Origin of the sequence: Shewanella sp. SM21 (genome assembly GCF_025654335.1) — a bacterium.
GTDB lineage: Bacteria > Pseudomonadota > Gammaproteobacteria > Enterobacterales > Shewanellaceae > Shewanella > Shewanella oncorhynchi.
The window spans coordinates 57672-115342 of sequence record NZ_JAKKRL010000011.1 but is presented as its reverse complement, the minus strand read 5'-3'; the positions used below and the strand labels follow the sequence as shown (position 1 = coordinate 115342).

The 57671-nt window shown below is 45.6% G+C and carries 46 protein-coding genes and 1 pseudogene (1 of these 47 only partly in view); 20 read left to right on the top strand and 27 right to left on the bottom strand.

Annotation, left to right across the window (positions count from 1 at the left end):
• Both ilvG and ilvC read right to left on the bottom strand, forming a co-directional pair.
• Window positions 1–1502, bottom strand: the 5' portion of a protein-coding gene (gene ilvG / locus L5L94_RS15865; protein ID WP_263163968.1) for an acetolactate synthase 2 catalytic subunit. The gene continues 172 nt to the left of window position 1, outside the view; 1502 of the gene's 1674 nt are visible here — the first part of the coding sequence; it begins with the start codon at window positions 1500–1502; its stop codon lies off the left edge, out of view.
• A 674-nt stretch (window positions 1503–2176) separates the two neighbouring features.
• A complete protein-coding gene (ilvC, locus tag L5L94_RS15860) occupies window positions 2177–3655 on the bottom strand; it encodes a ketol-acid reductoisomerase (RefSeq protein WP_011848076.1) in 1479 nt (492 codons plus the stop codon).
• 231 nt (window positions 3656–3886) lie between these two features.
• On the opposite strand from ilvC, the gene ilvY reads away from it, so the two are divergent.
• Entirely contained in the window at window positions 3887–4759 is an 873-nt protein-coding gene (gene ilvY, locus L5L94_RS15855; RefSeq protein WP_105250471.1) for an HTH-type transcriptional activator IlvY, read from the top strand.
• A 187-nt stretch (window positions 4760–4946) separates the two neighbouring features.
• On the opposite strand, the gene L5L94_RS15850 is transcribed toward ilvY, so the two are convergent.
• From L5L94_RS15850 to L5L94_RS15835, 4 genes are all read right to left on the bottom strand, one after another.
• Window positions 4947–6263, bottom strand: coding sequence for a hemolysin family protein (locus tag L5L94_RS15850; protein WP_105250472.1), 1317 nt, complete (start codon window positions 6261–6263; stop codon window positions 4947–4949).
• A 755-nt stretch (window positions 6264–7018) separates the two neighbouring features.
• Complete coding sequence (locus L5L94_RS15845) at window positions 7019–8803, bottom strand: GGDEF domain-containing protein (RefSeq protein WP_105253010.1); 1785 nt, start codon at window positions 8801–8803, stop codon at window positions 7019–7021.
• A 45-nt stretch (window positions 8804–8848) separates the two neighbouring features.
• Window positions 8849–9877, bottom strand: a complete 1029-nt coding sequence (locus L5L94_RS15840) for an ABC transporter substrate-binding protein (RefSeq protein WP_263163967.1) — start codon at window positions 9875–9877, stop codon at window positions 8849–8851.
• A gap of 691 nt (window positions 9878–10568) precedes the next feature.
• Window positions 10569–11684, bottom strand: a complete 1116-nt coding sequence (locus L5L94_RS15835) for a YwqG family protein (protein WP_263163964.1) — start codon at window positions 11682–11684, stop codon at window positions 10569–10571.
• A gap of 216 nt (window positions 11685–11900) precedes the next feature.
• On the opposite strand from L5L94_RS15835, the gene L5L94_RS15830 reads away from it, so the two are divergent.
• The 3 genes from L5L94_RS15830 (at window position 11901) to L5L94_RS15820 (ending at window position 15394) form a co-directional block, all read left to right on the top strand.
• Window positions 11901–13427: a YifB family Mg chelatase-like AAA ATPase gene (locus L5L94_RS15830; RefSeq protein ID WP_263163963.1), complete on the top strand. Its 1527-nt coding sequence runs from the start codon at window positions 11901–11903 to the stop codon at window positions 13425–13427.
• Between the two features lie 112 nt (window positions 13428–13539).
• The gene (locus L5L94_RS15825) at window positions 13540–14436 is read left to right on the top strand and encodes an acyltransferase (protein WP_105250476.1); all 897 of its coding nucleotides are present in this window, start codon (window positions 13540–13542) and stop codon (window positions 14434–14436) included.
• Between the two features lie 13 nt (window positions 14437–14449).
• Window positions 14450–15394 carry an acyltransferase gene (locus tag L5L94_RS15820; protein WP_263163961.1) on the top strand — a complete coding sequence of 315 codons (945 nt, stop codon included), beginning with the start codon at window positions 14450–14452 and terminating at the stop codon, window positions 15392–15394.
• A gap of 7 nt (window positions 15395–15401) precedes the next feature.
• Here L5L94_RS15820 and L5L94_RS15815 read toward each other — a convergent pair.
• Window positions 15402–15900 (bottom strand): annotated as a pseudogene (locus L5L94_RS15815) (DUF523 domain-containing protein).
• 300 nt (window positions 15901–16200) lie between these two features.
• On the opposite strand from L5L94_RS15815, the gene L5L94_RS15810 reads away from it, so the two are divergent.
• The 6 genes from L5L94_RS15810 (at window position 16201) to L5L94_RS15785 (ending at window position 28075) form a co-directional block, all read left to right on the top strand.
• Window positions 16201–16968, top strand: a complete 768-nt coding sequence (locus tag L5L94_RS15810; RefSeq protein ID WP_263163959.1) for a GntR family transcriptional regulator — start codon at window positions 16201–16203, stop codon at window positions 16966–16968.
• Window positions 16969–17020: 52 nt separating this feature from the next.
• Window positions 17021–17899, top strand: coding sequence for a methylisocitrate lyase (gene prpB, locus L5L94_RS15805; RefSeq protein ID WP_006084450.1), 879 nt, complete (start codon window positions 17021–17023; stop codon window positions 17897–17899).
• Between the two features lie 164 nt (window positions 17900–18063).
• Window positions 18064–19191: a 2-methylcitrate synthase gene (prpC, locus tag L5L94_RS15800; RefSeq protein ID WP_011791018.1), complete on the top strand. Its 1128-nt coding sequence runs from the start codon at window positions 18064–18066 to the stop codon at window positions 19189–19191.
• Window positions 19192–19271: 80 nt separating this feature from the next.
• Window positions 19272–21875 (top strand): Fe/S-dependent 2-methylisocitrate dehydratase AcnD, encoded by a 2604-nt coding sequence (gene acnD, locus L5L94_RS15795; protein ID WP_263163957.1) that lies wholly within the window; start codon window positions 19272–19274, stop codon window positions 21873–21875.
• A 93-nt stretch (window positions 21876–21968) separates the two neighbouring features.
• The gene (gene prpF / locus L5L94_RS15790) at window positions 21969–23177 is read left to right on the top strand and encodes a 2-methylaconitate cis-trans isomerase PrpF (protein WP_263163955.1); all 1209 of its coding nucleotides are present in this window, start codon (window positions 21969–21971) and stop codon (window positions 23175–23177) included.
• A gap of 371 nt (window positions 23178–23548) precedes the next feature.
• The gene (locus tag L5L94_RS15785; RefSeq protein ID WP_263164000.1) at window positions 23549–28075 is read left to right on the top strand and encodes an EAL domain-containing protein; all 4527 of its coding nucleotides are present in this window, start codon (window positions 23549–23551) and stop codon (window positions 28073–28075) included.
• Window positions 28076–28147: 72 nt separating this feature from the next.
• Here the strand turns inward: L5L94_RS15785 and L5L94_RS15780 are convergent, their stop codons facing one another.
• Window positions 28148–29239 carry a branched-chain amino acid aminotransferase gene (locus tag L5L94_RS15780; RefSeq protein WP_263163952.1) on the bottom strand — a complete coding sequence of 364 codons (1092 nt, stop codon included), beginning with the start codon at window positions 29237–29239 and terminating at the stop codon, window positions 28148–28150.
• Between the two features lie 228 nt (window positions 29240–29467).
• On the opposite strand from L5L94_RS15780, the gene L5L94_RS15775 reads away from it, so the two are divergent.
• Entirely contained in the window at window positions 29468–29740 is a 273-nt protein-coding gene (locus tag L5L94_RS15775; RefSeq protein ID WP_263163950.1) for a Rho-binding antiterminator, read from the top strand.
• Window positions 29741–29753: 13 nt separating this feature from the next.
• Window positions 29754–30095 (top strand): hypothetical protein, encoded by a 342-nt coding sequence (locus L5L94_RS15770; protein ID WP_263163947.1) that lies wholly within the window; start codon window positions 29754–29756, stop codon window positions 30093–30095.
• 162 nt (window positions 30096–30257) lie between these two features.
• Here the strand turns inward: L5L94_RS15770 and L5L94_RS15765 are convergent, their stop codons facing one another.
• Both L5L94_RS15765 and L5L94_RS15760 read right to left on the bottom strand, forming a co-directional pair.
• The gene (locus L5L94_RS15765) at window positions 30258–30611 is read right to left on the bottom strand and encodes a RidA family protein (RefSeq protein WP_173248029.1); all 354 of its coding nucleotides are present in this window, start codon (window positions 30609–30611) and stop codon (window positions 30258–30260) included.
• A gap of 81 nt (window positions 30612–30692) precedes the next feature.
• The gene (locus L5L94_RS15760) at window positions 30693–32186 is read right to left on the bottom strand and encodes a Na+/H+ antiporter NhaC family protein (protein WP_263163944.1); all 1494 of its coding nucleotides are present in this window, start codon (window positions 32184–32186) and stop codon (window positions 30693–30695) included.
• 179 nt (window positions 32187–32365) lie between these two features.
• Here L5L94_RS15760 and L5L94_RS15755 point away from each other — a divergent pair, with 179 nt between their 5' ends.
• On the top strand, window positions 32366–32587 hold the full coding sequence (locus tag L5L94_RS15755; protein ID WP_006083484.1) for a cell division protein ZapB: 222 nt from the start codon (window positions 32366–32368) through the stop codon (window positions 32585–32587).
• Here the strand turns inward: L5L94_RS15755 and L5L94_RS15750 are convergent.
• From L5L94_RS15750 to L5L94_RS15720, 7 genes are all read right to left on the bottom strand, one after another.
• A complete protein-coding gene (locus L5L94_RS15750; RefSeq protein WP_006083486.1) occupies window positions 32584–32796 on the bottom strand; it encodes a DUF1107 domain-containing protein in 213 nt (70 codons plus the stop codon). The two genes, L5L94_RS15755 and L5L94_RS15750, sit on opposite strands and share 4 nt — an antisense overlap.
• A gap of 505 nt (window positions 32797–33301) precedes the next feature.
• Window positions 33302–33910, bottom strand: coding sequence for a thiol:disulfide interchange protein DsbA/DsbL (locus L5L94_RS15745; protein ID WP_263163941.1), 609 nt, complete (start codon window positions 33908–33910; stop codon window positions 33302–33304).
• Window positions 33911–34039: 129 nt separating this feature from the next.
• Entirely contained in the window at window positions 34040–35062 is a 1023-nt protein-coding gene (locus L5L94_RS15740; protein ID WP_263147576.1) for a serine/threonine protein kinase, read from the bottom strand.
• Window positions 35063–35064: 2 nt separating this feature from the next.
• Window positions 35065–35397 carry a DUF3630 family protein gene (locus L5L94_RS15735; RefSeq protein ID WP_263163938.1) on the bottom strand — a complete coding sequence of 111 codons (333 nt, stop codon included), beginning with the start codon at window positions 35395–35397 and terminating at the stop codon, window positions 35065–35067.
• Window positions 35398–35410: 13 nt separating this feature from the next.
• Complete coding sequence (locus L5L94_RS15730) at window positions 35411–36865, bottom strand: protein adenylyltransferase SelO (protein WP_263163936.1); 1455 nt, start codon at window positions 36863–36865, stop codon at window positions 35411–35413.
• 9 nt (window positions 36866–36874) lie between these two features.
• Window positions 36875–37186 (bottom strand): hypothetical protein, encoded by a 312-nt coding sequence (locus L5L94_RS15725; protein ID WP_263163934.1) that lies wholly within the window; start codon window positions 37184–37186, stop codon window positions 36875–36877.
• A 143-nt stretch (window positions 37187–37329) separates the two neighbouring features.
• Entirely contained in the window at window positions 37330–38154 is an 825-nt protein-coding gene (locus L5L94_RS15720; RefSeq protein WP_263163931.1) for a hypothetical protein, read from the bottom strand.
• 273 nt (window positions 38155–38427) lie between these two features.
• Here L5L94_RS15720 and L5L94_RS15715 point away from each other — a divergent pair, with 273 nt between their 5' ends.
• The 4 genes from L5L94_RS15715 (at window position 38428) to L5L94_RS15700 (ending at window position 41042) form a co-directional block, all read left to right on the top strand.
• Window positions 38428–38787, top strand: coding sequence for a DsrE/DsrF/TusD sulfur relay family protein (locus L5L94_RS15715; RefSeq protein WP_263163928.1), 360 nt, complete (start codon window positions 38428–38430; stop codon window positions 38785–38787).
• Window positions 38788–38934: 147 nt separating this feature from the next.
• Entirely contained in the window at window positions 38935–39333 is a 399-nt protein-coding gene (locus L5L94_RS15710) for a nitrous oxide-stimulated promoter family protein (RefSeq protein ID WP_071940633.1), read from the top strand.
• A 57-nt stretch (window positions 39334–39390) separates the two neighbouring features.
• Complete coding sequence (locus tag L5L94_RS15705; protein WP_198573245.1) at window positions 39391–40305, top strand: hypothetical protein; 915 nt, start codon at window positions 39391–39393, stop codon at window positions 40303–40305.
• Window positions 40306–40457: 152 nt separating this feature from the next.
• On the top strand, window positions 40458–41042 hold the full coding sequence (locus L5L94_RS15700; protein ID WP_219251787.1) for a YSC84-related protein: 585 nt from the start codon (window positions 40458–40460) through the stop codon (window positions 41040–41042).
• 309 nt (window positions 41043–41351) lie between these two features.
• On the opposite strand, the gene arsJ is transcribed toward L5L94_RS15700, so the two are convergent.
• The 6 genes from arsJ to L5L94_RS15670 all read right to left on the bottom strand — a co-directional run bounded on the left by arsJ (window position 41352) and on the right by L5L94_RS15670 (window position 45855).
• Window positions 41352–42599 (bottom strand): organoarsenical effux MFS transporter ArsJ, encoded by a 1248-nt coding sequence (gene arsJ / locus L5L94_RS15695; protein WP_263163926.1) that lies wholly within the window; start codon window positions 42597–42599, stop codon window positions 41352–41354.
• 5 nt (window positions 42600–42604) lie between these two features.
• Entirely contained in the window at window positions 42605–43615 is a 1011-nt protein-coding gene (locus tag L5L94_RS15690; protein ID WP_263163924.1) for an ArsJ-associated glyceraldehyde-3-phosphate dehydrogenase, read from the bottom strand.
• A gap of 56 nt (window positions 43616–43671) precedes the next feature.
• Entirely contained in the window at window positions 43672–44163 is a 492-nt protein-coding gene (locus tag L5L94_RS15685; protein WP_263163921.1) for a tyrosine-protein phosphatase, read from the bottom strand.
• 7 nt (window positions 44164–44170) lie between these two features.
• Entirely contained in the window at window positions 44171–44407 is a 237-nt protein-coding gene (locus L5L94_RS15680) for a thioredoxin family protein (RefSeq protein WP_220777286.1), read from the bottom strand.
• An 11-nt stretch (window positions 44408–44418) separates the two neighbouring features.
• On the bottom strand, window positions 44419–45417 hold the full coding sequence (locus L5L94_RS15675; protein WP_263163917.1) for a permease: 999 nt from the start codon (window positions 45415–45417) through the stop codon (window positions 44419–44421).
• Between the two features lie 90 nt (window positions 45418–45507).
• Window positions 45508–45855, bottom strand: a complete 348-nt coding sequence (locus L5L94_RS15670) for a metalloregulator ArsR/SmtB family transcription factor (protein ID WP_105250495.1) — start codon at window positions 45853–45855, stop codon at window positions 45508–45510.
• A 357-nt stretch (window positions 45856–46212) separates the two neighbouring features.
• On the opposite strand from L5L94_RS15670, the gene L5L94_RS15665 reads away from it, so the two are divergent.
• From L5L94_RS15665 to arsH, 3 genes are all read left to right on the top strand, one after another.
• A complete protein-coding gene (locus L5L94_RS15665; RefSeq protein ID WP_263163914.1) occupies window positions 46213–47496 on the top strand; it encodes an arsenic transporter in 1284 nt (427 codons plus the stop codon).
• Between the two features lie 87 nt (window positions 47497–47583).
• Complete coding sequence (gene arsC, locus L5L94_RS15660; protein ID WP_263163998.1) at window positions 47584–48018, top strand: glutaredoxin-dependent arsenate reductase; 435 nt, start codon at window positions 47584–47586, stop codon at window positions 48016–48018.
• Window positions 48015–48737, top strand: coding sequence for an arsenical resistance protein ArsH (gene arsH / locus L5L94_RS15655; protein WP_317629649.1), 723 nt, complete (start codon window positions 48015–48017; stop codon window positions 48735–48737). The genes arsC and arsH overlap by 4 nt, the downstream gene beginning before the upstream one ends.
• Window positions 48738–48895: 158 nt before the next feature.
• Here the strand turns inward: arsH and L5L94_RS15650 are convergent, their stop codons facing one another.
• The 4 genes from L5L94_RS15650 to L5L94_RS15635 form a co-directional block, all read right to left on the bottom strand.
• On the bottom strand, window positions 48896–52003 hold the full coding sequence (locus L5L94_RS15650; RefSeq protein WP_263163912.1) for an EAL domain-containing protein: 3108 nt from the start codon (window positions 52001–52003) through the stop codon (window positions 48896–48898).
• A 291-nt stretch (window positions 52004–52294) separates the two neighbouring features.
• Entirely contained in the window at window positions 52295–53545 is a 1251-nt protein-coding gene (locus L5L94_RS15645) for a response regulator (RefSeq protein WP_263163911.1), read from the bottom strand.
• On the bottom strand, window positions 53538–56207 hold the full coding sequence (locus L5L94_RS15640; RefSeq protein WP_263163909.1) for a hybrid sensor histidine kinase/response regulator: 2670 nt from the start codon (window positions 56205–56207) through the stop codon (window positions 53538–53540). Before L5L94_RS15640 ends, L5L94_RS15645 begins: the two co-directional genes overlap by 8 nt.
• A gap of 32 nt (window positions 56208–56239) precedes the next feature.
• The gene (locus tag L5L94_RS15635; protein WP_263163908.1) at window positions 56240–57460 is read right to left on the bottom strand and encodes an EAL and HDOD domain-containing protein; all 1221 of its coding nucleotides are present in this window, start codon (window positions 57458–57460) and stop codon (window positions 56240–56242) included.
• Between the last annotated feature and the right edge of the window lie 211 nt (window positions 57461–57671).

Here is a 57671-nt window from a genome sequence, read left to right as displayed (position 1 = left end):
CCGGGAATATCAAAGGCGGAGGCCAATAAGACAAAATCAGGGTTATCGGATAAATCCGTTTCACTGTAGCGCTCTTCAAAAAATAGCTGTTGCCACTGCTTCACCATGCCAAGCTTTTGGTTATCAACCAGCACAATTTTCACTGGCAGCTTACGGCGTTTGATGGTGGTCAGCTCCTGCACATTCATCATAAAAGAACCATCACCAGAGACAGTCACCACAGTCGCATCGGGACGCGCCACTTGCGCACCAATGGCGGCGGGTAAGCCAAAGCCCATAGTGCCTAAGCCCGCGCTGGACAGGTGATCCTCTGGACGGCGGAACCACATATGCTGGGCCACCCACATTTGGTGCTGGCCCACATCGCAACAAACAACATTGTCTTCGGGTAATTTATTGGCTAAACGGCGCAGCAGCGCAGGCGCATAGATCAAACTGCCGGGGTGTTGATAATCCCATTGATGCTTACGGGATAAATGCTCCACCTCAGCCTGCCAAGGCGTGATGTTCATCGACATGGCTAAGGCGGGGAGGATTTGACGTAAGTCACCGGCGATCGCCACCTCTGGCATACGTAACTTGCCCAGCTCAGCGGCGTCTATGTCTAAATGGATCACTTTGGCCTTGTCAGCAAAGCTCGCTAAACGGCCGGTGACTCTGTCATCGAAACGGGCACCCACCACGATCAGCAAATCACAATCCTGTACCGCTAAGTTAGCCGCTTTGCCACCATGCATGCCTAACATGCCTAAGTAACCGGGCGTGCCGTGGGCAATACTGCCAAGCCCTTTCAAGGTCGCGACCGAAGGTATGCCCGTCACATTGATAAACTCACGCAGTTGATCGACCGCGCCCGCCATGCCCACACCACCGCCGACATACAACATAGGCTGTTTAGCCTCAGCCAACAGCGCACGGGCGGCCTCGATATCACTCATCTCGGCTTGGGGTTCGTTGGTGACGGCCAGCAAAGGTGTACGGTATTCGAGGTGAGCGAGTTGGATATCCTTCGGGATATCGACCAACACAGGGCCAGGGCGGCCGGATGCGGCGATTTCGAAGGCTTGATATAAGGTTGGGATAAGATCGTTGATGTTTGTCACCATAAAACTGTGCTTAGTGCAGCTCAGTGACATGCCCAGCACATCGATTTCTTGAAACGCATCTGTGCCGATAACGGCGGTGGAGACTTGACCCGTAATGGCCACGATAGGCACTGAATCTAACAACGCATCGGCAAGTGAGGTGATAAGGTTAGTCGCGCCTGGGCCTGAGGTCGCAAAACACACGCCGGTTTTACCGCTGGCTCTTGCGTATCCTACGGCGGCAAAGGCGGCGCCTTGTTCGTGACGGCTTAAGAGATGTTCAACAGGGCTTCCATAGAGGGCATCGTATATTGGCATAATGGCACCACCTGGGTAGCCAAACACTGTGGTGACTCCATGTGCTGCTAACACTTTGATTACCGCGTCTGCACCTCTGATCATCTGCCCTGGTTCCATATTCTCTCTCGCTACATTAGTCCTGAATTGCCGAAAATCGACGCTATTTTTTACTCTTTCGAAACTTAGAATCTTGCTCTAGGCCCTGAAACGAAGAACCCCCCGGTCCTTTAGGAGCGGGGGGTTCTTTCGAAACTTTTAACCTTTTAGGTCTATCAGTTCGCCATACGCCGCCCCCGCTGTGATTTAATAATCACGACGGTAATAATCACGAGAATGAGCTTGGCAGCTTGGTTAAACATCAATATGGATTCCTAATCGGTGTTTCTAAAATTTGGGTATTGAATGAAAGTTAGTATCGCTTTGGGCTTTGCCCTAGCGCGAGCTATTAGCTTTACCATAAAGCAACGGCCAAACACAATAAAAAATATCTTTTGTCAAAAAAAATTCAGCTTCCCTGCCGAGACAATGCAAAACAACAAAGTAAAACGTTAACTGTTGAGCCTCAGTCGGCGCAATTCACCTACTGAACGATAGACTCACTAACTGTGTCGTTTTTGCCCGCTCGACAACCCACTGAACAGGAAAAAATTTGTTTCTCACTAACTGATTTATCACTAAGCAAGCTCAAGATGCGCGTTTCACTATCTTGAGCTTGCTTGGGAACTGAGTTGAGACCCAAGTCCTTTGAGTCTCAGCCCTCTCCCCCAATGCAGGGCTTAACTAACTATCACTTAAGCCTCAACAATGCTCTTCATATCAGTCATGTAACCGCGAAGCTCAGCGCCAACATATTCCACTGCCGTTTCACGAATAGCTTCGTTAACAGCGATGAGCGTTAGGTTGTCGACACCGGTTGCGCTGTCTTTCAGGCCAGCACCTAAATACTCAGATGACATGGCATTAACGTAGTCGCGCAGCATAGGTACGGCGGCGTGATTGAACAGGTAGCAACCGTATTCGGCCGTGTCTGAAATCACCACGTTCATCTCATACAAACGCTTACGGGCAATCGTATTAGCGATAAGTGGGGTTTCGTGCAGTGACTCGTAATAAGCCGACTCTTCCACGATACCCGCAGACACCATAGTGTCGAACGCCAGTTCCACACCCGCTTTGATCATAGCGACAAGGAAAATACCTTTGTCGAAATAAGTCTGTTCGTCGATATGCTCGCTCGATACGGGTGCATTTTCGAAACCTGTTTCGCCAGTTTCCGCTCTCCAACGCAGTAAGTTCGCATCATCGTTCGCCCAGTCTTCCATCATAGTGCGAGAGAATTCGCCGCTGATGATGTCATCCATGTGCTTTTCAAATAATGGCTGGAGGATTTCTTTTAAATCTTCTGCAATTTCAAATGCTTTAATCTTGGCTGGATTAGACAAACGGTCCATCATGTTAGTGATGCCGCCGTGTTTCAGCGCTTCAGTGACCGTTTCCCAACCTTGCTGGATAAGCTTGGCCGCGTAGCCTGGCTCAACGCCATCGGCGATCATTTTCTCGTAACCTAAGATGGCCCCCGTCTGCAACATACCGCACAGAATGGTCTGCTCGCCCATCAGATCTGACTTCACTTCGGCGATAAAAGACGACAGTAGAACACCGGCTCTGTCGCCACCCGTTGCGCTAGCGTAGGCTTTAGCAATCTCTAAGCCGTCACCGTCTGGATCGTTTTCTGGGTGAACCGCAATAAGGGTTGGCACACCAAAACCACGTTTGTATTCTTCACGCACTTCAGTGCCTGGGCACTTAGGGGCAACCATCACCACAGTGATATCGGGACGAACTTGCATGCCCTCTTCAACGATGTTGAAGCCGTGTGAGTAAGACAAGGTAGAGCCTTGCTTCATCAGTGGCATAACCGCGTTAACCACGTTTGAATGCTGTTTGTCCGGCGTCAGATTAAGGACCAGATCCGCCGCGGGGATTAATTCTTCAAAGGTACCGACACGGAAACCGTTATCGGTTGCTTTTTGCCATGAGGCACGTTTCTGTTCAATCGCTTCAGGACGCAGGGCAAAAGAGATATTCAGACCCGAATCACGCATGTTCAAGCCTTGGTTAAGACCTTGAGCACCACAACCTAAAATAACAATATTCCAATCTTTGATGTAGTTACAGCCGTCGCTAAACTCAGAACGATCCATGAAACGACATTGGCCAAGCTGTGCTAATTGTTGACGTAAATTCAGAGAGTTAAAATAGTTAGCCATCTGATATACCACCTATAAGTCAGAAATTTTGGACGCAACCAAACTAACATAATGTTACGACTTGGTTGTGATTGAAATCACTATAACCCATGCTTATCATTGCTTAAAATGATATATTCGGAACTTCATATTGCATTATACGCAACGTGAGCCGCAATAACGCTCAGTAACACTGGCAGCAACATCGGCGGCAATATGCAGCACTCAAGCTCAGGCTAAACAGGATAAGTTATGGATATTCGTACCCTCAAATTGTACCTGCACTTATGTGACAGTTTGCACTTCGCCAAGACGGCGGAGCAGATGCATGTGAGCCCATCAACCTTAAGCCGAGCCCTGCAAAGATTAGAAGAGGAAGTAAACGCTAAGTTGTTAGAGCGGGATAATCGCAGCGTGACCTTAACCCACGCGGGACACGAATTTAAGCGATTCGCCGAGCAGACCTTGAACCATTGGAGCACACTCAAGCACAGTATCGATCTCAAGCAGGACGTACTGCGCGGTCGGCTGAATCTGTATTGCTCGGTCACTGCCGCCTACAGTCATTTACCGGGTTTATTGGATTTATTCCGCCAAGAGCATCCCTTCGTCGAAATCGCCTTAACCACGGGAGATGCAGCGAACGCGCTAGCAGAAGTGCAGCAGAATCGCGCCGATATCGCCATCGCTGCCCTGCCCGATCCTTTCCCCAGCAGCTTACATTTTGCCAAAATCGACGATGTGCCACTGTCGATTATCGCACCGACGATCCGCTGTGCAGTACAGCAACAAGTGAGTCAAACGCCCATCGATTGGTCGAGCGTACCCTTTATCATCCCAGATCACGGCCCAGGACGGCGCCGCGCCGATAACTGGTTCAAACAAATGGGCATCAGCCCAAATATTTACGCCCAAGTCTCGGGCCAAGAAGCAATCGCCTCTATGGTAGCGTTAGGTTGTGGCGTGAGCATGAGCCCCGAAGTGGTGATCAATAATAGCCCAGTGCGGGATCGCATTCAGCTGCTCTCGTCGCCAGTTGCGATTCCACCGTTCGAGTTAGGTTGCTGCTGCAAAGTGAAACGACTTGATGATCCCATCGTTAATGCGTTTTTGGATGTGATTTAAACGGGGAAAGTAATACAAAATAAAAGTGCGAGTGAGAGTTTCAACGAGATAGAAACCGAAACGGCTCTCAAAAAGCTAAAAACTTAGCTAAAGAGAACCGCTTCACTATCGAACAGTTGCTATCAAACTGGTGCTAACTATTGCCACAGGATTTCTATCGCAAGGCAATCAACACAAGATGACAGGATTACACATCCGGCGAGTTGAGCTTATCAATAGGATCGATACGAGTCACCAATAGCTGATCGACCTTGTACGAATCGATATCGACCACCTCAAATTTATAGCCTGCATAGTTCACGAAATCCGTACGCTTAGGGATTTTACGCAGCATATACATCATAAAACCAGCAATGGTTTCGTAGTTCTGATTATGCGGAAACTCCTCAATACCAAAGGCGCGCATTACGTCGGTAATAGGCGTCACACCGTCGACTAACCAAGAGTTGCTATCACGGGCGATGATCTGCTCTTCGCTCTCGTGCAATGACCAAGCCCCCATTACGGCGCGCTGTAGATCGTTAGTCGTGACAATCCCCACCACTAAGGCGTATTCGTTCATGACCACGGCAAAATCGGCGCGACTATTTTTAAAGTATTCCATCGCTTCTGACAGGCTCAGCGTATCGGGAATGATCAGCGAAGTATGGATTAAGTTACTGCCTTTTAAGATGATATTCTCACCGTTGATCACACGGATCAGCAATTCTTTCGCATCCACGAAGCCTTTGATCATATCCAACTGACCATCGCAGACGAGGAACTTAGTATGGGGATCTTCAGAAATTTTACGCTTGATATCTTCTTCACTGTCTTGCAGTAAAAAGTACACTAAGCTTTCACGGGCCGTCATGGCCGAAGTCACAGAAACAGTTTGCATTTCAAACACATTTTCCATCATCTGTTGCTCACCGCGATCTAGCACCCCAGCTTCGGCACCCGCATTCATGACGGCATAAATGTCGTCGGAGGTGATGGCATCGTTACGCACGGTTGGGATCTGCAGCAGTTTAAAGATACCACTCGCCATGCCATTGAAAAACCACACTAATGGGCGTAACAGCACAATACAGAAAGACATAGGCCCGACAACAGCTAAAGCGACAGGCTCAGGCATCGCCATGGCAATGCGTTTTGGCATTAAATCGGCGACTAAAATAAAGGCGCTGGTTACCGTTATGAAGGATAAAACAAAGCTCAATTGGCTCAGCCAAGGCTCGGCAACTAAAGGGGAAAGCAACTGATAGAAGTAAGGCCGAAATGCCGACTCACCCACAATACCGCCCATGATGGCAACGGCATTAAGACCAATTTGTACTACCGTAAAAAAGCTACCGGGAACGGCTTGTAACTGCAGCACTTTTTCTGCTCGTGCATCGCCCTCATCGGCTAACTGACGTAAACGAATTTTACGTGAAGCGGCAAGTGCAATTTCTGACATAGAGAAAAAACAACTCGCGCCGATTAGACACAATATAATCATCACGTTATCAAAGAGACTCATGTAACACCTTTCATTTAACACTGGACTAACTAGGACCAACCCGCGCCTTATTGCTCGCGAGTCAGTTGAATTCATTGTATTTGAGCAAAGTTTGCTTTGTCTGGTCGCTGCCCAACAAAATTGTATTGACCACTTTCCCCCCAAAGATGAATGAGTGCTTAGATGACAATCCTTAGGGTGCGCTCAGTATATCTGCAAATTCACGAGTTATGCGTGACTCCGCTCTCGCAGCCCACGCATAGCGCTAATGCACTTGCATCATTTAAGTAATGTTTTATGTCGAAGCGACTGAATATACAGCATTTAATTATTTTACTCGACTCGATGGCATTAGACATCCGAGCGCGGTGGCTTTGATATTGAGCTGCTAGAACGTACATTTAAGCCAATAGAATTGACTATGCAGTCGTGGCTTTGCTTAGTTGCGTTACGTAAAATACGTCCAGAATGGCAGCATGGATGTCACTCAGAGTGCATCGCTAAATCGACAATAGGCTGCAGATTATATCTCATCTGCAGCCTAATATTACCTCACCTTGAGTAATTTTTATCTTAGCGACTTATCTACAGCTGTGTTTCACATAAATGTTATCAATTAGTTAGCATGATTGAGGACGTCTGTGGCATGGTGATGCTAACCGAATATGTCTCCAATTTTGCAGCATAGCGCCTAGACTCTTGAAACTCAGTAGCCAATCCAGCAACGCGTTGGGATATCTTGGTGAAAGAGTAACGTTACCTTCAACCGGCTCCCATTAAATCACTTCAACCTCAACTCTATTGCGACCTTTATCCTTAGCGCGATAGAGGCAAACATCGGCGCGGCGTAATACGTCGGCCATCTTAAACCCCGAGATCTTATCTAATGGCAAAAACACGCTGCCAATACTGATCGTCACCACAGCCAACGGAGATACTTGATGGGGAATATTGAGTTGCTCAACGAGATAACACAGTTGCGTAGCAATAGCCGTTAACTGTGCTGGCGTGACCTGCTCGACGACCAAAGCAAACTCTTCACCACCAATGCGAGCCAATAGAGCATTGTGCGGCAGGATATCGCACTGTGCTAAGGCATCTGCCACCCGTTTAAGCACAGTATCGCCTTCAAGATGACCATAAGTGTCGTTGTAGGATTTGAAATAATCGATATCTAACATTAACAATCCCGCTGGAGTGTTAGCTTGTAGCACAGTAGCTAATCTTTCGGTAAAGGGTCGTCTATTAGCTAAGCCAGTTAACTCATCGGTTTCAGCCATCACCTTTAATTGGCTATTCGCGGCAACCAGCGCTTGTTGTAGCACTATCATCTGACGCTCTTTCTGTTCGCGTAGCAGTAACTCGTTCAATGCGGAGGCGAATTGGGTCAGCATATTCTTTTTTTGGGCGTTCCAATTTAATGGCCGCGACACAGTCGACAGCGAGAGCAATCCCAATAACTCCCCAGCATTTTTAATCGCAAAGGCGGCAATCGAACATATCCCCACGGATTTCATTACCTCATATTCCTGTGGTGAAAAAGCCTTTAACGCCTCAAGATCCTCAATCACTAAGGTCGATTCCGTCTCGAATTTTTTAGCCAGTTGAGCAATATTATCTACCGAAATCACTTGGACCTTATTTGCGTGTAAGTCACTGGTCCAAAAGCTGCGGTAATAGGCATGCTGCTGATTGAATTCGAGAAGACTCACCCTTTCAACATCAAATAACTGACCTATTTTGTGGCATACTTCAGTTAAGGTTTTATCCACATTGCAGGTATCTATGCTCAAAAATTGCAACGAAATCTCTGCCAACAATTGATTCGACTGCGACTGCCAATCTAATTCTTTAGTTCGTTCTTTGACTAAGTCAGACAATAAATGCTGCTGTTGTTGCAGTGCACGTTGCTGACGTTTATTGATGGCTAAATCATTACGTATCCTTTGATACATACCCTTAAGTGACAATGCCACATGGGCTATTTCATCGGGTCTTGCGGTTACCGTCTCGGGCACAGATAACTTTTTTAACGAGTTAAGATTGATTTTATTAGTGAAATCTTCCAATGCCGACAATCTATCTGTCACCATGAGTCGCACTAAGGTCAAAATCAAATAAATCATCAATAGGGTCTTTAACCCATTACCGAGCACGATAAAAATCAACTGCCGCCACAGCTCGTAGTAAAGCCGATTGGTATCTAACCCTACGGTCAAAGTCGCTATCGACTGCTCTTGATAGGTCACAGGATAGTGAAATAGAGTTTGCGACTCATCATCGGTTAACAAAGGTTTACCCAGATGCATAGTGACGCCATCGATACTGTCTAAATGTACACTCGACACTAATGGCATCATCCCCAGTCCAGAGAGCAAATCCGATAACAAGCTACGGTCGACGTCCCACAGTGACTTAGCCACGCTTGGCAAAATAGATTCTGAATACTCGCGGATATCCGAAGTCGCATTATCGATACTATCCTGATAGTTCCAAATCAACTGTACCAGCATAGTTAACACAGCAAAAAACGAGCTCACCCCAATAATAATCAGCGTCATCTTGTGGCTAATAGAATGATTACGATGCTTCATGTACACCTGTTATTACGCCTTGAGGGGCAACTTATTCAAAATCTGAGACTGGAAAATCTGTGGCCAATCTCGAGCAACTAACATTTGATAAAATGCCGAATCTGGTTGCAAAACACCGAACAAGGCAACATTGTCATAGGGGAGATATTTTTTATGCTGCTGATAATATTGCAATTCGACCAAACCTAAAGCGCCAACCAAAAAATGCCCGCCACCAATAACACTCACAGAGTGCTGGCGACAAAGCTGTAAAATCTCAGGTGAAGTATTGATCGTACCGACAAATACATCTTTACCAGACACCAAACCTTTTTCCTTCAATGCCTTAAGCACCCCAATCGCCATACGATCACTGGCGGTCCAAATCACATTCAGATCAGGATAACGATTCAGCAGGGTTAACGCTTGCCCATAAGCCACAGCCTCACTCCATTGGCCATAAACCGTTTGAGTCAGAGTGGCATTGGACTGCATAAAGAAATAGTCACTGGCGCCTTGGGTACGTAGCACTGAAGCAGGCGTCGATTTATCGCCCGAAATCAACAGAACTTTAGCCGCCTTTCCCTCTAAGTCGTCCATTAAGGCCTTAGCGGTCGCCGAACCAATAGCGTAATTATCGGGAATAATGGCGGGTAACAGATATTCTTGCCAATGGGGATCTTGCAGCAAGGCATCACGCTCGCCAGGGGAAATATCATTTAAAATCAATTGCACATAAACAGGGTGAGGATAAAGCGCCTGCAGCATTTTTATCACGGATTGTTTTTCATTAACCAGAATAACGTAATTGGGCAGTACCTTTGCGGAAGCTAACAACTCATCGAGTTGGGTGATCATCTTGAAATGATTGCGATCGGAATGAATGATATCGAGTTTAATATCGAGTGTCATCGATGCCGCCAACATCAATTGGTCGACATCTCCCCAAAAACTGTCATCGACAGCCCCAGGATTAAAGAAAACCACATCGAGTTTTGCCCATGCTGCCCCACCAAAACCCGCAGTACAGATAAACACACACGCTAACATCCACGAACGCATAGGCGAGTTCTCCTCGACCATGTTCCCTCAAATGTCATCCTTCACAAGAGGTCACTTTATTATTATCGATTCACAACCTTGTTACCGCATCGCCGCCAAAAATGTTGCTAAAATCGGCAGCAGATGTTTCGATTAAACCACAAAATGATACAAAGTATACTTTATATGCTGACTATTTATTCCGACACTCAGTCGGTATAGGGAGATCGAGCGGCTCAGTAGCAGAATGTTTATAGGGGTGTAAGTGGCGGCCTTATGGTCAGTCTTGCGACCTAACCACGGAGAAAATGACGGGGACTTAAAAGGAATACAAGTTAGAACTCAGACGTTAATGCGGCCTAACGGCCGAGGTGAATGAATATCGTGAGGAGAACCATGATTTTCATTGGAGGGTAAACCAAATGAGACTGCTCAACGATGCCCTCATATAATGGCATAGGTTGACCAATATACATTAACTGATTGAAATAATTAAATATAACTATCAATCACTTAATCTATTCAGTCGTAATCATTTCTCCCAGAATCAATCCTTTATAACTCATATTCATTCAAAGGCACTAAATTGTGCTTGCGACTCTTCTTCTAATCCGTCGCAACATACACCTTCAATCGTCTCGATGTACTCCGATTGCTGTGTAACCCGCATCGCCAAACAAAAAGGTTGGCAGTAGCCAACCTTATCAATGAACTAATAATCATAAATGCAGTAAATGCGTTCAAATTGACCCGACGCGAGATCGTCCCGGTGGATAATAAAATTCAATTGCATAGAATGCTCACTGTAGACGACTTTGAACAGTACTAGATAATCTTCGGCATTGCCGCCTAATTCAGCCGCGGCGCGGAGTTCGGGGGCTTTATAGCGGCTATCACCATGGCCATTAATGCTGGCGATACCATCGTAATACGGCAGCGGCTGCTCGGGAACGAGCAATTCCTGCAGGTTGGATGACTGCCAGTCGGTATTAGCCCATTGCGATTGAGTGAGAATCTGACCAGGGATAAACCCGTGCTCATTCAATTGTATCAGCTCATAGCCCTTGAGCTGATCTTGCCACTCTGGTGCCAATTCATCATCCACAACCGCTAGGGCCTCCAGCACCATAGCTTGTTGCGGTTCTGGTAGCGCTTGTAGACGTGCCTTGGCTAACTTTACTAAATGCGGGTTGTCACTATTAATCATGTCAGGGGCTATCATCTTAATGCTGGCAATTCCCTGAAGTTGATAAGCCTCTTCATACTCATAGTTTGCACATACCGCATCGTCGAACTTAGGTTCGGCAATCGCTTTTCCAGAGTTCAGTTGCTGATCCTCAGCGACATAATAGACATGGCCGCGAAGCATTTCCGAGAATCGCCAGCGCTCCAAAAAGAACAACAATCGCCCCTCTCGAGGCAAATAAGATTGAAAAGCCTTCAGTTCGCTACAATTGATTTGTGCGATAAATTGCATGGGCACACGGAAGGCTTGCGCAGCCTCGTCCCAATCCGAATCTTGCGACCAACAATAATGCTCCTCGATATACTCGCGAGTGTGGTCGAATTCCTCAGCGTAAGCATCCAGCATCTCCTCCCGTCCAACCAAGGTCACTGGGTAATCCATTCCCACAGGCAAATCCGGTAAACCACCCAGCCTACTATTGCCTAACTGAGCATAATCTTCGATTGCACAGGGATAGAGATCGACACTACTGCGAATAAATGCCGAAAGCGTATGGGCAAGATGCGGGTCTTTAAACTGCGCCAACTTTTGCTCTAGCAGCTGCTGACGAATGGGGGAATTTTCTGCTAACAACATATCCATATTTACCTCACGACTCCAATATTTGTTTTTTATCATTTCTATCAACTATTTGCCACCTTCAAATAAGGCAAATTGCCAAGCCTATCACACGATTAGCAAAGCCGGAGTCAACGGCTTGCTAATGAGAAGGGCAACGACCTAGGCGATAGGAAACCCCTCCCATTAATTACTGCTACACTCAAATTCAGCGAAAAAGATCAACAAAAGGATTTGTTTATGGCGATTGCCTGCGTCAATACCCGAGCCAGTTGTGGGGTCGAAGCTCCTCAAGTCACAGTTGAAGTGCATCTCAGCAACGGCTTACCAGCATTTAATCTTGTAGGCTTACCCGAAGCTTCGGTAAAAGAAGCCCGTGAGCGAGTACGCAGTGCCTTGATCAATGCGGGATTCGAGTTTCCAATGCGGCGGATAACCGTCAATCTCGCGCCAGCTGATTTACCTAAACAAGGTGGCCGCTACGACTTACCCATCGCCGTGGGCATATTGGCTGCTTCGGAACAGATTCCCATTAACAGTTTAAAAAATATCGAGTTTGTCGGCGAGCTGGCACTGTCAGGGCACATACGTTACTGCCAAGGGTTATTGCCCGCGATTATCGCGGCGAAACGCCAAGACCATATCTTGGTCTTACCGCTAGATAACCGCCACGATGCCGAGCTAGTCGGCTATCCCAATGTGTTATTTGGTTCGCATCTGCAAAGTCTAGCCGCGTATTTACAGGGGCAAAACCAACTGCCCACACTGGCGCCACAGTTAGAATGGGTAAGCCAAGAGACACCCGAGTCCCATACTTGCCTGAGCGATGTGATTGGCCAATATCAGGCTAAGCAAGCACTCGAAATTGCCGCTGCGGGTAACCACAACCTCTTGATGCTAGGCCCGCCGGGTACTGGCAAGACCATGCTTGCCAGCCGCATGATGGCACTATTGCCTGCACTCAATTATGAGGAAGCGTTAGAAGTGGCGGCAATTCATTCCGTTGCTGGACTCGACATTAAACCGCAGCATTTTTTACAGCGACCATTTAGGGCGCCGCACCACACGAGTTCTTCGATTTCCCTCGTGGGTGGTGGCAGTATCCCAAAACCAGGGGAGATCTCCCTCGCCCATCGCGGTGTATTATTCTTGGATGAAGTGGCTGAATTTCCGCGTAAAGTCTTAGATTGCCTGCGCGAACCGATGGAAACCGGCGAAGTAGTGATTTCCCGCGCTGCCGCTAAACTGACATTTTTGAGTCGATTCCAATTAATCGCAGCGATGAATCCTAGCCCTAGTGGCGACTTGGATAGCCATCATAGATCCAGCCCTGAACAAATCCAACGTTACCTTTCGCGGCTTTCAGGTCCGTTTCTCGATCGTTTCGACTTGACCATAGAAGTGCCCAAACTTCCCGCGGGCACTTTGACTCAAGCCGCGCCGCAGACAGAAACCAGCCAAGATATAGCCAAACGAGTGAAGCTAGCACGTGAGCTACAACTCGCCCGTGCTGGTGTGCTCAATAGCGAACTTACAGGGAAACAATTGAAACGCTTCAGCGGACTCAGTGATGCTGATTTAGTGTTTTTGGAGCAAAGCGTGGTCAAGCTTGGCCTATCTGTTCGCAGTTTTCATCGTATACAAAGAGTCGCCCGCACTATCGCCGATCTTGAACAAGCCACTAATACCGAACGCCGTCATCTTGCCCAAGCACTGGGTTATCGTGCTATGGATAGGTTGCTGGCACGACTATCCCAGCAATATTGAGTAAGCAGCTTTACAGTGAAGATGAACAAATGCACCGACCAGCTGTGCCTAAGATTGAGCCAAACGCCTACACCGAGTAACATAGGCCTCCAATTTTTGTCAGGGGGCTCGGATGGGAATGCTGTTTTCACAGATAAAAGGCTGTATTGCATTTTTAGGTTACGTTATAAATACCGTCTTTTGGACTATCCCAATCGTGTTAATCAGTTTTATAAAACTGATACCTATCAGTCCATTAAGGACTGCGACTAGTCATGTGCTCGATTTTTGTGCCAGCGCTTGGATCAGCGTCAATGGCGTGATTGAGCGTTGCTTACATCCCGTTAAAATAGAACTGAGTGGTGACACCGACTTTTCCACTAAAGAGTGGTATATGGTGATTGCCAACCACCAGTCTTGGGTCGATATCCTGATCCTGCAGCGGATTTTTAACCGAAAAATCCCTTTCTTAAAGTTTTTCCTCAAGCAAGAGCTGATTTTTGTGCCTGTATTAGGCCTAGCTTGGTGGGCACTCGATTTTCCTTTTATGCGTCGTTATAGCACAGCGCAGTTGCGTAAGAATCCTAAGTTAAAGGGCAAAGACATTGAAATTACACGTAAAGCCTGTGCTAAGTTTAAGGCTAAGCCTGTGAGTGTGATGAACTTTGTCGAAGGCACGCGCTTCAGCAAGGCTAAGCATCAAAAACAAAACTCACAGTTCCAACATTTGCTAAAACCTAAAGCGGGCGGTATGGCCTTCGCGCTATCAGCCATGGGTGAACAGATCCACAAGCTAGTCGATGTCTCCATTTACTACCCAGACGCAGTACCGAGCTATTGGGACTACCTGACAGGCAAGTTGCCAAGCGTTAAAGTACACATCAAGGTCTCCGATATTGATCCTGCGATGCGCGGCGATTATATGAATGACCGCGATTTTAAAATTGGCTTCCAAGAACAACTGAATCAACTCTGGCTCACTAAGGATCAAGTGTTAAGCCAACTCGCTAGCCAAGCGAATAAAGAATAAAGGTAACGCCACTATGTTGAATTTCCTGCCTGGTTCAGTGTTGTTTATGCTGAGCTTAAGCTTGCTGATCATTAATACCGCCGTTTGGGGCTCGCTTATCAGCATTGGCGGATTAGTGAAACTTGTGATGCCAGCACAAAATGCGCGCAATGCGGTGACTGCGGTCATGAACCGTTTTATGTGGGCTTGGGCCTGCTGCAACGGTGGCATCTTGTATTTGATCGCTAAAATTGAGTGGGATGTCAAAGGGCTCGAAGGACTCGATAAAAACAGCTGGTATTTGCTGATCAGTAACCACCTCAGTGGATTCGATATCGCCGCGCAAACTTACGTGTTGCGTAACCACATCCCTATGCTGAAGTTCTTCCTCAAAAAAGAACTCATCTATGTGCCCATCATGGGCCTAGGATGTTGGGCGCTGGATATGCCATTTATGAATAGAACCAGCCCAGCAAAACTTAAAAAGAATCCAAAGCTTAAGGGCAAAGATTTAGCGACCACACGCCGCGCCTGTGCCAAGTTTAGCAATATGCCCACGTCAATCATTAACTATGTTGAAGGCAGCCGTTTTACCCAAGATAAACATCAGCGCCAAAACTCGCCTTATCAACATTTGTTACGTCCTAAAGCGGGTGGTATCGCCTTTACCTTATCAGCCATGGGCGAACAATTTACTAACCTGCTGGATATGACAATCGTCTACCCAGATGCGCCTGAAGATATTCTGTTTGGGGTGATGAATGGTAAGGTCAGTAAGATTATTGTGCGAATTAACGCCCTGCCCGTGCCTCAGGTAGATGCGGCACGTTATTTCTCTGAGTCTGAGTACCGCGTCGAATTCCAACGCTGGTTAAACCAAGTGTGGGCGGAAAAAGATCAACAAATTCATGCTTTACTCCAAACACATCAAAATGTGAACAATAAGGCCACCAGCCCCAATCACACTCAAGCAAGCTAGCTCGTCTCTAGCTTTGCTCTAGTTCAGCAACACATGCCGCTGCAGCGGATAACTCCAATTCATTGAATACGGTTATTCCTGCGGTGCTGAGTTTTTCAGCCGTTAATCCTTGTCCCGCAATTAACTGTTTTACAAATTAATTGACCATCGTAAATCTGCCTATTACCACAGGATGGACTACGGGCTTTTAAAATCGCCACTTTAATCCCGTGTTGCTGCGCCAGCTTAAGCGCGAGATCGGCTCCCAGACTAAAAGCGTGGGTCACATCCTCACCTTGGGCAGTTAAGATGCGCTGTCCAATCCGCTCCGCTGGCGGTCTAGGTGTTGGCAAACCGCCTGCACATTCGGGACAAATCGCCACAATCCGCCCTTGTTCGAGCCACGTTTGCACCAGCTCGCTCTCCATCAAGTTATGGCCACCGTCGTAGCGCACCGCTTGTCCGAGTAAACAACTGCTCACTAACACTTTTTCCACTGTCATCCCCAAATGTCTCATTCCGCCCATAGCATAACGCGAAGGATAAACATGCCAAATGCATTTGGACGATTTCCCCCAAAACCATCAACATCCGCAACGAGGTTGGAAGGTTAAAACCACGCCATTGTTGACAATTTAATATTTAAATATTCATAACATAAAATATCAATAACGAGATAATAAAAATAAAATGATAAAAATCAATGACAAAAATAGAAAGCCATTGGAATATAGACTTACGTCTAAGTAAACACATTGTTGACAATCCACCAAGGGAGGGCTATTTTTTACCCATTGTCGACAATCCTATTAATAGTGATGCGCTCTATGTTGAAGCAAGACACGACGTTCGTTTCTGATGACACACATGTTTCCCACCTGCATAAGGTCAAATCGACCTCGGCAGATAAAACGTCGACCACATTAGCCGATCAAATTTTGGTGCAGATCCAAACCAGCATCATCAAGGGCGAACTGCCTGCGGGCAGCAAGATTAACGAGCAAGCACTGGCCGAAAAATACGGCATCAGCCGCGGCCCGACCCGCGAAGCACTGCAAACCTTAGAAAGACAACGTTTAGTGGTGCGTGCGCCCCATGTTGGTGCCCGCGTCGCCCAGCTAACAGTGAGTGAACTTAACGATTTATATCAACTACGTAGCGTACTTGAAGGCATGGCCTGCGAACTCGCCGCCAGCCGTATTACCCCAGAACAATTAGCCAAGCTAGAAGATCTGCTCACAACGCAAGAAGCGGCGCTCGCCAAGGGCGATACTTACTTCCAAGAGGAAGGCGATGTCGACTTCCACTACCAAATTATTCAAGCCAGCGGTAACAAGCATCTACAGGAAACCTTAGTCGGTGGTCTGTATCACTTGCTACGTATGTACCGCTACCAGTGCACCAATAAAAATCGCCCCGTGAAAGCGATTGCCGAACACAGACGCATAGTCGAAGCCATTGCCCAGCGCGATGGTGAGTTGGCCAGTTTGTTGATGCGCCGCCATATCGAACAAGGGCGTAAAAATACCGAATTACGCTTAATTGAATTGCAAGCCAATGCAGCCGCAAAAGAAACCTTAGCCAACATTAGCTAAGTTCTTACGGCTCAATATGCCCACTTCCCATAAAATGGAAAAGGATAACACCATGACCCAAAGCGCAGGATTACGTTTTCGCCAAGCTCTTGCTAAGGCCAAACCGTTACAAATCGTTGGCACCACCAATGCCTATTTTGCCTTAATGGCAGAACAAACAGGCTTCCAAGCCTTGTATCTTTCGGGCGCTGGCGTTGCCAATGCTTCCTACGGTTTGCCTGACTTGGGCATGACCTCAATGAATGACGTGCTGATTGATGCCGGCCGCATCACCTCTGCCACGCAAGTGCCTTTATTGGTCGATATCGATACTGGCTGGGGCGGCGCATTCAATATTGCTCGTACCATCAAAGAATTCGAAAAAATCGGCGTCGCAGCAGTGCACATGGAAGACCAAGTGTCGCAAAAGCGTTGCGGCCACAGACCCAACAAAGCAGTTGTGAGCATTGAAGAAATGGTCGATCGCATTAAAGCGGCCGTCGATGCCCGTACCGATCCTAACTTTGTGATCATGGCGCGTACCGATGCAGTCGCCGTGGAAGGTTTAGAAGCGGGTATTGAACGTGCGCAAGCGTATATTGCCGCCGGCGCCGACATGATCTTCGCCGAAGCCTTAACTGAGCTAGACCAATATCGCCACTTCAAGGCTCAAGTTAAAGCACCGATTTTGGCCAACATGACTGAATTTGGTCAAACCCAATTGTTCAATAAAGAAGAACTCGCCGAGGCGGGTGCCGACATGGTGCTCTACCCACTCGGTACTTTCCGTGCAGCCAACCAAGCCGCACTGAACGTCATGCAAGCGCTGATGAATGATGGTCATCAACGCAATGTGCTAGACACTATGCAAACCCGTAAAGACTTGTATAAATACTTGGGCTACCACGCCTTTGAAGACAAGTTAGATCAACTGTTCAGCCAAGATAAATAACCGAAAAGCTGCAACCCTACAGGGTTTGGCGTTAAAGCAGATTTAGCGTTAAACAAGTTAAAAAAGTGCAGCCTTAACCAATAAATGTCGGCGAATGAGTGCTCTGAAATAAGCGTATTCATCCACCAGCAATAATCATACAGAGTTAACGGAAGGGAAGGATTATGTCAGAAGCTAAAAAACTAAGCGGTGCAGGATTACGTGGCCAGAGCGCAGGCGAAACTGCATTGAGCACAGTGGGCGTATCAGGCTCGGGCCTCACATACCGCGGTTATGATGTGAAAGATCTCGGTGAAAATGCCACCTTCGAAGAAGTCGCCTACCTTATTCTTTACGGCGAGCTGCCCACTCAAGCCCAACTTGATGCCTATAAAACCAAACTCAAAGGCCTTCGCGGTCTGCCACAAGCATTAAAAGAAGTATTGGAGCGCATTCCAGCCGACACTCATCCTATGGATGTAATGCGTACTGGCTGCTCAATGCTCGGCAACTTAGAAGCCGAGCACAGCTTTGCCGAACAGAGTGAAATCACCGACCGCCTATTGGCCGCCTTCCCATCGATCATCTGTTACTGGTATCGCTTTAGCCACGATGGCGTGCGTATCGATACTGAAACCGATGACGATCAAATTGGCGCACACTTCCTGCACTTGTTACATGGTAAAGCGCCGTCGGCACTGCATGCTAAAGTGATGGACGTATCGTTAATTCTTTATGCAGAACATGAATTTAACGCATCAACCTTTACCGCTCGCGTATGTGCTTCCACCTTGTCAGATATGCATTCATGCGTCACTGGCGCCATTGGTTCACTGCGCGGCCCGCTGCATGGCGGCGCGAACGAAGCGGCGATGGAACTTATTCAAGACATGAAAGATGAAGCCGATGCGCGCGACATCTTAATGGGTAAACTCGAGCGTAAAGATAAGATCATGGGCTTCGGCCACGCAATTTACCGCGACAGCGATCCACGTAATGCCATCATCAAAGAATGGTCAGAAAAACTGGCTGCCGCCAACGGTGACGACCGTCTATACCGGGTATCGGTTGCCTGTGAAGCCCTGATGTGGGAACAGAAAAAACTCTTCTGTAATGCAGATTTTTTCCACGCCAGCGCGTACCACTACATGGATATTCCGACTAAGTTGTTTACGCCTATCTTCGTGTGTTCACGCGTTACAGGCTGGGCGGCGCACGTGATGGAGCAACGCTCTAACAACCGCATCATCCGCCCGAGTGCCGATTATGTGGGCGTTGCGCCGCGCAAAGTGGTACCGATTGCCAACCGTTAAGCAAAATTGACCACACTTGGCGCGAGATTTCACTCAATGTAAGTCTCGCGCCAACTTCATTTTCCGAAATGGATGATGTTATGAGCACTGCTATGAATACCCAATATCGCAAGCCCTTACCCGGCACTCAACTCGATTACTTCGATACCCGCGAAGCCGTAGAAGCCATTCAAGCTGGCTCGTATGCCAAGCTGCCTTACACCTCGCGCGTTTTAGCTGAAAACTTAGTCCGTCGCTGCGATCCGGCCGTTTTGACCGACTCGCTAAAACAGATTATCGAATCTAAGCAAGAACTGGATTTCCCTTGGTTTCCTGCCCGCGTGGTGTGCCATGATATTTTGGGGCAAACCGCCTTAGTTGACCTTGCGGGTCTGCGTGATGCGATTGCGGCTAAAGGGGGCGATCCCGCTAAAGTGAACCCAGTGGTGCCAACTCAATTAATTGTCGATCACTCACTGGCGGTGGAATTTGGCGGTTTCGATAAAGACGCCTTTGCTAAAAACCGCGCCATCGAAGACAGACGCAACGAAGACAGATTCCACTTTATTGATTGGACGCAAAAAGCCTTTAAAAACATTGATGTTATCCCTCAGGGTAACGGCATCATGCATCAAATTAACTTAGAGCGTATGTCGCCTGTGGTGCATTCACGCAATGGCGTGGCCTTCCCAGATACCTTAGTCGGCACCGACAGCCACACGCCGCACGTTGATGCTCTGGGCGTTATCGCCATTGGTGTCGGCGGCTTAGAAGCCGAAAGCGTGATGCTGGGGCGCGCATCTTATATGCGTCTGCCGGACATTATCGGTGTCGAGCTCACGGGCAGGCCACAGCCTGGCATTACGGCTACCGATATCGTATTGGCCTTGACCGAATTTTTACGCGCACAAAAAGTCGTCTCCTCTTACTTAGAGTTCTTCGGTGAAGGCGCAGCGGCGCTGACACTCGGCGATCGCGCCACGATTTCGAACATGACGCCTGAGTTTGGCGCTACTGCGGCCATGTTCTACATCGACCAGCAAACCTTAGATTATTTGACCTTAACTGGCCGCGAAGCCGAGCAAGTTAAGCTAGTTGAAACCTATGCCAAAACCGCAGGTTTGTGGGCCGACAGTTTGACTGAAGTGCACTATCCGCGCGTACTGCGTTTTGATTTATCCTCTGTGGTGCGCACCATTGCAGGGCCATCAAACCCACATGCACGGGTGCCAACATCAGAATTGGCTGAGCGCGGAATTAGCGGCGTAGTCGAAAACGAGCCCGGCTTAATGCCCGATGGTGCTGTGATTATTGCGGCGATTACCAGTTGCACTAACACCAGTAACCCGCGCAACGTGATTGCCGCAGGTCTCATTGCCCGCAACGCCAACGCTAAAGGCCTAAGCCGCAAACCTTGGGTCAAAACCTCACTGGCACCCGGCTCAAAAGCGGTGCAGTTGTATTTGGAAGAAGCCAAGCTATTACCTGAACTTGAACAACTCGGCTTTGGCATTGTTGGTTTTGCCTGCACGACGTGTAACGGTATGAGTGGCGCGCTGGATCCTGTGATTCAAAAAGAAGTGATCGACCGCGACTTGTACGCTACCGCAGTGTTATCGGGTAACCGAAACTTTGATGGCCGTATTCACCCTTATGCTAAACAAGCCTTCTTAGCATCGCCGCCATTGGTCGTCGCCTACGCGATTGCAGGCACCATACGTTTCGATATCGAAAAAGATGTGTTGGGATTAGATAAAGACGGTAAGCCAGTCAAACTTATCGACATTTGGCCATCGGATGAAGAAATCGATGCCGTGATTGCGACCAGCGTTAAACCTGAGCAGTTCCGCAAAGTGTACGAGCCCATGTTCGATTTAGCCGTCGATTACGGCGAAAAAATCAGCCCGCTGTACGATTGGCGTCCGCAATCTACTTATATTCGTCGCCCACCTTACTGGGAAGGCGCATTGGCGGGTGAACGCGCACTCAAGGGTATGCGACCACTGGCGGTACTGGGTGACAACATCACCACAGACCATTTATCGCCATCGAACGCCATTATGATGGACAGCGCCGCGGGCGAATATCTGCACAAAATGGGCTTGCCGGAGGAAGACTTTAACTCCTACGCCACCCATCGCGGCGATCACTTAACCGCCCAGCGCGCAACCTTTGCCAACCCTAAGCTTAAAAACGAAATGGCGCTGGTTGATGGCAAAGTGCAACAAGGTTCACTGACGCGTATCGAACCCGAAGGCCAAGTGACTCGTATGTGGGAAGCGATTGAAACCTATATGGAACGTAAGCAACCGCTGATCATCATCGCGGGCGCAGATTACGGCCAAGGTTCGTCCCGCGACTGGGCTGCCAAAGGCGTGCGTTTAGCGGGCGTTGAGGCCATTGTTGCCGAAGGTTTCGAGCGCATTCATCGCACTAACTTAGTCGGTATGGGCGTGTTGCCGCTGGAATTTAAAGCTGGTGACAACCGCGCCACCTACGGTATAGACGGCACAGAAGTGTTCGATGTCCTAGGCACACCAGCGCCAAGAGCGGACTTAACTGTCGTTATCACCCGTAAAAACGGTGAGCGCATCGAAGTACCAGTGACGTGTCGTCTCGATACCGCCGAAGAAGTGTCTATCTACGAGGCGGGCGGCGTATTGCAGCGCTTCGCGCAGGACTTTTTAGAATCGAATCTGAAATAACACTCGCGCTAAAAAGGCGGCGATACCCATTTAGAATCGCCGCCTTTGATACCGACGCTAACCTGTATCGCTATTCCCTATGGAGTTAATAGCATGAGTAAGAATTTTTTCCCGCCACAAATCAAAGTCGCCGCGACTTATATGCGCGGCGGTACCAGTAAAGGGGTGTTTTTCCGTCTGCAGGATTTACCTCAGGCCGCACAAGTTGCTGGCCCTGCCCGTGATGCCTTGTTACTGCGAGTGATAGGCAGTCCCGACCCTTACGGTAAGCAAATCGATGGTATGGGTGGCGCCACCTCCAGCACCAGCAAGACGGTTATTCTGTCAAAAAGCAGTCAAGCCGACCACGATGTCGATTATCTCTTTGGCCAAGTGTCTATCGACAAACCTTTTGTCGATTGGAGCGGTAACTGTGGCAACTTGACCGCAGCCGTCGGTGCCTTTGCCATCAGCAATGGTTTGATTGATGCTGCACGTATTCCACACAATGGCATTTGTACCGTGCGAATTTGGCAAGCCAACATAAGCAAAACCATTATCGCCCATGTGCCAATCACCAACGGTGAAGTGCAAGAAACCGGTGATTTTGAGCTCGATGGTGTGACCTTTCCTGCCGCCGAAGTGCAAATCGAATTTATAAACCCTGCTGCAGATGAGGATGCCAGCAGTGGCGGTGGCAGCATGTTCCCTACGGGCAATCTTGTCGATGTGCTAGACGTGCCGGGTATTGGCAGCTTTAACGCCACTATGATCAACGCGGGCATTCCCACCATTTTTATCAACGCAGAAGACTTAGGCTACACAGGCACTGAGCTACAGGATGATATTAATAGCGACAATGCCGCCCTTGCCAAATTTGAAACCATTCGCGCCTATGGCGCCGTGCGTATGGGCTTGATTTCGCATATTGATGAAGCAGTTGCACGCCAACACACGCCCAAGATCGCCTTTGTCGCTAAGCCTAAAGCCTATGTGTCATCGAGCGGTAAAACCGTCAATGCCGATGAAATTGACCTACTGGTACGCGCCTTGTCTATGGCTAAATTGCACCACGCTATGATGGGCACGGCTGCCGTCGCGATTGGCACGGCTGCGGCAATTCCCGGCACTTTAGTCAACTTAGCCGCAGGCGGAGACACTAAGGACAAAATAGATGCGGTACGTTTCGGTCATCCCTCTGGCACCTTGCGCGTTGGCGCTGAGGCGTCAATGGTCAACGGTGAATGGACAGTCGTTAAAGCCATTATGAGCCGCAGCGCCCGCGTACTGATGGAAGGTTTTGTGCGAGTACCCGCTGCGTAACTTTATCTAAGTAAAACAGTTCAACCAAAGACCTTGCTTCTCCCCCTTCCGGCAAGGTCTTTTTTCTATTCTCACCCATCATTTTAATCTGCTTCGCCCGTATTTGTCTTAGCATGATATGTTGACATACCTGAAACAATGCTAAGATCCTTTAGCAAAAACGCCAGCATACAAACTCGTCATAAAAAGAATATTGGCAGTGAAACGGTACAGTTAATATATTGCATGATCTATTACAGAATCGCGCCCATCGATTTTGGTTATTTTTAAACCAAGTCAGCAATTTAAGTCGCATTTTTACAGCAAAATGGCATGTAAGGTCTAGGCTAAGAACTAAACTAAATAGAAACCTAATCAGGATGGGTCCGTTTTTGGTAGGGGAAAATTTGAGTCAACTAATCCACAAGCTAATGTTAAGTACGCTTTTTATCCTAAGTTTGTGGGGGATCTCGTGCAATGGATTAGCTCAACCATTGAGCGCGGCTTCTACACAGCTCAAATTTGAACATATTCGCAGTGAAGATGGCCTTACCCAAAATACGATTACTAGCCTGTTTATGGATAATGCAGGTATGTTATGGATTGGCACTCAAGATGGTTTGCATGCTTATAACGGTCACAGCTTCAATATTTTCCCCCATTCACCCAATGATCCGAGGAGTATTTCTGAGAGCTATGTCTCTGACATTATTCAAGACTCAGAAGGTAATATCTGGGTTTCGACTTTCAGCCAAGGGGTAAATCGACTCGATTTGAGCACAGGGACCTTTGAACACTTTGGCCAAGAACAAGGGCTTACCGATCCACGCACAACCAAACTCAGCGTTGTAGGCAATACACTCTGGATTGGTACTAAAGCAGGACTATTTTCCCTATCGACCAAAACCAAACGCATTACCCAAGTGAACTTAGGTAATAGTGTTCAACCCCACATCACCAGCTTAGCCAATGTTGAAGACACTTATCTGCTGGCAGGAACACAAGATAGCGGCACCTTTGCTGTTAGTGCCAATACTATCACTCGCTTAAATGTCCCGCAGAATCTCACTGCACATCAAATTAGGGCACATTCCGCTAATGCGATCACTTTAGCTCTGGGTGGGCAATTATGGCATTACAACTTGGCCTCACAACAGGGCGAAATCCTCTGGCAGACAGACGATAATGTGCCTTACATTAAAGATTTTATCCAAACTGAACTGGGTAATTTTTGGGTTGTTGGACCAGAAGCTGGTCTGATTCAACTCGAGAGAAACGATAAAGCATTTACTGCGACTTACCACAGGTATGATCCTAAGCGTACCAACAGTATCAGTGAAAATAACATGCTGAGCTTACTGCAAGATCCCTTTGGCAATTTATGGTTAGGTGCCAGTTATTCTGGTCTGGATAAAATTAATACCCGTCGTCAGTATTTTCAGCATATTTACGAATCCACCCCTAACCTTTCGCAACAAAGTAACAACATTCGCACCTTGTTCCGCAGCCAAGATAATGCGCTATGGATAGGCACTGAAGGTGCTGGGCTTAAACGCATGTTGGCCAATGGAAAATATGAACACTACACGGAGCTCTTTGCTAACGCCTTAGGGATGCATCAACGCAACTTGAATCTTATCCTGCGAGATATAGACCAAGACAAAAATGGCGTGCTTTGGTTTGCCACTAACTATGGGTTAGGTCGACTGGCGCTAGATGGCCACTTCCAGTTACTCAAGGTGACAGAACGTACTGATCAAGGCTCAGAAACCAACTATATCCGTAGTTTAGATATTGATGAGCAAGGTCGCCTCTGGGTGGCAACAACCAATGCCCTCTACCGTAAGGCGATAGATACCGATGAATTTACTTTTATCTCATTGGCACATATTGATAATTTCTATCCGGCACAAAACCAGTTTTTAATCCTCAGAACACACAAAGATACGCTATGGATAGGTACACTCGATGGCCTGCTTAAGCTGGATATGAAAACAGGCACAGGTAAATCCTACTTCCATCAATCCTCAGACAAAAACAGCCTGATCAACAACCGCGTCCGCGATATTTTAGTCACAAAATCGGGCGAGGTATGGTTTGCCACCCATGGTGGGATCAGCAAGTTACCGTCCCAAGAGACTGATGCAGGTTTTAGCCACTATACCCGCAATCAGGGATTACCAAGTGATACCATCTATGCCTTACTCGAGGATCAAGAACACAACATTTGGTTTAGTAGTAATGCGGGGATAGGAAAGCTCAATCCTAAAACCAATCGTGTCATCATATTTAACGAGCAAGAAGGGCTACAAGCACTGGAATTTAACGGTGGCGTAAAACTTGAAGACAGCGATGGCGATCTCTGGTTTGGTGGCATTAATGGCATAAATCGTTTCAATCCAAAGTCAATTCCAGATCAACGACCCGATGTTAAAGTCGCACTCACTGGCTATAGTATTGCGGGTAAAGGACACACTATTCTCGATTTGAGCCATCCACCTAGCATAGTAATGGACTATAGCGATCAGCTGATCAGTTTTGAGGTGACCTCATTGGATTTCAGCTATACGGGTAAAAACCGCTTCAGCTATTTTCTTGAGGGATTTGATAACGAGTGGCATGAGCTCCCCACAGGTAATGAAATCACCTTCACCAATATTAACCCTGGTCACTACCAACTGCATGTTCGCCATGGGCTGCAATACAACACTCAAGGTGACTACGCCCTTTCTGTCGATCTTCATGTACAAGCGCCCTTCTATCGAACTCAGTTCGCCTACGCCCTCTACAGCTTGCTCTCTCTATGGCTGTTGGCTTGGATCATTATCTGGCGTAAAAGGAAACGTCAGCAACAGCGCGAATTTGAAACCAGTATCCGCGCCTCAGAGGAGCGACTCAAACTTGCACTTTGGGCCTCTGGCGATGGCATGTGGGACTGGAACATACCAGAAAATCGAGTCTATCGTACCAATATGGATTCTTCAGTCCCCCATTGGAATAGCAGCAATATAGCCCATGAGAGCATGCACTCAGAGGATAGGGAAAGATTCAAATTTGAGCTTAACGAACACCTTCAAGGTCGTTCGCCTTTCTTCGAAGCAGAGTACCGAGTCGAACGCTCCCCCGGTAATTGGGTATGGATTTTAGACCGCGGTAAAGTGGTGGAAAAAGATAGCCTAGATAATCCGATCCGCATGACAGGGACCAACCGCAACATTACCTCACGCAAACTGATTGAAAACGAGTTGGTACTGTCATCACAAGTGCTCAACAGTATGAACGAAGCCGTTGTAGTGGGAGGATTAAATTATCGAATTCGTTCGGTCAACCCAGCATTTTGTGCCATTACAGGGTACACAGAACGCCAAATAACCGACAGGCATTTCATTCACTTAGCCTTTAGTCGCCAACAGCGGGAGTTGTTCAATACGATTGAACAACAGCTACTGCGTCACAAACATTGGGTCGGAGAACTGTGGATCCGCAATAAACAACGTCAGGCCATTTTAGTCTGGCTTGAAATCAACCAAGTGATCGATATCAAAGGCGAAACCAGTCACTTCGTTGCAGTATTTACCGACATCACAGAGCGGAAAAAAGCCGAAGAAGATCTGCGTTTCCTCGCCAGCTTCGACACATTAACTGGCTTACCGAACCGAACTTTATTTCAAGACAGGCTCAACCACGCGATTACTCAAGCGCACAGAGCGAATAATATCGTTGCCTTGCTGTTCTTAGACCTCGACCGCTTTAAACATATCAACGACTCTATGGGTCATCATGTCGGGGATTTGTTACTGAAAGCCGTGGCAAGACGACTGCAAAATGCAGTGCGTGATGGCGATACTGTCGCACGCTTAGGTGGCGATGAATTTACTATTATTTTAGAAGTTGTTGCGAAAACAAAAGCCGCAACCCTGATCTCAGAAAAAGTGCTCAGAGCATTCCAAACGCCCTTCCTATTGGACGATAAAACGCTGACCATCTCGACCTCAATTGGTATCAGCTTATACCCTAACGATGCGGACAATGCCGACTCACTGATTAAATTTGCCGATACCGCCATGTACCACGCAAAATCATCAGGTCGAAATAACTTTCAGTTTTATACCTCTAAGTTAAATGAAATCGCCACCCGTCATGTACAACTCGAAAGTGGTTTAAAGGAAGCTATCCAACGCAAAGAACTAAGCTTGGTTTATCAACCTAAATTCTGTTTACGAGATGGTTCACTCACAGGACTGGAAGCACTTTTACGTTGGTATCACACTGAACTTGGTCCTATTTCACCTGTGGAATTTATTCCACTGGCGGAAGAAACGGGTATCATCACTCAAATTGGCCATTGGGTGATCAACCACGCCTGCCAGCAATTAGCCGAATGGAATAGCCTAGGATTTAACGGGATCACTATCGCCGTCAACCTATCGGCTCGCCAACTGAAGGCGGACATTATCTCCACCATCGAAGTCGCTTTAGCCGTATCAGGTCTCCCGGCTCAATCCCTTGAGCTTGAGCTTACTGAATCAATGATCATGGGCAATCCGCAGGAGTCGGTCAGCATCCTATCTAAACTCAAGGCCCTAGGATTGACCATAGCCGTGGATGATTTTGGGACGGGTTATTCGAGCCTAAGCTATCTCAAACGCTTCCCGATAGACACACTCAAAATCGATCGAGAATTTGTCAGAGACATCACCAACGATCCCGACGATGCCGCCATCACCAGCGCCATTATTGCCCTCGCTCACAGCTTAGAACTGAATGTCGTCGCCGAAGGCGTAGAGACCCAAGAACAGCTCAACTTCTTGGCGATGCAGGGTTGCGATCAAGTACAAGGTTTCTTACTCAGTAAACCCTTAAATGCCGAAGATTGTTTAACCTTACTCAAAAATCAATCTAAGCCACAGCCACTTTGATTTAAGGCATTATCGACAAAAACAGCCAATAAAAAAGGCTCCTAGGAGCCTTTAAACATCACCACAAATTCCTTACTTTGCTAAACGTTTAACACGCTTAACCCAGCCTTCAGGACCTTTAATATGGCCCTTTTGGATTTCGGTATACAGTTTATAGATGCGCTGAACATGCTCACCCACTTCACCATTACCGACAGTGACAACATGGCCATCTTCAAAAATGTAGGAGCCCACAGCAGAAACCACGGCCGCCGTCCCAAAACCACCCGCCTCGATAATTTCACCAGATTCAATATCAGCGATAAATTTATCAAGCATGACAGTCTCTTGGCGCACTTCACAACCGAGCATCTCACCCAATTCCATAATGGATTGCGAGGTGATCGACTTCAAAATAGTATCTGTGAAGGTTGGAATAATCACTGTGCCATCTTTCAGAATGTGGAAATGGTTCATCGCGCCCGCTTCTTCAATCTGTTGATTGGTTGAATCGAGATATAGCACTTGCGATGCACCAAAGGCTGCCGCCGCTTTACCCGCACGCAACGAAGCCGCATAGTTACCCGCGGCTTTTGAGGCGCCAGTGCCACCCGATACTGCACGATGGAAAGTTTTGCTGATCAGTAAGCGTATACCTTTGTTCACGCCAGCCGCGTAATAAGCGCCACTTGGGCTTAACACGACACAGAAGGTATAACGCGAACTTGGGCTCACAGAGAGGCGGTCTTCGGTCGCAAAAATAAAAGGACGAATATACAGACACGCGCCTTCTTGCATCGGGAACCAGAGGCGATCGACATCGATCAACGCATTGATCGCATCCATCTGCATTTGTTCATCGATATTGGGAATACAGACGATATCGGCGGAGCGATTCATCCGCTCGGCATTCTTATTAATGCGGAAAGTATAAATCTCGCCATCTTCGTGCATAAAGGCTTTCGCGCCTTCGAAGATCGACTGGCCATAATGCAACGCCATTGCACCCGGTGCCATTTCAAATGGTCCATAAGGAACGATGCGCGGATCGCACCATTGTCCATCATGATAATCCATCAAAAACATATGATCGGTTCTGAGGCTACCAAAGCCCACATTCCCCTCGGGCTTGAATTGCTCAGTACGGCGCTCAGACGCAGGTTTTAAATTGTAAGTTATTTCCATCGCATACCACCTTGATTACTGAACAAGCAGACTAGGGAGCGACAGGAATAAAGTCAAGAGGGGCGCGCATATCTAAAGGTCTAAGCAAATAAAAACTCGCTAACATGCTTGGCTCAGTCTTTTACACTGCCTTAGATACTAGATAAAACAATCCGCATTGGGTCACACCTAATGCCAATGGCAAGTATTTTTGCCACAATAGGGTCGAACTCCCAATGAGATGATCCAATGTCAGATTATAAAATGATCCCCTGCGCCCACTACGACTATCTCGAACTCGCCTGTCTGCGTGGTTATCAACTCAACATTGAGCTTATTGATGGCACCCAGTGCCAAGGTAAAGCCATCACCACGCAGACAAGAGCCGACAAAACTGAGTGGCTTATCATCCAACTGCAACAAACTAAACAATCCCTTAGACTCGACCATATCGCTGCCATCACATCCCTCGAGCCTAATGCTGAATTTAGCCGAGTACTCATTGCGGCCAAGCAACCCTAGCAAAGGATATAACATGGCAACTATGATTTTATCGGTTGAAATCGGTCACTGGATCGGTGGGCATAACGGCCAATACCCCCATCTCATTGAATTTGATATGGCACATCTGGATAGACCCTTTCAGGTCAGCGAAGGTTGGGGGCATGGTTTAGGAGGCTCCGCTTACTCACTCGCACAATTTGTCGAAACGCCTTATTTCCTCAAACTCAAAACCGAGGCTCCTTGGGCGTTTGCCATTATCGAACAAGGCCTAGCCCAACAAGATATTGAGACTATCGCCAGCGCACTCTCAGAACAATATGGGGATCATCCGCCGCTTGTCCCTGCACATTTAATGGAATACTTATTAGGTTAAAGCTAAAGGGTTTTGTTAGAAGAGAGTGGACCTGCTGAACAATACAGGTTTAGTTAGTGAGGTGTATTGCAGAAAAGCTTCACCGAGTCATGACACTCGGTGACAGGATTCGAAATAGGGATCGAAACAGGCTTCTAAACGGGACGAAAAATAGCTTAGCGCTTAAACCGCAACCGCCGCAATCACTGAGACTTCAACCAAATATTCTGGCTCGGCAATAGCGGCTTGCACACAAGCACGGGCTGGCGCATGACCTTTAGGCACCCAAGCATCCCATACCGCATTCATCGCATCATAATCACCCATATCTTTCAGATAAATAGTCGCTGACAGTAAATGCTCACGCGAACTTCCCGCCTGCGCTAACAAGGTATCGACCTCCTCAAGCATAGTGACAGTTTGCTCGGTGATACCTTGATACTTGTCCTTCGCCACTTGACCACACAGATACACAGTACCTTGGTGGATCACTATACTGCTCATGCGGGTACCTACATCTAAACGGGTAATACTCATATTGATAATCTCTTAAATCAGATGCACTTAAATAAATGGCTCAGCAAGAACCGAATCGGCTATTTTAACGATAAACAGGCTTTATGTCTGCGCCACGAATCTGGGCAAAGGTGAATAAAAACGTGCCATCAAGGCAAATAATCCTAGGCTACAGCTCACCACGGCCAGCCACACTAACGGCGTCACCACGGCTAAATTGACTAATTGAAATCCGACTAAGGCTGCGCATGCCGCGATCAAAGCAAAGGGCAACTGAGTCACCACATGGTCATGGGGAGCGCAACCAGAACTGGTCGCACTGAGCACACTGGTATCTGAAATGGGCGAGCAGTGGTCGCCAAAAACCGACCCCGCCATCACAGCGCTCAGTACCGGTAACAACAAATGAGGATCTAAGTTATGGGCAATCTCTGCGCCAATAGGGATCATAATTGCAAATGTTCCCCAGCTTGAACCCGTCGCAAAAGCCATTATCGCGCAGAGTAAAAACATTCCCGCTACCAGCAGGTGCGGAGAAAGATAAGCCTTAGCCCAAGCAGCCAACAATTTAGCGACGCCAAGATCTTGGATCACAGCGCCAATCATCCAAGTGCAGAGTAAAATCGCAATGGCGAAGGCGATCATGCGAACTCCGTGGCTCAAATCCCCCACTAATGCCGTTAAACGTCGCCCAGACAAGCCTAACATGGCAAGAGTGACCAAGGTTGCCAACAAACAAGCATCGCGCATAGAAGCGCCAATATCAGCCTTAGCAAGCCAGAGTGACACATCCCAAGAAGAAACCTGCTGAGCCCCAGACCACAAAGTTAATCCCACTGAAGCAGACAGCAGAGTCAGCATAGGGATTGCGAGCAGCCAAGGATTTCCCTTAACCTCGACCGTATTGGAGGATTCCACAGCAGTAACAGCAACAAAAGAGTGAAAACCTACGCCATACCAAGCGACGAGTACGGACAAGCCTAAGGTCACTATGGCGTAAAAGTTAAATAATGCCACCTCAATAAAGGCTTCCAGCGGCGACACGGGTAAAAAGCTGATCCCCGCGATAAGCGCCATCACATAAGGGCCCCAACTGGAGAAAGGCAATAGCGCGCATAAAGGCGAAGCATTGGAATCAACTAAATAGGCGAGCTGCTCATGGCGAATACCATAACGCTGGCTGAGCGGCTGACACACATGGCCGACAGCAAGACAACTGAAAATCCCATCGATAAACACTAACCAACCAAGAAATACGACCCCAAGACGCGCCTGACGTTCAGTACGAATACGACTATACAGCCAATCACCAAACTGACCCACGGCACCACCACGTGCTAACAATTGTGTCATGCTACCGAGCAGTAACATAGCGAACAGCACATTGAGATGCCACGCTTGCCAAGCACCTTGGGCATAAAATTGTTTTACACCGATATCAAGCAAATACAACCCAGTTTGCAGCGGATCAAATTGGGCGATTAATAGGGCACCAGAGACAATACCTACACCTAACGCCACCAGCGTGCGGCGTAAAAATAGCGCTAAGGTTAAGGTCAACAGTAGCGGGAGTATGGCGAGCAAACTAGGCGACATGGACCATTCCGATAAAAAATAAAACCAAGAATACTAACGAGTTAATAACAAATGCAAAAAAACTTAATTTAGAACCCAGTAATAGGGTGTTTTTTAACCAAACGGCAAGAATCGCTATTCCTTAAGTTCTAGGCACTGCTAGAATCACAGTCCCATCCAGAAACCATAGGACTCTCCAGATGAGCCTTGAATTACTGTCCAAACTGGAAACCAAAATCCAGGCTGCACTCGAAACTATCGAGCTTCTAAAAATGGAGCTTGAAGAAGAGAAGCAAAAAGCGTCTACGCTGAGTGAGCACAATCAACAATTGAATGCGCAAAACCAGCAACTACAAGAAGAACTCACTTCTTGGAACGAAAAAGTGACTGGCCTTGTTGGCTTGTTAAACAGCGAAATCTAAACTGCATTAGTTTGATGATGCTGCGCTTCGATCAGTTCGTTCAATTCTAAAATAGCCTGCTTCACTTTTGGCAGGCTTTTTCTTGGCAGTAAAAACCGTCCCTTCTCAAATTCCAATCGTCCTAAATCTTTAACCCAAATAACACCAGTGAGAAAAATACGCGCGTGCTTAACGATAAGCTTAGGTGCGTAGACAGGAAAAACTCTCATATGACCACCTACAAGCATTCTTGTTGTTATTGATTACAGTTGTTTGACAGAAACTTTGCCACTTGAGTTTCATCGTTAGAGTGGTATTTTTCATCTTTTATCACCAAAAATACTTAATCGTTTGATTTAGTTAAACTATGAATATGTCACCCTGTGAGCAAAAAAGAAGAACGCCATAATAATGTCGCTTGCCATTTTTTTGACGCACTGCTAAATTATTAGCGTTACTCAGGGTAAAAATGAGTCCTCTGGCTCAAGTCCGTACTTTCTTTTACAAGAAGTACGGTTTTTTTTGCCCATTTTTTGCCTCGTCTTTATTCAATAAGTTCAAACGACTAGCCTACAGAGGCCTAACTCAGTACGCTAAACTCCCTATCAAAGCGCTATTTGCCTTGTTGTTGCCAACCGCCCCAATAAAAAAGAGCCCTTAGGCTCTCTTTAACATGCAATCGATACAGCATTATCATCCGCTCATATGACAGCAGTGCGGGTAACGCCTATCGAACTATTTTTTTGCTAGGTAGAAAGCAATTTCTAACAGCTCGTCGTAGGATTTGATTGCCCCTGTTTCAACACGGTACTTACCGTTAACAACCAGAGCAGGTACACCCGTCAGCTTAGCGTTTTCAGTATCACGCTTCATCTTTGCCATTTGCGCCTTTACCATGAAAGACTCTGCAGCCGCATCGAAGGTTTTACCATCGACACCGTTAGCAATAAACACAGCACGAACATCATCTCGATTAGTAAAATGCTGTTTCTTCTCATGAATAGCAGAGAATAACACCGCATCCATTTTCTCATCGACGTTTAACTGATGTGCGACTGCAAATGCGCGTGACATTTCAACCCCCATCTCTTTGCCGATAAAATCAACGTGTGCTTGGTTAAACGCAACGCCTTCTGGCTTATCGGTGAGAATTTTTGGCACTACGGTTTTAGAGAAAGTAAAACAATGCGGACAATAGAAAGAGAAAAACTCAGTAATCTCAGGCTTCGCAGTTGCTGGGCCATCGTTAATCACTGTGTAATGCACACCTTCTTGGTATTCCACAGCCGATACTGCCAGTGGCGCCATTAACAGAGCCGCGGCCATGAGTAATACTTTTTTCATGAAAATTCCTTAAATCATTTTGATAAATTGGCTGGAGACTAACATATTCCATTTTTTGAGTGTAACTCAAGCTTAAGAGTTCAATCTAATGTCACAAGATACGTCTGTGAACTCATATTTTGCTCAATGCTAATATGGCACTAGGCTCAGTGGTGGTTCGCTAAGGGCAAATAATTGCTCTTTGAACGCCAAAATCTGCTGTTCCCAATACTTTTCATCCCCAAACCACGGGAAGTTCATCGGGAAGGCCGGATCGTCCCAGCGACGGCCAATCCACGCGTTGTAATGCACCATACGCAGCGCCCGCAGCGGTTCAATCAAGGCTAACTGTCTTGTATCAAACTCACAAAATTCTTCATAGGCTTCGAGTAAGATCTCAAGCTGCATCAGTTGCTGCGCTCTATCCCCGGTTAGCATCATCCATAAATCTTGAATCGCCGGTCCCATGCGAGCATCGTCTAAATCGACGAATCCGGGACCGTCTGGCGTCCACAAAATATTGCCTGGGTGTAAATCGCCGTGTAAGCGAATGGCCGCAAAATCTTGGCGATCCCAAATCGCATTCGCCTTAGCCAGCACCTGCTCTACTACGGTAAAGAACGGCAAGCGTAGGCTATTAGGCACCAGATTAGATTGCTTTAACCAGGCAAGTGGCTCGGCGCCTAAAATCTGCGGATTCAGCGGTTCACGTTCAGCAAATACCGTTTGCGCCGCGTACTGATGTATACGACCGATGAACCGACCCACTAATTCCAGCTGCTCTAAATTATCGACTTCGAAGGCGCGACCACCCAAGGAAGGAAACAGGGTAAATCGATAACCTTGGTACTTGTGTAACGTATGGCCTTCGATAATTACAGGTACGGCAATCGGGATATCTTCTGCCGCGAGTGCGAGCGCATAATCATGTTCCTCTTGGATCTGCGCATCGCTCCAACGGTCTGGGCGATAGAACTTCACCACATAACGCAGTCCTTCATCGCTACGGAACTGATAAACGCGGTTCTCGTAACTGTTCAGCGCGAGTAAGCCCGTTTCTGGGTACACGCCCAGACTTTCGATCGCATCTAAGATCAAATCCGGCGTTAGGGCTTGAAAATGGAACTCTGCGCCGCTAGAACTCGTGGTTGGTGGCGTCATATTCTGACTCATATTCAGTTCACTCTTAGGTGAGGTTGCAGCAAAGTGGCTAAGTATTCCAGCACCTCAAAATCGGCTTCTCGTTCGGTCGAGAGCCAGCAAATGTTGCCGTAAAACTCATAATTGAGCCATAACTGGCTGCCTTCAAATTCTAATAACCATTGATGCCTGTCGGCGCCCCACTGACGCTCGCGCACAGTGCAATCGAGCGCCGCGGCTAAGGGTTCGGCAAAGTCGGCGAAACGATCAAAATCGATATCCGCACTGACCGCTAAACTTAAGGCGTTTCTATCTAAGCTAATGGTATCTAAGCTTATGGCTTTTAAATGCGTGCTTGGTAATTTCATGCTTGTTATCCCATCAACTACTACATGACATGATCAAACCTTGGCCCCAGTCCGGTGGACGCTTGGCTAAGTCTTCATGCTCTGCGTGTTCGGCAAAGGGCTGAGTTAAGATTTTTTGCAGCAAATGCAGCGGCGCAAGATTACCCTCTTCCACCGCGATTATCGCCTCTTGGGCTAAATAGTTACGCAAAATATATTTGGGATTCACACTATTGCGCTCAGTTTGCCACGCAGGGATATCAGCCACCACGCCCAATCGCTGTTGATAGGCTTGATACCAAGCATCAAACTGACTGACATCGATAAAGTCATCCCGTAGCACACTGTGTTTGCTGGTTGGATCTAACTTGCCTAATTGACGCCAAGTCTGAGTGTAATCGAGTTGATTTTTCTCCATCAGCACAGTAAATCGACCTATAAGTTCAAGATCCTGTTTGTCTTGCTCCACCGACGAAACATCCACTGCTGATAGACCTAGTTTTGCCCGCATCAAGCGCAAATAAGGCTGCACTAGCGCCTCTTGGTATTGATTAAGAATGGCAATTAAGTCATCGGATGGGATCACTGGTGTGAGCGCCTGCGCTAAACGTTGCAAGTTCCACAAACCGACTCCCGGCTGCTGACCAAAGGCATAGCGACCTTCGGGATCAGAATGATTACAGATAAAGTCTTCTTGGAATGTATCGAGGAACGCAAAGGGACCGAAGTCAAAACTGTCACCTAGAATCGACATATTGTCTGTGTTCATCACGCCATGGGCAAACCCGACCGCCTGCCAGTGGGCAATCATCTTAGCGGTATCTTGCACTACCTGTAAAAACCACGCTTTATAACCTGCGGCATCACAACTCAAATGGGGATAATGCTGAGTAATAGTGAAGTTGAGTAATTGAGTCAGCTTGTCGGCACGGCCGCGCTCACTGTGGCAGAAAAACTCGAAATGACCGAAACGAATGTGGCTGCGGGCTAAACGTACGGTAATGGCTGCGGTTTCTTGGCTCTCACGCCATACGGGCAAATCAGAGCCAATCACGGCCAAAGCGCGGGTCGTCGGCACCTGCAGATGATGCAGCGCCTCAGAGACTAAAAACTCGCGCACCGCGGAGCGCATCACAGCGCGGCCATCACCACGGCGCGAATAAGGCGTCGGACCGCCACCTTTAAGGGCGACATCCCATGCGCCATTTGGACCAATCGCTTCACCTAAAATGATCGAACGTCCATCCCCTAAGCGCGGCGTGTAACCGCCAAATTGGTGGCCGCTATACACTTGGGCATAGTAGGTCGCGCCATCGACGGCAGCATTGCCAGATAAGCCCAATAACAGCTCATCGGTGGGCTGGCTCAAGCCAATCAATTGGGCGGCGTCATTACTCCATGCCAGCCATTCAGGCTTAGTTATCCCTTGTGGATATACTTGCGAGTAAAACTTAGGCAGCTGAGTAAAAAAATCCTGTTTAAACTTCATCTTGTCCACCTATTGGCTCATGGTCTTGCAAACCAGCACCGACTTATCGTCGAACTCGCATAGGTGCCCACATTGATAAGATCCAAGGCCAAAACCACTCACGCCAGAACGACTTAGACGTTGCATACCATGAGCCTTGCTCTGGCATTGCGCTAGAGTATCGTAGTAACCATTAATATCTTCGGCCTGCAAAGGTGTCACCGGAATGGCACTCACATCGGTATAATAAAATAGGGTCCATTCTGGGGTTTTAGTACAGCCACTGAGTAGCAATAATCCAAGCCCGAATAAGACATTCGGTAAGGCATAGCTTAGTTTCATTTTTCCCCTATTAAGCCCATAAAAAAAGCGAACATTAGTTCGCCTTTTGCGCATTCAGTTAGCAGGGATTCTACACTGCTTAGACGAGGGAAATAACCGCTTTTCGACTAAGGGTTTACCCGCTAAGCGCTCCCTACAACATATCAAGCCGTGGTTGCTTTAGTCTGTGCTTTCTCAATCCGGTTGATTCGGCCCTCAAAGCCTGTGACAGTGCCATCGCTCAGCCCAAGCTCGAGTGCTTTACGACAGATGACAATGGCGGCATCGAAGGCTTGAGTATCATTTAGCAAGGTGGCTAAATGCAGGAAACCGGAAGATTTAAGCTCAGTATCTTTGCCTTGCTCGGCGCTAGCCGCTTGGAACAGTGCAATATACTCTTCCGCTAATTGAGCACCATAGTTGAGGTAATCCGCCGATTTACGCTGTTTGTAGCATTCAGCTATCATATTTTGCAGCGCGGTATAGCGAGCACTGGCTGACGTCGCTCCTTGATACTCCTCAAAGGCCCGAACTAAAGTCACATTCGCCCAAGCCCCTGGCGCACCGACCTCAGAACGTGTGTTCGATGCTGGCTCTGCGTCAGCTTGTTCATCTGTAGGCGTAGTGCCTAAAATGATCACCGCCTCTTCGTTATGGGCTGCAGGTATATCGACTTCGATGATATCTGTGTCTAGCGCCACCGAAATGCTCGCAGGGCTTTCGGTCTCACGGGGCATTAATTCGGCTTCAACTTCGATAACGGGCTCTACTTCAGCCACGCCAGTATCCTCAACCCTTTTAACTGGCTCAGGTTCTAAACGCTCGGGCTCAGCAGCGGAGAAAATAGGTGCCTCTTCGGTGGGAACTACAGGTTTTACCGAGGTCGACTTGGGTTTCATCGCCTCTTGTTCTTCTTTCGCTAATCGCTGCGCGCGAAGGAATAAAAACACCCCGACAGCAATCAGTATAAATACGACTAAGATCTTCATTCTTGTTCACCTTTGATGGCCGCTTCTCATCAGAAGCCGTGTCAATGGGTTTGCCAACGTCCATCAGGACAGTGTCCATGGCAACCGAGTCTAGCTAAAAATTGAGCAGAGATTAACCGCTATTAAAGTCCATTGTGTCGGTGCAAATCAAGTATTTATGCCTTTTTATACGATCTTGCGCTCAAATAGTTATAGCCAATTGCGCTAGACTGGCACAATCGAGTTCCCTAATCCCCCCATCCACCTGCTTATAACAAACATAAGGAAAACCTGATGCAAAGTATTCTTATCGTGGCCCATGCCAGTCCCTACGGAACAGAAAAGCTATTTAATAGCTTACGCATCGCATTAGCCCTGAAGGATCAGGACGAGCAAGCGGTCGATCTTAAACTTTTTCTCATGTCAGATGCCGTGTTTGGCGCACTCAAAAATCAAACCACACCTGACTTAAGCTACAACCTGCAGCAGATGTTTGAAATTCTCTCGGCACAGCAAGTTCCGATTCTACTTTGCAAGACCTGCGCTAAAGCACGAGGCGTCACTGCGGAAATGATTATCGAAGGTGCGCACATAGGCACACTACAAGATTTAACTCGCTGGACACTGGTCGCCGACAAAGTGATGCATATCTAAGGTTTATTTTTAGGTGTGACATTGGGGATAGTTGGATTATTTAAAGCCCCATTTTGTGCGCACCTTCATAAATTGGTGCTTTCGTTTTGTCAGCGCCAATTTCACTGCCTATGATGGGATATCCGAGTGACAAGCTAAGGTATTCCAATGGGCACAGCCACACTGCTTACGGGCAAACTCCTGTACGAACACCAAACCATTGCCGCAATGGTGACAATTTATTGCAAGGCGAAACACCAAGGCCAAGACGCGACGAGCCTATGTGCAGATTGCATTGAGTTATTGGATTATGCCGCAACACGCCTAGATCGCTGCCCCTACGGACAAAACAAACCCACTTGTAATAAATGCCCAGTGCATTGCTACAAACCCGCGCAGAAACAAATCGTCAAAGAGATCATGATCTTTTCTGGTCCACGGATGTTATTACCGCATCCCGTTCGTGCAATCAAGCACTTACTCGCAGAACGCATTCCTGTTCCCAGCGTTGTGCCCGAGGCGGCTTCAAATCGCCATCAGCGCATAGCAAGCCAACAGAAAAACTAACGGCGATACTTTTACCGAGCCGATTTCCCTGATATAACAGGGCTCGAGGTATCGCATATGAACGAGTTTCATAGTTTTTTCACTCAAGCTTACTGGTGGTTGTCATTATTTGGAGGCGTACATTGCCTCGCGTTAGCTATTTATATTCGCTATTTTTATCACCCAGACGCTAACCAAAAACTCCTCGCCGCTTTCTTAAGTCTTATTGCTCTATACTTCCTCACGGGTATGTTGAACCGCGATAACAGTCCAATTCCCATTCATATCCTATTCAATCTGATTAACCCTATCTATTTTTTGCTCATGCCTTTGCTCTATCTATATTGCAAACGCAGTTTAGCACCAACCAATAAACCGCTAGGGTTTTCAAAGCATTACTGGCCATCTGCATTCACATTAGTTTTCGCCATTTTAGATATTGCCCTAAGATTAACTGCGCATCCCATCAACGAGTGGCAACCCATAGCTCTGATGCTTAAAGAAATGAGTATCAGCCAATGGGGCGCTCTACTCCCAGCGCTGTTATCTGTACAAACCTGTTTTTACTTTATCGCGCTGTGGATGTTGTTTCGTCGACATAAGCGCAATCAAAGAGATGTCACTCAAACCCAAGAGGCGCTCGGCACCATTCGGTTTCGTTGGTTGATAAGCTTGACCTTGGCCATGTTGTTGAATTGGTTAATCCGCGTATTTGTGGTGATTTTGCCTTTCTATCTTGGTGATAATCTATCGCTACTTTCCCACGCATTGCCAAGGCTGACCTTACTACTGAGCATGTATATGCTGGCGGTGTATGGGCTAAAGCAAATCACCCGCTCTGCCTACTTAAAAGGCCGCATGGCCGAACCAGAGTTAGAGCAACGCCCACTCGTCATTGAAAATATTCTCACCCCAGAGGAGTATGAATTTTTGCATCAAGTTCAGCAGGACGATGCAGAAAAAAACCAAGGTTCTTCGCCACCTAAGAACTAATTGGCGAAACTGCACTCCAATCATCACCACCAATATCACTCCAACCATTAAGTCGAACACTGAACCTAAGCTGACACATATGTCACTTTTGGCTGTTATTTGTGTCGATAAAGGCTAGTCTGGAACAACTAAAGACTTGAAGAGGCGTTACCATGAAATCATTTTTAACAGCCATTGCGGCATCAACATGCCTTATTGTGAGCCTATTTGCTGCCCCAACTGCACATGCAGATGAAAGCTACGATCAGGCAGTAGTCAATTTCCAAAAAGCGAAAGAAACCAGTAAATTTTTCGATACAGCCTATGGCTATGCTTTATTCCCAACTGTGGGTAAAGGCGGAATTGGGATCGGCGCAGCCTATGGCAAGGGCCGAGTCTACCAAGGCGGTGCCTATATGGGTGATTCGAGTCTGACTCAATTATCCATCGGTTTTCAATTAGGTGGACAAGCCTACAGCGAGATCATCTTCTTTAAAGATGCCAAAGCCTATGAAGCCTTCACGAGCGGCAGTTTCGAGTTTGACGCCCAAGCGTCGGCAGTTGCCATCAACATGGGAGCAAGCGCTCAAGCAGGAACCACAGGCAACTCAGCAGGCGCAGGCCAATCGGGTGGTAATCGCTCGGCGAGCGGCTCTTATATCAACGGTATGGCAGTATTTACCGCAGCAAAAGGCGGCTTAATGTTTGAAGCCGCTCTTGCGGGTCAAGCCTTTAGCTTTGAGCCTAAAGCTAACTAAGACGAGCCATTCGGCTGTGATATCAAACGGCGAGCCTAAATGCTCGCCGTTTTTTCTTAAATGATTACCTCAAGCTTCTGACTCAGATGTTCTAACTAAAACCAAGTCATTAGAATTGAGCAACATAAGTTGAAATGTATATAGTTGTGCGATTGGGAATAGCGACATAATGACGTGTATAAAACAGGCTGAAATAGAGAGAGTTGTTTGCTCAAAATCAAAAAACTTCAGTTAACAAAATACCCTCCATACTTTGGTGGGCATTGAATAAAAACAACCGCAACAACTCAGGGATAGCTTAGGTAAGTATTAAGCACCATCTGATATCGCTTTATGCCGAGGCAGTTTGATTGAGATAAGCGCCGCTAACGCAATAAATGCCGCCGATATCCACAGACAAGCCGCCATGCCATACACTTGATACACCCAGCCAGACAACACAGTCCCGATCAAACGCCCCATAGCATTAGCCATGTAGTAAAAACCCACATCTAACGATACGCCATCTTCATCCGCATAACTGACGATAAGATAGCTGTGTAATGAAGAGTTGATCGCGAATAAGGCGCCAAACAGCATCAATCCCCAAATCAGTATATTCGCGGCATGGAAGTCATAACTTATCGCCAGCGCAATGCCTGCCGGCACTATGCTCAATATCGCCGCCCAACCTAAGGCGCTACGTCCATCGGGAACCTTGTTTTTGCCCGCCGACTTTGTCCCCGTCAAGCGAGGTGCGAAGCCTTGCACTATGCCATAACCTATCACCCAGAGTGCGAGAAAACCGCCGACATACCAATGATCCCAACCAAAGGCTGAGGCCAAATAAACGGGTAAAGCCACCACAAACCACACATCCCGCGCACCAAACAAAAACATGCGTGCGGCAGAAAGCGTGTTTACCGCCGGACTCTTAGAGAAAATTTCCGTGAACTTAGGTTTGTTTTTGGCTTTACCTAAATCGCGCTGCAAACTTAACAGACTAAAAATCCACACCAGCAATAGGCAAATCGCCATGCCTAACACGGCCTGCTGGAATCCCAGGGTCAGTAAGGCGCCGCCCAAGAAGAACCCCGCGCCCTTTAGCGCATTTTTGGAGCCAGTGAGCATAGCAACCCACTTATACAGCTCACCCTGAGCATCATTGGGCACCAACAACTTGATACTGCTTTTAGCGCTCATCTTATTGAGATCTTTAGCGATACCCGACAAGGCCTGCGCCGCCATAACCCAAGCAACCGTCAGCATACCGCTAGGCACAAGCAGCATGCTAAGGGCGACAATCTGCATAAATAGGCCCACATTCATGGTCTTATTTAAGCCTAAACGCGCCCCGAGCCAGCCGCCGACTAAGTTCGTTACCACCCCAAAGATTTCATAGAAGAGGAATAGCATGGCAATTTGCAGCGGGCTATAACCTAAGCCATGAAAATGGAGCACCACTAACATACGTAATGCGCCATCGGTAAGCGTGAATGCCCAATAGTTGCCTGTGACCACCAAATACTGGCGGATCTCGGGTGATATGTTAGACAAGAACCCTGTCAGCTTACCCATAAAGCTTATGCCTTATCCATCAGACCGACCATGCGGGCCAGTTCGACGGTGCGATTGGTATAGCCCCACTCGTTGTCATACCAAGCGTAGAGTTTGACCTGAGTGCCATTGATTATCATGGTCGATAGCGCATCGATAATGCTCGAACGCGGATCGGTTTTATAATCGACTGAGACTAATGGACGTTCCTCATAACCTAAAATGCCTTTTAGCGGTCCGTCTGCAGCTTCTTTTAACAGGCGATTGACCTCAGCTTCGGTCGTTTTGCGACTCACCTCGAACACGCAATCGGTTAATGAGGCATTCGCTAATGGCACCCGCACCGCATGGCCGTTGAGCTTACCTTTGAGTTCAGGGAAAATATGGGTAATGGCCGTCGCTGAGCCTGTTGTCGTAGGGATAAGGCTTAAACCACAGGCCCGCGCCCGGCGGAGATCTTTATGCGGTGCATCTAAGATAGTTTGAGTGTTGGTAATATCGTGAATAGTCGTCATGGAACCATGCACTATGCCGAGGTTTTCGTGGATCACTTTGACGATTGGCGCCAAACAGTTAGTAGTACAGGAGGCCGCAGTCACAATCGGATGAATGGCTTTGTCATAGAGTTGATGATTCACTCCCATGACAACGTTTAACACGCCCTCTTCTTTAACGGGCGCTGTGACCACAACGCGTTTAACGCCTTGATCTAAATAAGCTTGTAGCACTTCTTTGGTTTTCATCTTACCCGAGGCTTCAATCACTACATCGCAGGCGGACCAATCGGTTTCGGCGATGGTTTTATTGCGAGTACAGCGAATACGCTTGCCATCGATAATGATGTCATCACCATCGGCATTGGCTTCGTACTGCCAGCGACCATGCACAGAGTCGAATGTCAGCAAATGGGCTAAGGTCGCCGCATCCCCTGCGGGATCATTAATCTGCACAAACTCAACCTCTTCCCAGCCCCAAGCGGCGCGTAATGCTAAACGTCCCATACGGCCAAAGCCATTTATCCCGATTTTGATTGTCATACCAGCATCCTTCACACTCAGTTTTATATTAGGTGTTTTATATTATTTGTTTAAGATTAAAGCGTTATCTGTTCGATATAGCCGCGTTGATGCACATTGGTTAAGGCATTAGGGCGAATGGATTGCACTTGAGTTATCACTTCTGCCAAGGAGCCTCCCGCCAGTAACAGCAAGATTGCCGCCATTAATCCTGTGCGACCGGAACCACCGCGACAATGAATCGCAATCGTCGCTTTGTTTTGCATCAAGGTCAGCAGTTCTGCTCTGTGCTTTACAAACGCTAACTCAAATTCCTCTGCGGGCGATGCATCATCTTCTATGGGTAAATGCAGCCAAAGGATCCCCGCTTCACGGCAAATATCGGGCAATAATGCAGCTCCAAATGTTTGCAATTCGGCCAACGGCATTAAAGTGATAATGACCTCAGTCCCCGCATCTTTAAGATTGGCAACTGCATCCGCTAGGGGGACAGATTTAGTCCCAGGGCAAGGGGTAAAAATCAACCTAGCGCCACTCTCTAGCGGCAAAATATCAAATGGATGTGACATTAAAGTGTTACCCCACTAACCAGGATTCAATCATGGCTCTATGGGGAATGGAGCCCCAATGCACTAGCTTCTCATCAATCACCACAGCGGGCGTACTCATCACCTTATAATCCATGATGACTTCTGGATTGGTTTCCTTCACCAGAGAAATACCGATGCCCTTCTCGTTGGCAATGGCCGTAATGATCTCAGCGGTTTTAGTGCATTTAGCGCATCCGCTACCTAATACTTTGATGTTTAACATTTTTATAATTCTCACAGAATGGGACCTATAGCGTTAAAGATCCAACCGATTAAGGTGAATGAAATCAATAAAATAGCAAAAACGATGGCCAGCAAACGCCATTGCATCACCTGCTTGAGCAAAATGAACTCGGGAAAACTGGCGGCAACCGTTGCCATACAAAATGCTAATGTCGTCCCTACGGGCAAGCCATTAGTGATAAGGCTCTCCATGATAGGGATAACCCCTGTGGCATTGGAATACAGAGGAATACCAATCAATACCGCCGCAGGAACTGACCACCATTGACCATCGCCTAAGTGGGCTTCAATCCAACCGTCAGGCACAAATCCATGGAGTGCGGCGCCAAGCCCAACCCCAATAATGACCCATTTCCACACTCTGCCAAAAATCTCTAGGGTCTCGCCTTTCGCAAATTCATGCCGTTCCGTTAACGTCATGGATGTTGATGTTATACCCTCGCTATTATCGTGACTTGCTTGCGCCTTACCTTGTTCGAGTGCTTTGGCGGCAAAGGACTGCAGCCAACGCTCAGCGCGAATCGTGTCCAAAAATGCCCCCGCCAACATACCCACTGACATGCCGACTAGCACGTATATCACAGTGAACTGCCAGCCCAGCAGACTCACAAGCAACAGAACGGCGACTTCATTAATTAACGGCGAAGTGATCAGAAACGCCATAGTGATCCCAACGGGGATCCCCGCGGAAGTGAAACCTAAAAAAACCGGAATACTCGAACATGAGCAGAATGGGGTAACAGCGCCAAAACCCGATCCCATAATGTAACCGACAAAACGATTTTTACCCGCCAAGTAATCCCGAACACGCTCGACATTGAGCGAGGCCCGCACCAAAGCGATGCCATAAATCATCAGCAACAGGAGCGCAAAAATCTTAGTGGTATCTTCAATAAAAAAATGGATGGCGTCGGCGAGCTTAGTATTGGGCTCTAACCCCATCAAATCAAAAGTTAACCAGCTCGCTAAATCTGAAAATATTTGCAGCATTGTTACGCCACCTTAATATTAAGCAAAACTTTAGACACGTAAATATATGAAAAAACGTATATTTGAGGTTAAATTTTTGCTGCTAGTCTTCTAGCAGCAAGCTTTAGCACGGTCAGGACGCCCGCCCATCTTGCACAAATTACGCATATTTTCTTCAAGGAATACAGTGTTTTGGTTGGTAACTTCACTCAGCACTAACTGACTCCATTCGGGTAAGTCATTATTGATACGATAGAAAATCCATTGCCCCTGACGGCGATCAACTAATAAACCGCATTTACGTAATTGGGCCAAATGTCGCGAAATCTTAGGCTGGGTCTCTTGCAATGCCTCGGTCAATTCACAGACACAGAGCTCTCCCTCTTGCTGGATCAACATCATGCAACGCAAGCGGGTTTCATCGGCTAAACATTTAAAAAACTGGGTTGGATTAATCATTGATGCCCTTAGACTGAACTAATACAAACATTTTGATCCTTTTGTTAACTTTCCTAAAGGTTCATTCAAACAGCAAGCTGTGAGCGGTAAGAAACAACACTCGTTTTTCATGGCTATGGATCTTTTGGAAAGACCTTGTACAATATATACGAATTTTCATATATGTAAATATCCGTATATAAGATCACCTTAAGTTTCACGCATTAGCCAAAATGGTGTTTAAGTATAGTGTTCAACACTAAGATACATACGAAAATTCACATATAAAAAATCATTCAAACCCACCGACAATATCGTTAGGTGAGGGCATTATTTTATGATTACGGGTAGACAATCTCTACCCTTTTAGGAGCTTGTATGTGGTTAGCAGGGGCAATTTTTGTTCTCACCATAGTGTTAGTAATTTGGCAACCTAGGGGCTTAGGCATAGGTTGGAGTGCCACCTTAGGCGCCGTATTGGCCTTACTGTTAGGAGTGGTACAGTTAGGTGATATTCCTGTGGTGTGGAATATTGTCTGGAATGCGACCGCCACCTTTATTGCCGTGATCATCATCAGTTTATTATTGGATGAGTCGGGATTTTTCGAATGGGCCGCGCTGCATGTGGCCCGTTGGGGCAAAGGTCGTGGCCGCTTACTCTTTACTTACATAGTGTTACTCGGCGCGACTGTTGCCGCCTTATTCGCCAATGATGGCGCGGCGCTGATCCTCACCCCCATAGTGATTGCTATGTTACTGGCTCTTGGCTTTAGCGCCGGAGCGACCTTAGCCTTTGTGATGGCGGCGGGTTTTATTGCCGATACCGCGAGTTTGCCGTTAATTGTCTCTAACTTAGTGAATATCGTTTCCGCGGACTTCTTCAACATAGGCTTTAACGAATATGCCGCTGTGATGGTGCCTGTCGATATTGCCGCTATTAGCGCCACCTTAGTCATGCTGCATCTGTTTTTCCGCAAAGATATTCCCGCGACCTACGACTTGCAAAAACTGCGCGAGCCTAAGGCCGCCATTCGCGACCCTCAAACCTTTAAAACCGGTTGGGGCGTATTAGTCTTACTCTTGGTGGGCTTTTTTGGCTTAGAACCCCTCGGTGTACCCGTGAGTTTAGTCGCTGCCGTGGGTGCCCTGATCCTGTTTATGGTCGCCATAAAAGGCCATGCCATAGATACCACTAAGGTACTGCGCGGCGCGCCATGGCAGATAGTGGTCTTTTCACTGGGCATGTATCTGGTAGTTTATGGTCTTCGCAACGCAGGCTTAACCGATTACCTATCGAGCGTATTAAATAGCTTGGCAGAACAAGGGCTTTGGGCTGCCACTATGGGCACGGGCTTCTTGGTCGCGTTTTTATCCTCCATCATGAACAACATGCCCACAGTGTTAATCGGCGCCCTGTCGATAGACGGTAGCAATGCAACTGGCGTGATTAAAGAGGCCATGATTTACGCGAACGTAATTGGTAGCGATTTAGGCCCTAAAATCACCCCCATAGGCAGTTTAGCAACCCTGCTATGGCTGCATGTGCTGGCGCAGAAGAATATCAATATTACCTGGGGTTATTATTTCCGCGTCGGCATAGTGATGACGCTACCTGTGCTATTTGTCACCCTAGCGGCACTGGCGCTGCGCCTCTCCTTCTAATCTTCGTCCATGGGCACTAGAGCATCTGTTTAGTGCCTATGGATAAATTTATAAGCGATTATTTATCAGAGACATGTTATGACTAATATGATTGATGACAGCATTAAGATTTACCACAATCCAGCCTGTGGCACATCGCGCAACACCTTAGCATTGATCCGTAATAGTGGAGTCGAACCCCAAATCATCCACTACTTAGAAACGCCACCCTCCCGCGATGAATTACTTAAGTTAATTAATGAGATGAAAATCTCTGTGCGTTCATTGCTACGTAACAATGTTGAACCATTTGAACGACTAGGACTTTCTGAAGACACATTTAATGATGAAGAACTGGTTAACTTCATGCTGGCTTATCCCATTTTAATTAACCGTCCTATCGTCGTTACGCCGCGAGGCACAAAACTCTGTCGCCCGTCTGAGACAGTGCTTGATATTTTGACCAAAGCACAACAAGGCTCTTTCACCAAAGAAGATGGCGAAATCATCATTAATGAACAGGGACAAAGAGTTCGCACATGAAACCACTAAACCACGATATGCCAGCGCTCAAGCAAGAATTAATGGTTAATAACATGGATATGGACTGTTTTAATCTAACTCCTTTAACCCACCCGCCTAGAATACTGATGCTTTATGGCTCAGTACGAGAGCGCTCCTATAGCCGACTGACGACGGAAGAAGCCGCTCGACTATTAACACACATGGGCGCAGAGGTGCGTATTTTTAACCCTTCTGGACTTCCACTTCCTGATGATGCGCCTGACAGTCATCCCAAAGTCATGGAACTAAGAGAAATGGTACGTTGGTGCGAAGGTATGGTGTGGTGTTCACCAGAACGCCACGGTGCGATGACCAGTATTATGAAAGCCCAAATCGATTGGATCCCTTTGGCTGAAGGTGCTGTCCGGCCTTCACAAGGTAAGACATTAGCAATAATGCAGGTGAGTGGTGGTTCACAGTCCTTCAACACACTAAACCAAATGCGTATATTGGGACGATGGATGCGCATGTTCACCATACCCAACCAGTCTTCAATCGCAAAAGCTTGGTTAGAGTTTGACGAGGCAGGCCGAATGAAACCTTCGCCTTACTACGATCGCGTAGTTGATGTTATGGAGGAATTGATGAAATTCACTTTACTCCTGAGGGGCAATGTTAATTTCCTCACGAACCGATATAGCGAACGCAAAGAAAGCGCTTCAGAGCTATCAACCCGAGTAAATCAAAAAGAAATATAGATTAAACACTAAAAGTATTCTGAACTATGGAGCAAAAGATTAGCCCAGCGCCAACTTTTGCTCCAGATAAGAACCATCACGCCAAATAAGTACATTCCAAATACACGAGTGAGCACCTAAATCCTTAAAGCCAGCTAAAAACTCTCTGTAACTTGCTATTAAAGATGCAATTCGTCCATTTGCTTGAATTCATGTTTAATCTGTTGATATTGCGATGGCCATTCATCGTACCAAAGAGCAAACTCCTCTACAGGCATAGGCCGAGCAATGCCATAGCCTTGGCACAATTGGCAGCCCAATTCAGCTAAACTTTTACCATGGGCAATGGTTTCAACACCTTCAGCAATCACATTAAGATTAAATACTGACGCTAAGCGGATAACACCCTCCACAATACGCCAATCATCTTCGCTATCGAGCATACCTCGCACAAAACTCTGATCAATTTTTATCGTCGATATGGGTAATTGGCGTAAATACGTTAACGACGAATAACCTGTACCAAAATCATCTAGGGAAAAATGAACACCCAAACGCTTACATTCCTGAAGGATATCAATTGCCAATGTCATATCTTCAATGGCGGCACTCTCTAAAATTTCCAATTCTAGATCCGAAGCCGTCAAATCGGGATATTGCATTAACGTCGATTTTAAGAACGCGCTAAAGTGTTCAGCCAATAGCTGCCGAGCGCTTACGTTAATACTTACTGCTATCGGACGACCACTCTGCTGCCAATTTTGCCATTGCGCTACTGCAGTATTGATAACCCATTCACCTAAAGCAATTTCAAGATCACTGCCTGCAATATCCGGTAAAAACTCACTCGGACCGACTATGCCTCGCAGTGGATGACGCCAACGAATTAAGGCTTCCGCACCAATAATTTTACCAGTAGCGAGATTCACTTTTGGTTGGTAAAACATCACAAATTCATGACGTTCAAAAGCTGATTTAAGTTCTTCTAACCAAGTTCTCCGAGCAATAATGTTACGATCAATGTCAGGATCAAACATTTGGAAACGATTCTTACCTGCAGATTTTGCCATATACATGGCTTGGTCGGCATGGCGCAATAAAATGTCGGGGTCAACGTTATCCTCTGGATACAAACTCACACCAATACAAGCCGTTAAACAAAGATTTAAATCGCCGATTGATATCGGCTGATCGACCGCCGCCAGTATTCGTAATAGTACTTGAGTACATTCTTCCTCAGACATCATCTCAAATAAGATAACGAACTCATCGCCTCCTACCCGGGCCAACGTATCTTGCTGCCGAATCACCACAGACACATTATTTGCAATCGCGATCAACAGTTGGTCACCAACCTCATGGCCATAACGATCATTGACCACCTTAAACCCGTCAAGGTCCATAAAACACACGGCACAGAGACTGCCATTACGTTGAACATGGGCAATCATTTGCTGAAAACGGTCTAAAAGTAAGCGACGATTTGGTAATCCTGTGAGTGCATCATAATTTGCCACGCGATCTAACTCAGTCTCATGGGTCTTTAATAACGTGATATCGGCTTGAGTTCCTGAAATCATCAACGCTCGACCTTGACTATCCTCTTCAACAACTCGCCCCTTACACAATATCCAGCACAGCTCGCCAGTCTTTTTAATGCAGCGCACTTCCAACTCTATACTGCTTGTTTTATGGATGAGATGCTGTAGAACCTGTTGCTCTATATTTTGCACATCTTCGACATACACATATTGGCGCCAATTATTAACCGTCAACTTCATCTCGCCAGCTTGATATCCCAAAATGGCTTCAAATCTTGGGCTGATTTGCACTTCTCCAGTAACAGCATTCCAGTCCCAGAATCCTTGTTCAGAACCTTGAATAACCCTTTGTAATTGTGCTGTTTGAGCCGCTAGTTGTTGTTGAAGCTGTCGCGCCTGGGTAATATCTTGCACTGTACCGTGCAATTTAAATATCTTACCGTGCGGATCACGCTGTGCTTGACCCCTAGCCATAATCCAGCGATGGGCACGATTAGGATCTAGCAACTCAGCTTCGCATTCATACTCTTCTCCCGTATGCACACATCGCATCACCAGCGTACTTAACGCTTGCCAACTCTCAGGAGTAAATAATTTCTGCACTTGTTCTATCGAAGGGGCAGCTTCTTTATATGGCAAGCCATAAATCACAAAAACCTGTTCAGACCAAGTATGCGAATCAGTAACTAAATCCCACTCCCAACTGCCAATCCCTGATAATTGTTGTGCTTGTTTTAATCCCAACTCACTAATGAGTAAATGTTCAGCATTTTTTTCTTGAGTCGTGACATCCCTTGCTATTCCAAATAAGCCACAAATTGCACCTTGAGCGTCAAACACAGGACCTTTGGTCACTTGAAAAATGGCTGCTTCACCCTGAATATGTAAATACTCTTTATGTGTGGTGACCATTCCGGACACTAATACAGTGCGATCTTTTTCTTGGATAATATGAGTCGAGTCAGCATCAAAAATATCAGTGTCATCTTTGCCCAAGATGTCACTCATACTCTTGCCGACAAAGGTAGCGGCACCTTGGTTGACCAAGATGTAACGCCCCGCCAAATCCTTCACAAAAATACCATCGGTTGTTTGAGAAACCACAGAATCGAGCAGTTGATGATTCACATCCAATTTCTGTAATGAGGCGCGTAAATAGCCGCTTAGTGCACTGATCACTATGCCGTAAACACTTAGACTAATAAGCTGTAACCAATCGACAGAATGAATATTGTCGAGACTATTGGCGGTTGGATGAAGATAATAGACACACAGAACAGAGAGACATGTCGCGACTAATCCAGGGGCAAATCCGCCAGCAATCGCGCTTAATGAAATAGGCAACATAAAAATCAGCAATAGTAAGCGCTGGTGCTGCTCAGCTGAAAGCGAATTGGCAAACCATAGCGTTATCAGCGTAAAACTCAATATCGCAATGTATTTAAGCCATGAGATATTACTTATCGCTACAGAGCGAGCAAAGGTTATTTCAAGCAAATTACCCGATGGAGCATTATGACGGTCAGGAACGGCATTCAGAACAAAAAGTAGGATAAAGGCACTGGTAAATACAAAGAAAAAACCTTTAGCGAGGGATAAACGAAACACAGTTTCTGTGTCCGTAAATACAAGCAACAATTGATCGGATAAAAAGATCCATCCAAGCGCTGCAAGCGCATAAATAGCCACAGCTAAAATAATATATTGAGTCCGAGACTTATGATTATGTACAGTATTGTCAACCATCCTAACTCCATCACAACTAGCGCCATCAAAACGACTCCCTTGATCTATGATTGGCACTAACGCCAGCCAACAATAGGTGGTCATTCCACAGATGAACATCATATTTAAGCTAAAGACTATAACTTAAAAAGCATCAGTATAATCTAATAAAAACCCGAAAGAACAATGTAAAACATAAAAACCCAACAATTTAAATACCTAAAAAGGTAGATATTACTGGTAAAGATATAGGCCCATACCTGTGAGACTAAAAAATATATACAAGTATCATTAAAACCCATGTCTATAGAACTATCGCAAATGCAATGGAATATCATACTTCCTAAAAAGCTTGATTATCGAATCCTTATATAGTGGTTTGATAATGTAACCTTTAGCTCCTGCAGCTATTGCCTGCTGAACTGATGACTTATTTTTATTCCCAGTCAACATAACAATGGGCGTAATTGCATTTATTCCATTAGACTTATTAATGTGGTTAATAATATAAAACCCATTAGTATCAGGAAGATTTATGTCCATTAAAATAACGTCATATTTTTTCTTAGAAAGTAAATCTAACGCCATACGTCCAGACAATGATGTATCAAGTTCAATGGCATACGTTCTAAGAAGCATAATAGTTAAATTCAAACTAATGTGATCATCCTCAACAATTAACATCTTTGGCACTACAGGAACTTCAACTGATACAAGAGAATTTTTTGACTCCGAATACAATCGATTAAACGTGTATTTAGTATCAGGCACAGTTGTAGCTGCCTTATTGCTAACCTCAATATGCTCCTGTTCTGGCAAAGGGGCTTCTGCGACCATCGCCACATTTGATACATCAGTAACAACAAGTTCAAGTAAGTGCAACGCCTTACTTTGTAGTTTCAACAAAGCTGGTCTAATTTCATTAGAACGAATAAATGATAATATCTTCTTCAATGAAGCCAGATCTAACTCAGCAGTTCTATTACTTGCAAGGTGCGCTTCTGCCTTATCTAATGATTGCTCAATTTCAATCAAACTTAATTCAAAGCTATGTTCTAAATCCCTCTTGCGCTGAACACCTTTAAGGACAATCTCCTTGATATGCGAAGAGTAGTTATCTTGTACATTTACAAACTCTTCTACTTTTTTATATTTTCCTCTTAACCCAATTTCCCGCAATAAATGTGTACATATTATAATTGCTCTATGCACTTCATACATTGGTCTAGCGATTAAATAATCATTAATCACACCACTACGATAAGCTTCGTACGCTTCTCTTTCTTGATGTTTTGGAATAAGAGAAACAACGGCATGCTCACATATTTCTACAGCCTGCAACTCCTCTATGGCTTCGTAATAAATAAGTAAAGTTTCTTGTAACGTTTCAGCAGCAACAAGAATCACTTTGGGGGTTGATTGTTTGATTTGCTCAACAAGCTCAGCATTCGTTTTAATCACATGAATACGAGAAAAATGACGAATTAGAACACTTATCAATAATCTATCATTATCTTGGTCGTTCGTATAGAGAACGATATGCTCAAAATTGACTCTATCCACTAGCATTACTCCTTTGCATAAAAAACTCAATTAACGCAAATAAATCATCATCAACCTCTTGCCAACATTTTAAGATAACTTTGTAATCAATAGCATTGTTACGCGAAACACGCTCTAGTTCTTGGCAAGATAAATTTAATTTTTTTGCTCCTATGTAAAGAGAATTACTTTTAAGGGTATGGCTAATTGCAGTAATAATACGAAGATCATTATCCACAATTGCAGACCTTAATGCTTCACGCTTAACAAGTAAATTACTATAATATTGCTCTAAAAAAATAGATAACTCTTCATCGCTTATATCTTCACCTACAAAATTATATATATCTGACAAGTTGACTATCTGTAAGGTATCCACTAATTCCTGCGGTGTTTCATCACAACAGAAAAAACTATTATCAAAATAACTATTATCAGTTTTGACTGTAGACTTTTTTAAACTTGCATTATTTGACAAAGTGACTTTTACTTCATCTAAAAGGCCAATCAAATCATTCAATGTCAAAGGCTTTACAAGTACGCGATTTGCTCCAGCCTGCAAACATTCATCTTTACATATGTCGCCATGATCAGCGGTCAACATCACAATAATCGATGGTGCTAATTCCCGATACCCTTCAACTTCTCTAATGACACCAATGAGGTCTGAGCCCGATATAGTTGGCATTATCACATCAGAAATAACGACATTAAATTTATTTGTCTTAAAAAGCTCAATTGCTTGCATCGGATCTTGAACACAGGAAACTATGACTCCAACAGATAATAACTGCTTTTCGATAACAAATAAGTTTTCTTGACAATCATCAATAACTAACACACTAATATTACTATAATCAGCACTATCCGAAGCCTGCTCGTCAATAATATTAAAATAATTTTTAACATTAACAAAATCAGTTACTGATTGAATTCTGAGTGGTGGATATGAAATTACTTCGTAGTCGGAGTTAGACTTAGAAAGTGACACTCTCCTTAACTCTGCAACTCTTTCTTTCCTTGTAAAAAGACTAGTTACAAATTCATTCTTTGAGATAATATCATTTTGATTCAAGTCAATAAAAAGTATTGAGCTTTCATTTTCAAATTCCAGTAATTCATTACTTGGTAAATATAGCAACTCGAAATCAAGCTCTTTGGAATATCTTGAAACTGATTCGTGAAAAATGGAACTGTTAGTATATGCTGTTACTGAAGCATCAATATCAGAACGATAGGAGCCGCTTACATCAGGTGCCGTAAAGTGACTATCTAAAGCAAAATCAATAACAAAATAGAAAACGCTACCATCACCGATACGACTAATAACCTGAAGGTCACTTCCCATTGAACGACATATACTTTTACTTATGTATAGTCCTAAGCCAACACCACCATACTGACGGTAAGAATTTGATGATGCCTGCTCATACTTACCGAACACTTTTGATTGTTCCTCTTCAGTTAAACCGATACCATTATCAATAACAGAAAACTTTAGTTTTACATTTTCGAATGACTGTTCCAGAACTTCTACTTCTAATAGAATCGACGAGTCAATTTTATTGGAAAACTTAATTGAATTGGAGATTAAATTATAGATAACTTGATTTAGTTTAACTTCATCACAAATAACCCTGCGATTAAAATTCAATGGCATAAAAAAGTCTAAATTAATGTCTTTTTTATCTGCTTGAAGGCTAAACGCATCAACAACAGATTCGCCTAACAACCTAACATCTACCGAGTCATTTTTAACATTTGCACTACTCTCATTTGTCTTTTTAAAATCCAACATACTATTAATGAGTAATAGAACTTGTTTTGAAGTACTGAATGCGACAGATAATAACTTCTTATCCTGTGCCCTTACATTACCTAAACTGAGCTCAATTAAGCCTAGCACTGCATTTAATGGTGTTCTAATCTCGTGACCTAGAGTGGCAATAAAATCACTTTGAAAGCTATTCAATTGTTCCAGATCTGAACATTTCTCTATTAATACTTTTTCTTTCTCATATCGTTTAGATTCATCTATAATTAATCCAAACCGAGTTCTATCATCAAGGAAGAAATCTCTATACTCAAAATACAACCCTGATTTAGTTTTAAAAGATAGGCATATTTTTTTATTAGTTGCACATTTATATCTAAACCACTTCATAATTCTATAATTATCTCTACCAACAACCTCATAGCTAACAATATCTTGAATTAAACTAAAAAATGACTTGCCAATATAATTATAAAAATGTAAATATGGGAAAAGGTATTTAACCCCGCCACCAATAAAATCAATATTACCAAGACTATTTACGACAAGAACACCATCTGAAGTAATTTCCTGATATCTAGAGTCATCACCCGCAGGATTCTCACACCTAAATTGGCTATACTCGAAATTTTTTGTTATTGACGCATCATGCTCTACAACACAGAGCACAATAAAATTTTTATTTGCCATCTTTAATAGGCTAAACTTTAAACAGTTACTTCCTATCATTAAGCATTCATTAGGCGTGATATTCTGTTTAATCTTTTCAAAATGCTGAATTATTTTTTTCTTGGCATTTTTTAAAAAATTATTATTTGAGAAAATTTGATTCTCGCCTAACCACTCCCCCTCAGGTGATAGCATAAATGCACAAGAATCAAACAAGTCTAAATCAATACCATTCATCATCGCATATCCTTATTGCAAACTAGCATTCATTACTACTGAACTGAATTTTTATACTGATTAAACCAGCTATACACTTTATCGCACGCAGAGATGAGCCTCTCAGGATCAATATTATAATTATCAATGAAATAATCGACAGTAACCCAATCACCTTTCATATACGCCAGAGTAAGTTGTAAACAATGAGCTAGGTATCCATGATTATTAAGTAAAGCACGCTTTATTTTCTGTTCAAGAGGAAGCGGCTCTATCGCTCTGTTCATCGGCTTATCTAAAATGGCATCTAAAGTAGATAATAATCCAGTCAAAAATGCTGACTCTTTCAACAAAGGAAATCCCATTAATGATATTAACTCTTCACATAACCGAGCCCTGATTATAGTATTATTAATTAACACAACTGGTTTATTTGGGTTAAGTTCAGCCAAAATAATGAGACTTACAAACTTACGAAGTTTATTTTCACCTAAAAAAATCATAGTCTGCTTAATTGAGGTAAATTCATTCACATGATCAAACTGACTTGAATTGACATACCTTAGTAATTTATAAGTAAGATCTAAATCTTGAGAAAAATAATTTTCAAGTTTTTTATAACTAAAATCAGACTTAAAAACCTCATTGTAAATAGACATAACAAAATGTTGTGTAGCACCTATTTCACTCCCTTCTATGAGTTCTGGTTTATAAAAATAATAACCTTGAAAATAATCAAAACCGAGTGACTTAGCTAGCCTATACTCTTCCAATGTTTCAACTTTCTCTGCAAGTAACTTTAAATTATACTTTCTAAATTTAGGGATCAGATGAGAAACACTATCTAAAGGCGTTGAAATTATATCAATTTTTATAAGTTTAAAAAAAGGAAAAAAACGTTCCCACTCAGGAGAATAAACAAAATCATCTAAAGCAAGATAATAACCCAAGTTAAATAACTCTTTAATTAAAATAAAGTTATCCTCACTTGGGCTAACAGTTTCCAATACCTCAACAATAATATTTTTGTATGGAAACATGTATAATAAATGGTCTTGCAAGAAATGAGATGGAAAATTAATTAATGCTGGCTTCCCTTCGGTTAAATCCTCTAGATCCATACTTAAATAACTATTTACAAACACTTTAGCTGTAGCAACATTGTCTGTAACACCCTGTGGGAAATAGTTATCCCGGCTATTTCTAAAGAGCAACTCATAAGCAACAACGTTTTTATTTCTATTCAGTATAGGCTGTCTTGCCATATAAAAGCGCATAGCTCACCTCTTCCCTTTGGGTCACTTAACTTTATAATCATTAGTGAATCAGTCCTTTAATTTTTCATTCTAGACCTAGGTGCATCATCTTTCAACAGCACTTTCTCAAGCCTACACTATAAATTGATATAAGTAGCGATTAAATCCGGCTTAAATCTCAGATTTATACTTAATTTAGGTGAATATTTAAGAAATCATACTCAAGATATAA

Excerpts from the sequence above, each read along its gene's own strand:
- ilvC (WP_011848076.1), bottom strand. The coding sequence starts at position 3,655 with ATGGCTAACTATTTTAACTCTCTGAATTTACGTCAACAATTAGCACAG.
- ilvY (WP_105250471.1), top strand. The coding sequence starts at position 3,887 with ATGGATATTCGTACCCTCAAATTGTACCTGCACTTATGTGACAGTTTG.
- L5L94_RS15850 (WP_105250472.1), bottom strand. The coding sequence starts at position 6,263 with ATGAGTCTCTTTGATAACGTGATGATTATATTGTGTCTAATCGGCGCG.
- L5L94_RS15845 (WP_105253010.1), bottom strand. The coding sequence starts at position 8,803 with ATGACGCTGATTATTATTGGGGTGAGCTCGTTTTTTGCTGTGTTAACT.
- L5L94_RS15840 (WP_263163967.1), bottom strand. The coding sequence starts at position 9,877 with ATGCGTTCGTGGATGTTAGCGTGTGTGTTTATCTGTACTGCGGGTTTT.
- L5L94_RS15835 (WP_263163964.1), bottom strand. The coding sequence starts at position 11,684 with ATGGATATGTTGTTAGCAGAAAATTCCCCCATTCGTCAGCAGCTGCTA.
- L5L94_RS15830 (WP_263163963.1), top strand. The coding sequence starts at position 11,901 with ATGGCGATTGCCTGCGTCAATACCCGAGCCAGTTGTGGGGTCGAAGCT.
- L5L94_RS15825 (WP_105250476.1), top strand. The coding sequence starts at position 13,540 with ATGGGAATGCTGTTTTCACAGATAAAAGGCTGTATTGCATTTTTAGGT.
- L5L94_RS15820 (WP_263163961.1), top strand. The coding sequence starts at position 14,450 with ATGTTGAATTTCCTGCCTGGTTCAGTGTTGTTTATGCTGAGCTTAAGC.
- L5L94_RS15810 (WP_263163959.1), top strand. The coding sequence starts at position 16,201 with ATGTTGAAGCAAGACACGACGTTCGTTTCTGATGACACACATGTTTCC.
- prpB (WP_006084450.1), top strand. The coding sequence starts at position 17,021 with ATGACCCAAAGCGCAGGATTACGTTTTCGCCAAGCTCTTGCTAAGGCC.
- prpC (WP_011791018.1), top strand. The coding sequence starts at position 18,064 with ATGTCAGAAGCTAAAAAACTAAGCGGTGCAGGATTACGTGGCCAGAGC.
- acnD (WP_263163957.1), top strand. The coding sequence starts at position 19,272 with ATGAGCACTGCTATGAATACCCAATATCGCAAGCCCTTACCCGGCACT.
- prpF (WP_263163955.1), top strand. The coding sequence starts at position 21,969 with ATGAGTAAGAATTTTTTCCCGCCACAAATCAAAGTCGCCGCGACTTAT.
- L5L94_RS15780 (WP_263163952.1), bottom strand. The coding sequence starts at position 29,239 with ATGGAAATAACTTACAATTTAAAACCTGCGTCTGAGCGCCGTACTGAG.
- L5L94_RS15775 (WP_263163950.1), top strand. The coding sequence starts at position 29,468 with ATGTCAGATTATAAAATGATCCCCTGCGCCCACTACGACTATCTCGAA.
- L5L94_RS15770 (WP_263163947.1), top strand. The coding sequence starts at position 29,754 with ATGGCAACTATGATTTTATCGGTTGAAATCGGTCACTGGATCGGTGGG.
- L5L94_RS15765 (WP_173248029.1), bottom strand. The coding sequence starts at position 30,611 with ATGAGTATTACCCGTTTAGATGTAGGTACCCGCATGAGCAGTATAGTG.
- L5L94_RS15760 (WP_263163944.1), bottom strand. The coding sequence starts at position 32,186 with ATGTCGCCTAGTTTGCTCGCCATACTCCCGCTACTGTTGACCTTAACC.
- L5L94_RS15755 (WP_006083484.1), top strand. The coding sequence starts at position 32,366 with ATGAGCCTTGAATTACTGTCCAAACTGGAAACCAAAATCCAGGCTGCA.
- L5L94_RS15750 (WP_006083486.1), bottom strand. The coding sequence starts at position 32,796 with ATGAGAGTTTTTCCTGTCTACGCACCTAAGCTTATCGTTAAGCACGCG.
- L5L94_RS15745 (WP_263163941.1), bottom strand. The coding sequence starts at position 33,910 with ATGAAAAAAGTATTACTCATGGCCGCGGCTCTGTTAATGGCGCCACTG.
- L5L94_RS15740 (WP_263147576.1), bottom strand. The coding sequence starts at position 35,062 with ATGAGTCAGAATATGACGCCACCAACCACGAGTTCTAGCGGCGCAGAG.
- L5L94_RS15735 (WP_263163938.1), bottom strand. The coding sequence starts at position 35,397 with ATGAAATTACCAAGCACGCATTTAAAAGCCATAAGCTTAGATACCATT.
- L5L94_RS15730 (WP_263163936.1), bottom strand. The coding sequence starts at position 36,865 with ATGAAGTTTAAACAGGATTTTTTTACTCAGCTGCCTAAGTTTTACTCG.
- L5L94_RS15725 (WP_263163934.1), bottom strand. The coding sequence starts at position 37,186 with ATGAAACTAAGCTATGCCTTACCGAATGTCTTATTCGGGCTTGGATTA.
- L5L94_RS15720 (WP_263163931.1), bottom strand. The coding sequence starts at position 38,154 with ATGAAGATCTTAGTCGTATTTATACTGATTGCTGTCGGGGTGTTTTTA.
- L5L94_RS15715 (WP_263163928.1), top strand. The coding sequence starts at position 38,428 with ATGCAAAGTATTCTTATCGTGGCCCATGCCAGTCCCTACGGAACAGAA.
- L5L94_RS15710 (WP_071940633.1), top strand. The coding sequence starts at position 38,935 with ATGGGCACAGCCACACTGCTTACGGGCAAACTCCTGTACGAACACCAA.
- L5L94_RS15705 (WP_198573245.1), top strand. The coding sequence starts at position 39,391 with ATGAACGAGTTTCATAGTTTTTTCACTCAAGCTTACTGGTGGTTGTCA.
- L5L94_RS15700 (WP_219251787.1), top strand. The coding sequence starts at position 40,458 with ATGAAATCATTTTTAACAGCCATTGCGGCATCAACATGCCTTATTGTG.
- arsJ (WP_263163926.1), bottom strand. The coding sequence starts at position 42,599 with ATGGGTAAGCTGACAGGGTTCTTGTCTAACATATCACCCGAGATCCGC.
- L5L94_RS15690 (WP_263163924.1), bottom strand. The coding sequence starts at position 43,615 with ATGACAATCAAAATCGGGATAAATGGCTTTGGCCGTATGGGACGTTTA.
- L5L94_RS15685 (WP_263163921.1), bottom strand. The coding sequence starts at position 44,163 with ATGTCACATCCATTTGATATTTTGCCGCTAGAGAGTGGCGCTAGGTTG.
- L5L94_RS15680 (WP_220777286.1), bottom strand. The coding sequence starts at position 44,407 with ATGTTAAACATCAAAGTATTAGGTAGCGGATGCGCTAAATGCACTAAA.
- L5L94_RS15675 (WP_263163917.1), bottom strand. The coding sequence starts at position 45,417 with ATGCTGCAAATATTTTCAGATTTAGCGAGCTGGTTAACTTTTGATTTG.
- L5L94_RS15670 (WP_105250495.1), bottom strand. The coding sequence starts at position 45,855 with ATGATTAATCCAACCCAGTTTTTTAAATGTTTAGCCGATGAAACCCGC.
- L5L94_RS15665 (WP_263163914.1), top strand. The coding sequence starts at position 46,213 with ATGTGGTTAGCAGGGGCAATTTTTGTTCTCACCATAGTGTTAGTAATT.
- arsC (WP_263163998.1), top strand. The coding sequence starts at position 47,584 with ATGATTGATGACAGCATTAAGATTTACCACAATCCAGCCTGTGGCACA.
- arsH (WP_317629649.1), top strand. The coding sequence starts at position 48,015 with ATGAAACCACTAAACCACGATATGCCAGCGCTCAAGCAAGAATTAATG.
- L5L94_RS15650 (WP_263163912.1), bottom strand. The coding sequence starts at position 52,003 with ATGGTTGACAATACTGTACATAATCATAAGTCTCGGACTCAATATATT.
- L5L94_RS15640 (WP_263163909.1), bottom strand. The coding sequence starts at position 56,207 with ATGATGAATGGTATTGATTTAGACTTGTTTGATTCTTGTGCATTTATG.
- L5L94_RS15635 (WP_263163908.1), bottom strand. The coding sequence starts at position 57,460 with ATGCGCTTTTATATGGCAAGACAGCCTATACTGAATAGAAATAAAAAC.